The following is a 57671-nucleotide window of genomic DNA, read 5'->3' on the forward strand; positions in this document are numbered from 1 at the left end:
GGAGGGGCGCAAGGCCACGGCGGCTGCCGGTGCCGCTATCGCGGCGCCAAGAAGAAAACGACGATTCATGGCAGGGCCTCAGCTGATGCCGAAAAGCTGGCGCAGGTAGGGATTGAGCATACGCCCATCGGGATCAAGCGCTTCGCGTACAGCCAGGAAATCCTTCCAGCGCGGATAGCGTGCGGCCAGTTGCGCGCTGCTCAGGGTGTGCATCTTGCCCCAGTGCGGACGGCCCTCATAGGGCTGGTAAATCGGCTCCAGACTGGCGAAGTACGGCAGCGGATCTTCCTTGTGGTAGCGATGCACGGCAATCGAGCTGGACACCGCATGACCCTGGAAAGGCGACAGCATGGCGTCATCGCCGCGCACCACCCGGATCTCGACCGGGAAGAACTCTTCGTGATGCTGTGATTCGATGCGTTCGCGGACCTGTTTGAAGGCGGGCATCAGCGCTTCCGACGGCAGGTGATACTCCATCTCGTTGAAACGCACTTCGCGGCTCGAGGGGAAAATGCGGTACCACACATCCACCGCCTCTTCCGGCTCGAAATCACGCGTGGCCATATCGAGCAGCCGCTGGCGCATACCCGGCCACCACGACAGCCAGTCGCGCAGCTGCTTCATCTGCATGACTGCATCATTGTCCTGCTCCGGCCCGCGCGGCTGCATCGGCTCGTCGGTCGGGTTAATGGCAACCGCCATGGCCTGGCTGCAGAACGGGATGTAATACATCTCGAAACTGTGATTCTCGCTGACCAGCTGATCGAAGTTGTCGATCAGCTCATCGATCGGAGCCAGCCAGCTGCGCCGTTTGAGCCGGTGCGTGGGCACGTTTTGCAATGTCATCTGCGTGATCACGCCGAGACTGCCCAGCGACACCTTGGCCGCGCTGAACACCTCGGGGTTCTGTTCGGCGCTGCAATCGATAATCTCGCCGCGCGGCGTCACCAGACGCAGCGCTTTGACATAGCTGTGCAGGGCGCCCAGCCCAGCACCAGTGCCATGGGTGGCCGTGCCGATGGCGCCGGCCAGGGTCTGTGAATCGATGTCCGGCATATTGGCCAGCGCCTGCCCCACCTCATCCAGCATCGGCCCCACGTCACCCAACCGGGTGCCTGCACCCAGGCGCGCCGTCATGCTGTCCTGGTCATGGGACAGCAGGCCGCTGAAATTGCGCAATGACAGCAACGTGCCGTCGGTCGGCACCAGTGCGGTGAATGAATGGCCGGCGCCAACCGGGCGAATCGGCCCCGGCGCATGACGCATGATGTCGGACAGCTCGGCCTCATCTTTGGGAACCAAACGCTGAACCGGCACACCGAACTGATAACCCGACCAGTTCTGCCACGGAATCAGGCGTTTGCCATCCGGGCCTGTGGTCGGCGCCGGGGCCTGCGGCAGCTTGCTCGCACCATGATCATCGCAGCCGGCAAGCCCCACGCCAGTGGCGGCGGCCACTGATGAAATCAGCAAATCACGTCGATTCATAGCCATGTCATTGGCCCGCCATGTAGCGAATCAGCGCGACATAATCATCTTCGCTGCAATCCATGCAGGCCCCAAGCGGCGGCATGCCGTTGTAGCCGTTGATGGTGTGCTCAACCAGCACATCCATGCCCTGCGCCATGCGTGGCGCCCACGCCGCAGTGTCACCCGCCATCGGCGCGCCAGTGCGTGACGAGGCATGACAGGCGCGGCAGGTCTGATCGTACAAACGGGCCAGCGCTGCGTCCTGCGGCGGTGGCGGCGCGGTCACCTGCGCCTTGCCGGTTGGAGCGCTGTTGCCACAGGCGCTGACGATCACGACAAGCGCGGCAACCACGGCGCTATTCCCCAAGCTCTTCTTCATCGTTTGTATGTCCTCTTGCAAAGGCGCATGGCGCGGCGCTGAACGCAGGTGCTTTCGCAAATTACATACTCAGGGTATGTTTATGTCAACACAGCCCGAAACCCGATTGAACACATGGCCGCACACTCTGTCGCGAAGACCAGCCGCAAGCCGCGCCCTGCCAAGCGCCGCCCACAAGCGCGCGGCTTGGCCACGCGCGAGCGCCTGCTCAGCGCCGCAGAGACACTGTTCATCGCCGAGGGCTATGACCCGGTTGGGGTTGAACGCATCGTCGCCGCCGCCGATGTGACCAAGGGCGCCTTCTATCACCACTTTGGCGACAAGCTGGCGATCTTTCGCGAAGTTTTCGAAGCGATCGACCAGGAAATGGCCGACCGCGTGCGCGCCCGCGCCCTGACCGCAGAAACGCCGTTGGGCATGGTTCAGCGCGGCGTGCGCAGCTGCTTCGAACTGTGCACCCAGCCGCGCTACGGGCGCTTCGTTTACATCACTGCGCCGCCGGTCATCGGCTGGACCGGCTGGTACGAAACCGACAACGCGATCTCGCGTGAAATCGTCATGGAAGGCCTGCAGAACGCGGTCGAACTGGGCGAACTCGCACCGCTGTCAGTGGCCTCTCTGACCACCCTGCTGATGGGCCTGGTGCTGCAGGGTGCCATCGCCGTGGTGAACTCCGACACACCGCAGCGGACAGCCCAGGAGCTGGCCGACGAAGCGGATCACATTTTGCTTGCACTTGCGGCACAGGCCCGATCGAGCTGACGGCCCGGCCCCTCATGAAAACCAGAGAATTCCGATGCGTTTGATCACTTTGCTGTTGCTCCCGCTTGCACTGTGGGCCACAACGACCGTAGCCCAGGACGACGATCTGGATTTTCTGTTCGCAGACACCCCGAGTACAGCGACACCGCGCCCTACACCCACACCGGCACCTAGCAGCGCCCAGCCTAAAGACGATCCCGACTTGCAGACCATCCCGGTGGATGCCTTGCGTTCACCTGAGCCGACGCCTGTTCGTGCACCGCAAGCCCGCGTAATTGAGGAAATCGTGGTCACCGCGCAAAAGCGCGAGCAATCCCTGCAGGACGTCCCCATTTCGGTCACCGCGGTGGATGGATCGTTCATCGAAATGACCAACGCATCAGATTTGGCCGATGTCTCGCTGTACGTACCCAATGTGCGGGTGGATGCCGATGATCTGGGCTCACCGCAGCTGTTCATTCGCGGGTTCGGCACCAACGCCTTCAACCCCAGCTTCGAAAGCTCGGTGGGTTTCGTGCAGGACGAAGTCTACTTCGGGCGTCCGGCCTATTTCACCGAATCCATGTTCGATGTCGAACGCGTCGAAGTGCTACGCGGCCCCCAGGGCACCCTATTCGGCAAGAACACCATCGCCGGTGTTTTCAATGTGACCAGCCGTGGTCCCAGCGAATTGTTCGAAGGCGATGCCCGCTACACCTACGGCCAGAACAATGCGCACCGAGTGGAAGCCGGGGTCGGCGGGATGTTCGCCGACTGGGGTGGTATTCGCATCTCCGGTCTTTACCGCGACGAGGACGGCGCCCTGTACAACCAGTTCCAGCAGCGTGATGAACAAGCCCTGGAACAGATGGCCGGCCGCATCAAACTGCGCCTGCTGCCCAGCGATGTGTTGAGCATCGACATCAGCGCACAGGTTTCCGACACCGAGGCACCGTTCTGGCCCTTTCAGCTGGCCGTCCTGGATGAAGGCACGCGCAATTTCCTCAACAGCTATGACTCGGATATCGAAGACGATCCCTACAACTTCCGTACCTCATTCAACACACCGGGCTTTATTGAAAAGGGCTCAGAAACACTCTCGGCCATCACCACTTGGGACACAGGCGATCTGTGGGGCCTGCAGGACAGCGCGCTAACGCTGGTGCTGGCAGGCTCTAAGCTGCATATCGACCAACTCAACGAGCTCGATGTCTCGCCTGCCGACATCTCGCGGCTGGACAACTTCGAGGATCACAAGCAGTTGTCTGGTGAGCTGCGCTTTTCAGCGCGTGCTGACAGCCTGTTTGGTTGGGGAGGCGATATTGACCTGGTTGCCGGCGCGTTCTGGTACGACTCCGAATACACCTTGCTGGCACGCATACACGCCGGTTCCGACATCGGTTCGTTTGTGCTTACCGAAGATGCCCTACAGCTGATCAGTGGCTCCGGCGGTTTTGGTCTGCTGGCCGGACTGCCCGGCATCCCGCTGCTGGGCAACATTCTTGGCCCGATCATAGGCGAGGACTTCTACCAGCTGGATTACGACCAGGGTGTCTCCTCGCTGGCTTTCTTCGGCCAGATGACCTGGTATCTGACCGAGCGCATTGCGATCACACCCGGCATTCGCATCAACAGCGAAGAAAAAAATGTGGATTCCGCTGGGACCCAACAATGCACCCTGGATTCGCTGGGTTTGCCGGTGTGCATCATGGCGGCTCTTCTGGGCGCTGAAAACTATGAGCAGCGTGGTCTGCAGCGCAAGGAATCCGATGTTTCGCCCAAGCTGGTTGTGCAATATTTCAGCGATAACGACATCAATCTGTTTGCCTCCTATGCCCGCGGTTACAAGAGCGGCGGCTTCAATTCCCTGTCTTATAACGGCGAAGATCTGGAGTTCGAACCGGAGAATGCAGAAACGTTCGAGTTGGGCATTAAAGCCACCTTGTTCGACCGCACGTTGCGCCTCAACGCCACGCTCTACGAGACCCGCTTCGACAATCTTCAGGTGCTGGCTTTCAACGGCCTTTTCTTCGACGTAAGTAACGCTGCCTCGGCCCGCTCACGCGGGCTGGAAGCAGACTTCATGTGGTTCACACCGTTCGAACCACTGCAGATCATGGGATCGGTCGGCCTGCTCGATGCGACCTACGACGACTATCAAGGCGCACCGGCCCCGGTGCGCGACGACGAGGGCAATCTGCAACTCGACGAGACCCAGGACCTGAGCGGTAAACGCATCGCCTTTGCACCACGCACCACGGCAACCCTGACGCCGATGCTGACCTTCCCGTTATGGGGTCTGGTCGGAAATCTGGCGGTTGACGTGCTGCATCAAGGCGAGCAGTACACCGACACCGACCTGGATCCCAACACGCGGGTCGAGGCTTACACCATGTATGCCGCACGCCTGACCCTGGCCAACGAACGCGACAGCTGGAGTCTGACGCTGGGCGCCAGCAACCTGACCGACGAACGTGTTCTCAATCAGGTCACCGATGCCACCTTTTTCCCCGGCAGCTACTTCGCCCAGCAAGCCAACGGGCGTGAATGGTTTGCCACTTTCAGCATGCGTTTTGGCGACTAGGCGCATCCAACGCCACCAACAAAAAACACCATCACGCTGTCATCAAATGACCATATGAGGTCCTGAAATGACCGGCTGAGGCGACATAGAGCGCCTTATAATCGGGACACAAGCGGCCCGCAAAATCTGCTGATTTCGCCACCCACGCGTTCGCCCCTCGCCCAAAGACTCCGTGTCGGGCCGGGTCGACGACGGCGGCGCACAGCGGCACAAAATCCCGAGAACGGGACCGCCACACATCCCATAAAGTCGGGGAGACATCATGCGCGGTATTTTTAGCCTCATCCTGATCGCCTGCTTGAGCGCCTGCCAAAGTGGCGGACGCGAAAGCACACGCGCGACACCGCAAGCCGGCGAAACATTGAGCGCCGAACTGCGACGCAGCGACTACGGGATTGTGCACGTCAAAGCCAATGATTACGCCAGCCTGGGCTATGGCTATGCCTACGCCTTTGCCGAGGACAATCTGTGCCTGATGGCCGACAGCTATGTCACGGTCAATGGCGAACGCAGCAAGTACTTTGGCCCGGAAGCCAGCTGGACCTTCACCGGCAACGGCACGACCAACAACAACCTGAACTCGGATTTCTTCTTCAAACTGATAATCGCCCAGCAACGGATTGAGGAGCTGCTGGCCTTGCCACCACCCCAAGGTCCGCTGCCGGCGGTTCGTGAACTGGTCCGCGGTTACGTGGCCGGTTACAACCGCTACCTGCGCGACACCAGAATCGAAAACCTGCCCGACCCCAGCTGCCGTGGCGCGCAATGGGTCCGCGAAATCCGTGAGATTGATGTCTACCGGCGCTTCTACCAGCTGGCCATGCTGGCCTCATCAGGTGTTGCCATCAATGGCATTGGCAGCGCCCAGCCCCCGATCGCCGGACTGATCCCCAGCATCCTGCCCTCGGCGCAGGAGATCGCAACGCAGCTGCAAAGCCGCTGGGAAGGCATCCAGATCGGCAGCAACGCCATCGCGCTGGGTGGTGAAGCTACCGACAGCGGCCGCGGCATGGTGCTGGGCAACCCGCATTTCCCGTGGGACGGCGCAGAGCGTTTTCATCAGGCTCATCTGACCATTCCCGGCAAGCTGGATGTGACCGGCGTGAGCCTGTTTGGGGTACCGCTGATTCTGATTGGCTACAACAAGGACCTGGCCTGGAGCCATACGGTTTCCAGCGCCTGGCGCTTTACCCCTTATCAGCTGACCCTGGTACCGGGCGCGCCGACCACCTACCTGGTTGATGGCCGCCCGGAGCAGATGACGCCCTGGGATCTGGAGGTTGAAAGCCGGCAAGCCGACGGCCAGATCAGCACCGTTAGTCGCACCCTGTACACCACCCGATGGGGGCCGGTGTTCAACGAAATCCTCGGTTTACCGCTGTTCCCATGGCTGCCCGTGCAGGCATATGCACTGGCCGATGCCAATGCGGCCAATTTCCGCTACGTCAATCACTTCCTGGAAACCAATCAGGCCAGTTCAAGTCGCGAGTTGCTGGACATCCTCAAACGCAATCAAGGCGTGCCGTGGGTCAACACACTGGCCAGTGACCGACATGGCGAAGCACTGTACGCAGACATCTCGGTCACGCCCAACGTACCCGATGCCATGGCCTTGACCTGCGCCGGCGTACTCGGACTTGTCACCCAGCCATTGCTGGGTCTGCCGGTGCTGGACGGTTCTCGCAGCAACTGCGCATGGCGAAACGATGACGACGCGGTCCAAGCCGGCACCCTGGGGCCCGCCAACATGCCCTATCTGCTCCGTACCGACTACGTTACCAATTCCAATGACAGCCACTGGCTGTCCAATCCACAACAGCCCCTGGAGGGGTATGCACGCATCATCGGCGATGAACGCCGAGCTCGCCGTATGCGCACCCGCTCCGGCCTGGTCATGGTCGAATCGCATCTGTACGACCAGGGCCAGACCTTCAGCCGTCAGCAGATGCAGGATCTGCTGTTCAACAATCGTCAGCACGCGGCCCATCTGTGGCTGGATGATCTGATTCCATTCTGCCGCCTGACCCCCGTGCTGATTGGCCTGGGTGACCCGGTCTTGACCGGCGAAGCCTGCGATGTGCTGGAAGCCTGGGACCGCAGCGACAATCTGGACAGCCCCGGAGCGGTGCTGTTCCGGCGCTTTGCCGAGAATCTCTATATCGCGGCCGTACCCTCGGGCACCTCAGCCTCGCAGCTTGAGTTCCTGGATGTGTGGACCCGGCCTTTCAACGTCAATGACCCGGTGCATACACCCAGCGGGCTGAATGTGCTCAACCCGCATGTCGCTCTCGCTCTGGGCAGTGCCATCAGCGATCTCAACGCTGCCGGCTTCGCACTCAACGCTACGCTGCGTCAGGCGCAGACCGAAGCACGCGGCGAGGAGCGCATCCCCATTCACGGCGGCCCCGGCGCAATGGGTGTATTCAACGCCATCACCAACCCGTGGGTCGCAGGTGAGGGTTACAGCGATGTGGTGCACGGCTCCAGCTTTATCCAGGTGGTCAGCTTTGATGGCGACGATTGCCCCGATGCGCGCACCATCCTGACCTACTCGCAAAGTACCAATCCCGAATCCCCGCACTATGCCGACCAGACCCGGCTCTATGCCGAAAGCGGCTGGGTCGAGGCCCAGTTCTGCGAAAGCGAGATTCGCAGCCGGGTGACACGTACACAAACCATCAGCGAAACCGCGCCTTGAAGCAGCGTGCTGGATTCCTGCAGCCAATGCTGTACAAATAAGTCATAGGGGGTGTCAGGCCTCGCGCCTGGCAGCCCGCATAAAAATGACAACGTTGGAGACCCATCATGCAGATCCATGCACGCCATCGTGTGCTCGCCGTGTGCGCAGCAGCGGCTATTCTGAGCTCCGCCTGCCAAGGCGGTCGCAACGATCAAGGCCCCTCACAGCCTCCGGCTGACAGCCAAAGCATCTTTCTGAACATCGCGCCAGCCGGTTCCAACGGCAACTCCGCTGGCGGAGCGGGGGCACCGGTACCCGGCGTACCCACCCTGGCCTTCCCCGACAACTACCGTGACCAGCTTGACCTGTACGGCAATCTGGCCTACGCCGAGCAGGGCCTGAGCGCCCACAGCTGCGTTGCGCCCAACAGCATCGACGAGCATCAGGCGCGCTCATCCGAAGCCTGCAACTACTTCAAACCGGCTGGCCTGCGCCCGCTCGAAGGCACGGTGGTGTCCACGCTCGAACTCACCGCACCCAACGGCAAAACCGTAACCATCGAGCGCGACGGCTGGGGCGTACCCTACGTTCTGGGCGAGGATCGTGACTCAGCGCAGTACGGGTTGGGCTATGCCTCAGCCCAGGATCGGCTGTGGCTGTGGGATTTGTTACGTGACGTCGGCCGCGGCCAGGCTTCGAAGAAACTCGGCCCATCGCAAACCACCTTCGACCTGGATCTGGAATTCGGCGTCCCCGGGGGCTACAGCGAGGCTGAATTGCAACGCATCGTCGACACCACCGTGGCCAAGATCGGCGCGCTGGGGCCGATCTTCCTCAACGACACCGAGCAGTTTGTCGCCGGCATGAACGCCTATCTCGACTTTCTGCAAACCCCAGCCGGTCTGGCTGAGGTCCCGCCCGAGTACGCCACCCTGGGGCTGACGGTACCGCCGCTGTTCCCGCCGCGCCCATTTACCGTTACCGATATTGTGGCCAATGCCGTGCTGATCCAGGCCGCTCTGGGTCTGGGCGGCGGAGGCGAGGCCAGGAACCTGCAATTGCTGCAGAAACTGGATAACAGCATCGCACCCGGCACCACCACCCTGCCCAAGGCAGCCTGTGAGTTCTGGCGCGATGTCCGCCACGCGCAAGACCCGGAAACCACCTATTCGACCCCACGCGAATTCGACACCCAGTCACCGCCTAGCGTCAGCGAGGACTGCCCGCAGGCCCTGCCCGCAGGCGTTGCGATCTGGGATGGCGGCAGCCTCACGGCGCGCGAGTTCCTGCGCCGCGACAGCGGCCTGCCCCTGCCGCTGGTTGACCTCGGTGCTGTCCCACTGGTCAGCGACTTGCTCGCGCCTCTGCTCGCCCCTCTGCTCGAACCGTTGCCAGATCAGGAATCCATCGAAGTGCCACTGGACGGCGGCGGCGGCCTGACCCGCAAAGACAAGACAAACGATTGGCACGCTCCGCAAGGCCTGCCCCAACCCGCATCACTGCTAGCCAGCACCGATCCCAGCGCCGTTCGTGAGCGCCTTGCCCCACTGGGCCTGCCCCAGGCCACCTCCAACTGGATTCTGGCCGCCGGCAGCCAGACCCAGTCGGGCCGGCCGATCATGGTCGGCGGGCCGCAGACCGGCTACTTCCAACCGCAACTGCTCTGGGAAGCCGCCGTGGTTTCGACTGGCGGCACCGATCTGGACATTGCCGCACGCGGCATCTCGACCGTTAACCTGCCCTACATCACCATCGGCCGCGGCCGCGACTTCGCCTGGTCACCGACCTCGGCCAGCTCCGACTTCACCGACATCCGCGTCTCCAAACTGTGCAATCAGGATGGCAGCCCGGCCAGTCGTGAGGACGGCGACGGTGACGGCTTCCCCGACGCTGACGGCTATCTGTTCAAGGCGCAGTGCGTGCGCCTGTACCGCCGCACCGACCAATGGACCGCAACGCCCACCCCGGCCAGCATCGCACTGGGCGGCCCGACCTCCAGCGAAAACATCAGCCGCTTCATCCTGCGTACCCACTATGGCCCGGTCCTGGCCACCGCCACTGTGAACGGCGAGCCGGTGGTGATTTCCACCCAGCGCTCGACCTTCATGGCCGATGTTGATGCGGCGATTCCGTTCGCGCTGATGACCAGCAATGGCGAAAGCATGACCAGCGAACGTTTCTACGAGCTGTTCAACAGCATGACCAGCACCTTCAACTGGGCTTATGTGGATGCACGCGACATCGGCTTTATTCAGAGCGGCCTGTATCCGCAGCGCCACCCGGAACACCATCCGGAACTGCCCGTGTGGGGTGATGGCCGTTTCGAATGGGTCGCCGATCAGAACCTGGATAGCGATTTCTTCGCCCAGTACGGTGGTGACGATGCCGAGGGTGGCCTGAGTTACCCGACGCGCGCCTTTCCGCAGCAGCAAAACAGTGTCAGCGGCCGTCCGGGCTATTTTGAATGGCCCGGCTATCTCAGCCTTGAGGCCCATATCCACGACACCAATCCGGCCCATGGCTATCTGGCCAACTGGAACAACAACGGAGCGCCGGGCTGGTGGGCCGCCGACACCAAGAGCGACTATGGCCCCAGCCACCGCGTCAACCTGCTCAGCGCACGTCTGGATGCTTTCGCCGAATCGGGGCGCAAGCACGATATCGCCAGCATGATCGAGATCATGGGCGATGCTGCGTACACCGATTTGCGTGGCCAGGATCTACTGCCGCTGCTGATCCAGATGCTGCAAACCGACAGCCTCAGCGATGAAGAGCAAAGCATCGTCGATCTGCTCAGCGCTTGGCGCGATGACGGCTCGCAGCAGTGGATCAGCGGTGAGCCCGGCCTCGGCGCCATGCGTCGCGATCGCGACCAGGACGGTGCCTATGACCATCGCGCGGCGGTGGTCTTTATGGACGCCTGGTACCAGCGTCTGATCGACACCATGTTGCCGCAGCTGACGGCGGTGGAAGGACCGGTCATCCAGGGTCGCTATGATGCACCGGGGCCGGTCGGCTCGGCCTATCAGGGCGGCTGGTTCCAATTCATGGTGCGGGTGCTCAAGACTGCCCTGAATCTGCCCCGTCAGGATTACAAAGTGCTGCGCTGTGCCGCGTCCGAACAAGCCGCCGATTGCCGTCAGGCGGTGGCCACAGCGCTGCAGCAAGCGCTGGAGGATTTGGGCGGTCTGGCCAATCAGGCCAACTGGGATGGCACCCAGCTGTATGACGGCGTGACGGTCGAAGACAACGATGCGGTGGAAGCCACCTCATTCGCGCTGATCCCGACCCCACCCATTCACTGGACCAACCGACCGACCTTCCAGCAGGTGGTGGAAGTGCTGGACTGATGCATCAGCGGATGGTGCCGCCACGCCGCGGCACCATCCGACAAGACCGGCCTAACCGGTCCAGCGCAGATCCAGCTGGCGCGCCGCGCGCACATCATCCAGACGCCGCACCGGCTGGGTATACGGCGCACCCTTGACCTTGTCGATATCGGCCTTGGCCTCATCCCAGATCGCCACCATGGCCTCGACGAAGGCATCCAGCGTGGCCTGATCTTCCGACTCGGTCGGCTCGATCAGCAGGCACTCGGGCACCAGCAGCGGGAAGTAGATGGTCGGGGCGTGATAGCCGTAGTCGAGCAGGCGCTTGGCCATATCGGTGGCGGTGAACTCGAGCTCCTGCTTCTGCTTCTTCAGCGTCACAATGAACTCATGGGTCGCACGCCGCCCATCAAAAGCCAGATCGAAACCTTTGTCTTTCAGACGCGCCATCAGGTAGTTGGCATTCAAGGTGGCGAACTCGGCCACCCGGGTCATGCCATCCGGCCCCAGCATCAGGGCATAGACATAGGCGCGCAGCAGCACCCCGGCGTTGCCCATAAACGCAGACAGACGACCGATGCTTTGCGGCAGGTCGTTTTCATCCAGCCAGCGATACTGATCGCCATCCTTGCCCACCACCGGAATCGGCATGAACGGACGCAGGCGCTCGGACACACCCACCGCACCAGAGCCCGGACCACCGCCGCCGTGCGGCGTGGAGAAGGTCTTGTGCAGGTTCATGTGGATGACATCAAAACCCATGTCGCCCGGGCGCACCTTGCCAAGAATCGCGTTGAGGTTGGCGCCGTCGTAGTACAGCAGGCCGCCTGCCTCGTGAACCTTCTTGGCGATGATTTCGATCTTGCGCTCGAACACGCCCAGGGTCGACGGATTGGTCAGCATGATGCCGGCCGTCTTCGGACCCAGCGCCGCTTCCAGCGCTTCAAGATCCACGTCGCCGTTCTTGTCCGTGGGGATCTCGCGCACCGTGCAACCGCACTGGATCGCGGTGGCCGGGTTGGTGCCGTGGGCCGCATCGGGCACCAGAATCTCGGTGCGCTCGGTATCACCACGCGACAGGTGGTAGGCACGGATCATGGCGACGCCGGCAAACTCACCCTGGGCGCCGGCCATCGGGGTCAGCGAAACCCCTTTCATGCCGGTGACTGACTTCAGGATTTCCTGCAGATCGTACATGCAGGCCAGATAACCCTGGCTGTGATCCTGTGTTGCCAGCGGGTGGCGGGCCAGAAACTCCGGCAGCATGGCCAGCGTGTTGCAGGCCCGCGGGTTGTATTTCATCGTGCAGCTACCCAGCGGGTAGAAATGCGTGTCGATGGAGAAATTTTTCTGCGACAGGCGGGTGTAATGACGCACCACCTGCATCTCCGAAACTTCCGGCAGCCCGGGGGTGTCCTGACGCAGGAACTCGGCCGGAATGGCGGTCGGCGCGGCGGCCTCCACCGGAGCCTGTGCGGCGGCGCGACGGCCCGGCGAGGACAGTTCAAAAATCAGCGCTTCACTCATGATCAAGCTCCCAGTACAGCTTTGAGTTCGTCGACATAACGGGCGATGTCGGCGTCGCTCTTGGTTTCGGTTACGCACACCAGCAGGGCGTCGCCCAAGTCCGGGTAATGCGCGCGCAAATCCAGGCCGGCCAGGATGTCGCGCTTGGACAGGGCATCGATCACTTCAGCAGCCGGCTTGGGCAAGCGAATCACCGCCTCATGGAAACCGGCACCGCTGAACACGGCTTCAACGCCGTCGATGCTGGTCAGGGCATCCACCAGCTTGCGCGTGTTGTGCCAGCAGGCTGACGCGACACGACGCAAACCTTCCGCGCCGAGCAGAGACATGTGAATGGTTGACGCGGTCACCACCAGGCCTTGATTGGTGCAGATATTCGAGGTCGCCTTGGCACGCCGGATGTGCTGCTCGCGCGCCTGCAGGGTCAGGGTGTAGCCGACCTTGCCTTCCAGATCGACCGTGCGCCCGACAATGCGCCCCGGCATCTGCCGCACGTGTTGCTGTTTGCAACACATGAACCCGTAGTACGGCCCGCCCGAAGACAGCGGTGCACCCAGCGGCTGGCCGTCGCCACACACGATGTCCGCGCCCTGCGCACCCCACTGCCCGGGCGCCTTGAGCAGCGCCAGCGCCACCGGATTGACCACACCGATGACCAGCGCACCCTGGGCGTGCGCCCAGTCGGTCAGCTGATCCACCGCTTCCAGCTGGCCGAAGAAATTGGGCTGCGGAATCACCAGCGAGGAGATCGCCTGACCTTCGTAGGCTTTGAGACTCTCAAGCAAGGTCGTGCCGGTGCTGCTATCAAAGTCGATGCTGATGAACTCGAAACCCTGCGCATCACAGATCGCCTTGGCACAAGCGCGGTAGTACGGATGCACCGAAGCCGGCATCAGCACCCGATGTTCTTTGACCTTGCGATTGGCCCGCGCGGCCATCAGCACCGCTTCGGCCAGGCCGGAAGCCCCGTCGTACAGCGAAGCATTGGACACGTCCATGCCGGTCAGGCTGCACATCATGGTCTGATATTCGTAAATCAGCTGCAGCGTGCCCTGGCTGGCTTCCGCCTGATACGGGGTATAGGCCGAATAGAATTCACCACGGGTTGCGATCTGCCACACCGCAGCCGGAATATGGTGCTCATAGGCACCCGCACCGATGAAGCACAGCGGTTGACCGTCGGTCTCAGCACGCTCGTGCATCAGGCGCGAGACTTCCATCTCGGAGCGGCGCGCCGGAATGTTGTCAAAAGATTCGACCTTGAGATTCTCGGGAATCTCGTCAAACAGGTCCTCGATGCTGTTGGCACCGATCGCGGCCAGCATGCGGCTGACCTCGGCTTCCGTATGCGGAATGAAAGGCATATCTGCGTCTCGCTGAAACCGGCCCTGAGTCCTTAGGACGGGGCCGGTGAAATTACTGTTCGGACTTGAGGAAGTCGGCGTAACCGTCCGCGCCCATCAGGCCGTCCAGCTCGCCGGCATCGGCAGGCTTGAGCTTGAAAATCCAGCCTTCGCCATAGGGATCGTCATTCAGGGTTTCCGGCGCATCCGCCAGTGTCTCGTTGCCGCCGATCACATCGCCAGCAACCGGGGCATAGACGTCGGAGGCGGCCTTGACCGACTCAACCACCGCAGCGGCATCGCCCGAACCAAAGCTCTGGCCGGCTTCCGGGGTTTCCACGAACACCAGATCACCCAGCGCTTCCTGAGCGTGATCGGTGATGCCGATGGTCAGGCTGCCGTCGGCTTCGAGGCGAATCCATTCGTGAGATTTGGTGTACTTCAGTTCTGCGGGAATCTGGCTCATGACGAGGCCTCCGGTAGATCAATCAGGATTTTTCCATTGCGCACGAACGGGGCTTTGACCACCCGCGCCGGCACGTTCTTGTTGCGAATCTGAATCTCAACCCGGTCGAAATCGCCCCGGGGAATGCGCGCCAGCGCGATCGACACGCCGGCCGTGGGTGAGAAGCCGCCGCTGGTCACCTCGCCAGGGCCAGCCGGGGTGTCCACCACCTGATGCGCGCGCATGATGCCGCGCCCTTCCAGCACCAGCCCCACAAAACGCGGCAGCTGGCCCGCGGCCTTCTGTTGTTCAAGGGCCTTGCGCCCCACGAAATCGCGTGCCTCGGGTTCCCAGGCCACGGTCCAGCCCAGCCCGGCCTGCAGCGGCGTGATGGTTTCATCCATGTCCTGGCCGTACAGGTTCATACCCGCTTCCATGCGCAGCGTGTCACGCGCGCCGAGACCGCACGGCGCGACGCCCGCGGTCACCAGTGTATCCCACAGGGCCGGCAAATCGTCGACCGGCAGGATGCATTCAAAACCATCTTCTCCGGTGTAGCCGGTGCGTCCGATCAGGCCCTGGCCATCTCCCACGCACTCAAACACACCCAGTTCGGCCGCCGGGGCGCGATAAGCCTGGGGCAGCAGCGGCAGCGCTTTTTCACGTGCATCGGGGCCTTGTACCGCGATGATGCCCAGATCGCGCCGCACCTTGATGTCAACGGCGAACCCCTGGCTGCGCGCCTGCATCCAGGCCACGTCCTTGTCGGCCGTGCCGGCATTGACCACCACGCGGTAAAAGCCATTCAGGACATATACGATGAGGTCATCGACCACCCCGCCCTGCTCATTCAGCATGCACGAGTAGAGCGCCTTGCCGGCGGCCACACGCGCCACATCGTTGGCCAGGAGATACTGCAGAAAGGCTAGCGCCTGGTCGCCGGACACATCGACCGCGCACATGTGCGAAACATCGAACATCCCGGCATCACGCCGCACGGCATGGTGCTCTTCGACCTGCGAGCCATAATGCAGGGGCATATCCCAGCCGGCGAAGTCGACCAGCTTGGCGCCGGCCTGCTGGTGTTTCTGATAAAGAGGCGTTGTCTGAGCCACGGCGTATCTCACCTGAATCGGTTGAATGATCGCCGCCCCTCTGTCCTATAACCTGAGAGTTAAGCCCCTTCGGTGGGTGATCACAGATCACCGCTCTCCAGAGTCAGCCGAATTCGCGCACGCGGTCCATGGGCCTGAGCGATTCCGGGCGGATTTGCGCCTTCGGCGGCAACGCATCAGGCGCTGCACTCTCCCACGTTTGCGACAATTCGGCCGAAACCGAATCGAGCTGAGGGCGGATTATAGCCTTTGCGCTAATGCACTGTCATCGTGGCGTCGATGCCGGCCTGTGCTGCTTGCGATAGTCGCGCGGGGATTGTCCGAACCACTGACGAAACGCCGCGGTAAAGGAGCTTTGCTCGGCATACCCCAGTAGCAGCGCAACTTCTAAAATGGACAGCGTGGTGCGCTCCAGATAATGCTGGCTGAGCTGACGTCGCACCTGACTGACCAGTTCGGAGAACTGCGCGCCTTCCTGTTGCAGGCGACGCCGCAAGGTGCGCTCGCTGACATGCAGCTCGGCGGCCACGCTGCTCAGCGCCGGCGCCCGCACCGGCAGCAGGCGCTGGATATGGGCGATCACCTGCGCCGTTACATCACGTCCTTCGCGAATACGCCCCAATGCAATCTGGGCGTGATTTTCCATCAGCGCATGCATTTCCTCATCACGCTGAAGCAATGGCATTTGCAGAGCCTGAAGCGGACCAGACAGACTGTTGGTTGGCGCGGCGAAACGCACCGGACAATCGAAAAACCGGATGTACTCATCCAGCTGCGGCGGCGCCTGGTGGCGAAAACTGATAGCCAACCCATCGTGGCCGTGTCGTCCGGCAATCCAGCGCCCGAAGCTCAACCAGCCACCGACGATAACCTCGTTGAACGCGCGCAGATCATGCTGTTCCGGCAAACCCGATGCCCAACTCACGCAAACGCGCCCGTCGCGGCACTCGACCTTTGTCCGTCCACCGTCGTAAACCAGCGCTTCGTAACGCGGAATCATGCACAGCGCGTCGCCCAGGGTTGAACAACTCATGGCCGCATAACCCAGGGCATTGAAGGTCCCCGGCCGGACGTTCTCGGCCATGTGGATGCCTATCATGCTGTCACCCGTGAGCCGTTCGGCCAGCACAAAAAGTTTGAGCAACACGCCAACCGGCAGACGCGCGCTGCCCGGATCCAGCTGCTCTGCAGTGAGGCCACTCTCTCGCAGCAATTGATCCCTGTCCGCGCCCTGCTGCTCCGCCGTATCGAGCAAACAGGCAATGTAAGAGGCCGCCACGCTGTACGAGGTGAGCGCCTGGGGTGAGGTCTGTGTTGCGGGCTTATCCATATATGTATTGGTGATGCCATGTGCAGTGGACAATCGTCTCCCGAGAGTGCCCACAGCACAGATCATAGCGCCACAAGCATCGACATCATGGCAAGCACGCATCTGGCCACTGCGGCAAAATTCCTGACCGCATCGCACAAGACCCACTGCCTTGGCGCGCCCTAAGCTGGTCTGCTTGTCCACTTCAAGCTCTACGTATGGCAGACCAATGGGCCGCTTCGGCACAAGCCGCGCACAGCATTTTGCGCGACAGCGCCACATTTCAGTGGTACGTGATCCCACTGTTCGTGATGGTGATCTACATGTATTCACAGCAATGGCACGCCGGGCGCTGGTCGATCATTCTCGGCGGTCTGGCGTTCTGGCTGATGGACTGGTTCAACGAGCTCTGGAACGGCCTGATCTTTCATTTCAGCAACTTCGCGCCGGCCTGGGGCGCCCCCGCCGACACCGCCTATCTGCTGCTTATCGGCCTGAACATCGAGATCAGCCTGATGTTTGCGGTGCTGGGCCTGGCCGCCATGCTGACCCTGCCCAAAGACCCCAAAGCCAGAATTCTGGGCCTGAACAACCGCCTGGTCTGGGCGGCCGGCAATTCGGCGCTGTCGGTGCTGACCGAGATCTGGCTCAACCACATTGGTGCACTGGTCTGGGAATGGCGCTACTGGAGCGCATCCTTCCCATGGCTGATTTTTCTGTTTGGTTATATGCCGTTCTATCTCGTCGGCGCTTGGGTGCATGACATGCGCTCGCGCACCCATCAAATCATCACGGTCAGCAGCCTTGCCGGTGTGGTCGGCAGCGGCCTGCTGGTGTTTGGCGTGATACTCGGCTGGCTGTAAGGAGACCTCATGGCAAAGCAAATTTTTCTGGCCGTGTTGGCCTGCAGTCTGGCCGCGTGCCAGGGCGGCCGCACCGCAACTCCGGAACATAGCAGCACCTACCAACCGCTACCGCTCGGTCCGGATGCTCCGTTCGTTGAACGGGTTGATCATGATGCCGAACTGGACAATTGCGTCCTGTACATAGGAACCATGGGCATTCCTGACCCGCTACAGGTTGATTTTTTGCCCGATATCGGTGGCCCGCTGCTTGATCTGGTGTCGCCACCACCGGCCGACTTTCCGGAACAGATATACCTGCGTACTGACACCGAAACATTCAATCGCAAGTACCAGTTTGTCCTGCATGAAGGCAACGTCTGGTACAAGCACAACACGGCGGTTACAGGTGTCGAAGACGATTGGACCCAGGTCTATATGCCCAATTGCCTGGCCGGCACCCTGATCGGTATCTCCGCCGATGATGATGAACTCATCGCAATTCGCAAGAACGGCGATATCTACGGCCTAGACAACGTCCTCAAGGACCCGTTGCTGTTCAACTGGACCTCGCGCTGGGGCACGCCGGTGTGGCTGGGTACTGGCTACCACATCCAGGAAGACTATCTGTCCTGGAGCTGGACCGTCATCTCCAACAGCGAAGACAAAAACTGGACCGACACCGCTGGAAACCTGCATCGGGTGGGCGACGGTAAGGTGTCGCATATCTGGATGCTGCGTAACGGCGGCCAACGTTACGGCTACATCGACCCCTGGCTGGCCAAGGACGAAAGTTACGAAGCCTGCGGACCACTACGTGGCCGTTTCAAAGGCATCAATCTGAATTCCAGTGGCTCCACCCTGATCACCATCAATCGCTATGGCGACATCTTCACCCGCCACTACGATTTTGACCTTGCCGGCGTCAATGAAGTTTTTTTCCAATACGCTTTCGAAGATCAAAGCGAAGTCCGCAACCCCAAGATTCAGTTGCCGTCCTTCGAGTGGGTCCAGCAACCCAAAGTGCCGGGCCAAATCACCCACATCATCAGCATCCACAAGGTCGGGGAAAACATGCAGCACCGGGTGATGCGCATCGAAGGCCTCAACCAGGCCGGTGAGACCGGTTACTGGGAGAAAGAAGTCGAGGAGATGACAACTGCGGCCTGGCAATTCGTTGCCACCGGCAACCCTCTGCGCGGCACTCTGCTCGACAACCGCCCGGGCGACACCAGCATGCTCGACATCGGCGACAACGAAGACCAGCATTTTGCCCGCAACCTGACGGCGCTCCCCGCGCTGAATCCGGCCGACAGCCTGGAGACGGATGCTGACTGGGCCGCCGAAATGACCGACTTCAATTTCTACTGTTCACCCACCACGTTGCGCATTCACACCAGCGTGGATGAACACATGGATCTGACCCTGCACGTGGTCGATGTCATTCGCCAAACCCCGCGCGAACGCGGTCTTGACGACAATCCGCGCAAGTTCCGCGGCAACATCGAAATTCCCGACGCGCTGCTGGCCATGCGCGATGAACTGTCGCCGCGCCAGCGTGCTTTCATCGACCTGTACCTTGATGGCGACAAGTTCACCGATGTGCGCATGAGCGGCGTGTCGGATAGCATCACGCTCACCCCTTCAGGCCGCATGAACGGCTTTTCCTGGACCTTTGAGCGCACCCCAAACGGCGAGGCCGAAATGGCCCCCTGAACCCGCCCCAGCAGACGCGATGGCCAAGGCCGTCGCGTCGTTCTGCGCGCGGCATTTTTCCTGGCGCGGAGCCTGGTCACTCAATCGACAGGCGCTGGGCCTGGATCTGCTGCGGGCGCCGCTCAATGTGTTCTACGCACCGCTGTGGGTGCTGTTGCAGATCAGCGCGCAACTGCTGGCCTGGCTGGGCCTGCAGCGCACCGCCCGCATCGTGCGCGAGTTACCCTCTGGCCTGGCCACCCGGGTACAGCAGCGGGTTCGTCAGGCGATCACCGATGAGCTGATCAGGCCTCGATGGGGCAACACGCTGGATACCAGCCAACAACGCATCGTGGCGCTCAATCTGATGCGCTACCAGGCAGCACGCAACGCGATGGCTGACATCAGCGCCAACCTGGCCGTGCTGGTCAGCGGCATGTTGCTGTTTCGTCAATTCACGCCCGGCGGCCTGAGCCTGGGTCAGCACACTGGTGATGCCCTGACCCAGCATTGGGCAATCAGCCATTTCTGGGCCGGCGAAAGCCTCGGCCGTCTCTGGTATGGCTGGTTTCCGGTGGATACCCCGCTGTGGCTTAGCTTCACGGCGATTGCCCTGGTCATGGTCATGATCGCGCTGACCGCGGCACTGTCCGGTCTGCTGATGGACCCTGTGCAGCATGCGCTGGGCTGGCACCGACGCCGGCTCAACCGCCTGCTCAATGCCATCGACAAAGATTTGCAGACCCAACAGGCGCACCACTACCAGCCGCGCGAACCGTTCTGGGCGCGCGCTTTCGACGCCCTGGACTGGTTACGTCTCTAGCGCTGCACGCTTGCGCCGGGCGCGTGTTGCTGACCACCCAGGGCGTAGGCCATGAATTCGGCCTTCATCCGCTGCTGCCGATCCACCAGACCCAGACCGGCGGCACGCAAACGCATTAACTCTGCGCTGCGCGCCCCGAACAGTGCATCCAGGCCATCAATCAGCCCCAGCGCCGGCAACACCTGACGACGCCGCTGACGCGCATACCGCTGCAGCGCGGCATCGATCGCACGCGGCGCACGCAGCCGGCGTGGTGTATCCAGCGCCGTGATCAGCGCGGCGGCATCTTCAAACCCCAGATTCATACCCAGACCAGCCAGCGGGTGCACCACATGCGCGGCGTCGCCAACCAGCGCCACCTGATCCTGGGCATAGGCGGTGGCATGCTGAAGCCGCAACGGAAAACTGACTCGCCGACTGCGCAAGGCAAAGCGCTGATCGCCGACCGCATGCGCCAGCTCCTGGCAGAATGCCTCATCACTAAGGCCGCAAAGACGCTGTGCTTCGGCCTGCTCAACCGACCAGACAATCGACACCTGTTCATGCGGCAACGGCAACAGGCCCAGCGGCCCGCGCGGGGTAAACACCTGACGCGCGCAGTCGGAAAAAGCAGGCTGGGCATCGAGCACCGCAACCACCCCACTTTGCGCGTAATCGCGGGTTTCGATACCAATGCCACTGGCCGCTCGCACGCGCGAATCGCGACCATCGGCGCCGACCACCACGCTGGCCTCCAGCACCTGACCATTGGCGCAGTGCAGGCGACTGCCCTGTGTATCGGGTATCAGCTGCTGCAGCTTGCTGTCGGCATATCGCGTAATCCCCGCATGATGCGCAACAGCCTGATCCAGTCCCCACTGCAACACACGCACCTCGATGATCTGACCGAGGCTCTCACGGCCCAGAGAAGCCGCATCAAAATCGATTTCGCCCTTGCCGTCTGCATCCCACACATGCATACGCTGGTACGGCTGGATACGCGCAGCTAACGCTTCCGGCCAGGCGTGGGCCTGCTCGAACAGCGCGCGCGAACCCGGCGAAAGCGCAACCACACGCAAATCGTACTCGCCGTCGGGCGGCGCATTGCCAAGCTCGGGCGTGGCATCCAGCAAGGCCACTGAAAAACCACGCTCAGCGGCCAGCAGTGCCGTCAGCGCACCCACCGGCCCGGCGCCGACCACGGCAAGATCATGGCGTTGGCTGCTCATGCGGACAGCGCCGTCGCAAGGTCTGCGCGCACGCTCAGCGCAGGCTGAGCAAGCAGACCATAGCGCTGCATCTTGTCGTGCAAACGCGCACTTACATTGACCAGAATCAGACGCTGTTCACGCCCGCCCAGGTCACGCGCAATCGATTCCAAATTCATCATCGCAGTGGTGTCGAGCATGGAGACATCGGCCAGATCCAGAATCACCGTGTGAACCTCGCGGTCGACGGTGGAAATCACTTTGAGCGCCTTGTGTGCGGCACCAAAGAAGAGTGGCCCGTTGATGTCGTATATGACCACACCGCGCGGCTGATCCTGGTCATGCACATGCACGCTGCTGCCGATCTGCCGAGCGCCAGTCAACTCGATCATGCGACGCATGAACAGCAAGGAGGCCAGCACCACCCCGGCCGCCACGGCCACCTGCATGTCGATCAGCACGGTCAGACTGAAACAGGTGAAAAACACGGCCGCATCGGCGCGCGGCGCACGCCGCACAATGCGCAAGGCGTGGTGCGCCTCGCTCATGTTCCAGGCCACCATCAAGAGCACCGCAGCCATCGCGGCCATCGGGATCAGGGACAGCCACGGCGCCAGCAGCAGCATAGCCAGCAACACCGACACGGCATGGGTGATGGCCGCCACCGGTGTGGTGGCGCCGGAGCGCACATTGGTTGCGGTGCGTGCGATCGCCGCCGTGGCCGGAATGCCACCGAAGAACGCCACCGCAATATTGCCGGCACCCTGGCCGATCAGCTCGCTGTCCGGATTGTGCTGTGAACCGGTCATGCCATCCGCCACCAGCGCGCACAGCAAGGACTCCAGCGCACCCAGCAAAGCAATGGCAAAGGCCGGGCCAAGCAACTCGCGGATCAGGCTCAGATTCACGTTCAGCGGTTGACCGTCTGCGCCAGGCAAATGCCAGGGCAGCAGCACATGCGGGGCGATGGCGGGAATACCAGCGATGACCTGACCGTCGCGCTCGAAACTGAAGCGGGTGGCGATGGTTTCGACATCCGGCAGGCTCTCCGCCGCATTGAAACCCGCCGCCAGCGAGGTGCCGATCAGCAGCGCCACCAGATACGACGGCACCCGGGTTTTGACCCGCCGCCACAGCACCAGCACCGCAAACGTCAGCGCGCCGATCAGAAGCTCCTGCCAGCGCAAAGTCGGCAAGGCGATCAGCATCTGCCACAGCTTGTCGACAAAATGCAGCGCCTCGCCGGATGGGCTCAGCCCAAGAAAATCCTTCAATTGCAGGGTGGCGATGACCACCCCGATGCCGGAGGTGAAGCCGACCACCACGGGGTAAGGAATCAGCTGGATCAAACCGCCCAGCCGCAGCAGACCGAACGCCATCATGATCACACCCGCCATGGCACCGGCCAGCAACAACCCGGCCAGCCCGTAGTGCTGCACCACCGGCAACAGGACCACCACAAAGGCCGCCGTGGGACCGGAAATGTTGACCCTTGAACCACCCAGCAACGCGATCAGCAGACCTCCCACGATGGCGGTGTAAAGACCGTGCTGTGGCGCCACGCCACTGGCAATGGCCAGCCCCATGGACAGCGGCAAGGCCACGATACCCACGGTGATGCCGGCCACGATATTGGCCGGCAGTGTGCTGATCAGGCTGCCCTCGCGCCAGGCCTCACGTAAGGCAGCGGCGATCATGCCTGGGCCATGAGCGCTTCGATATCGTCCACGGATTTGGGCACGTCGCGGGTCAGCACATCGGCCTCGGCCTCGGTCACCAGCACATCGTCCTCGATGCGAATGCCGATGTTGGCGAATTCCTCGCTCACGCCGGGGCTACCGGCCGACAGATACAGGCCAGGCTCAATGGTCAGAACCATGCCCGGCTCCAACGCACGCCAGCGCCGGTTGACCCGATAGTTGCCCACATCATGAACATCCATGCCCAGCCAGTGACCGGTCTTGTGCATGAAGAACTCGGTGTACTTCTGGGTTTCGATCAAATCCTGAACATTGCCCTTGAGCAGGCCGAGATCAACCAGCCCCTGGGTCAGTATGGGCACCACCACCTCGTGCGGCGCCATCCAGCTGGCGTCTTTGCGCACCGCCTCGATTGCGGCGATCTGCGACTCCAGCACGATGTCGTAAACCGCCCGCTGAGCCGCACTGAAATGCCCGTTGACCGGAAAGGTACGGGTGATGTCGGCGCAGTAACCTTCGAACTCGGCACCGGCATCAATCAGGCACAGATCACCATCAGCCAGCGGCTGGGCATTCTCGACATAGTGCAGCACACAGGCATTGGCGCCCCCGCCAACAATGCTGCCGTAGGCGCATTCCATGCCATGACGCTCGAAGTCGTGATGCAATTCGGCACCAAGCTGATACTCGTACATACCAGGGCTGACACGCTGCATGGCCCGCACATGCGCAGCGGCCGAAACCTGGGCGGCATAGCGCATCATGGCCACCTCAGCCGGCGACTTGCGCAGGCGCTGCTCGTGCAGGATCGCGCCGATCTGATGAACCTGAGTCGGTGCCTGAACGCCGGTGCGCACCATCGCCCGCACCGCGCCAAGCCAGCGCTGCAGGCTGACATCATTGGCCTGCTTCCAGCCACTGGTGAAGTGCACCACTTCACGGTCCTTGAGCAGATCCGGCATCTTGCTGTCGAGATCGGCGATGACTTCAGCCCGGTCTGCGCCATAGCGCGCCACGCAACCTTCCGGCCCGGCCCGATAGCCGTCCCACTGCTCGCGCGCCTTGTCACGTGGACGACAGAACATGACGAACTCGCCGTCGGCATGCCCCGGCGCCAGAACCGCCCAGGCGTCCGGCTCCGGAAAGCCCGTGAGGTAGCGGAAATCCGAATCCTGACGAAAACGGTAGTGCACATCGCTGTTGCGCGTCTGCTCGGTCGCGGCAGGAATGATGGCCACGCCATCAGGCCCGATGGCATCCATCAGGGCGCGCCGGCGCCGAGCAAATTCGTCAGCGCTGATGTGGGCCTCAGCCGGCCTGGGGATGTAGTTCGACATAGAGCGTCTGTGCTGCCACTTTGAGATATTCCACGATTTCGGTGTAGGCCTCTTCGGCTTCGCCGTCTTCGTCCTCTTCCACGCTGATCTTGCAGATCTCCATCAGGTCGCGCAGAAGTTCCTTGACCTCATCCGAGGCCTTTTCCTTGTCCAGTTCGCCGGCACTGCCCACACCAAACATCAGTCCGGCGCTCCAGTCCGCCAGTGCGGCCACCCGCTCAGTCAGCGGGGCGTTGTCCGGCGGCAACACCGGCTGAAAACTGCAGGCCGGGTCTTCCAGATCGCCGCGCACCTGAGCGGCATAATCGAGCAAAGCCGCCCAGGCGGGCGTGTTGCGGTTGACCTCATCCAGCGCCAGATCGTCCGGCAGCTGGGTATGACGGCACCACATACCGGCAATCTGACCATGGAATCCAGCCGGGCTGGTGGTCGATTCGACTTCGGTCAGCCAATCGGCGAGTGCGTTGTAAGTCTGTTCATGCATATCTGCATTATCCCATGCCACCGCAGCAGGCACCATCAAGACGACCCTGCTGTCGGTGTTAAGCGACAGCCGCAAAGCCCCAACACCACGCCTTCGTGCGGGGCTCCTTAGTTCGATTGTTGCCGTTCAGCAACAGATTGCCGACAGGCAGCGGGGCAAACCCAGCCCCGCGCCGATCAAAGATCAATAACCCATTGTTTTATATGTGGTTTTAAAAACTGGCACAGGGATTGTTGTAGTGCAACTGCGAGCGGGACACTCCCCCAACGCCCCTCGCAAACCATTTGCTATCTAAGGAGAGAAGCATGAACAAGGTACGTCACACTGCACTGGCTCTGACCTCCGCTGCCCTGCTGGGCCTGGCCGGCACGGCCATCGCCGAGTCCCAGACCCCTTACACCGATCTCGACCGCAACGGCGACGGCAAGATTTCCAAGACCGAAGCCGGCGCTGACAACGAGCTGTCCAAGCAGTTCGAACAGATCGACACCGACGGCAACGGCGTTCTGGAATGGGGCGAGTTCGCCCGTTTCGAATCGGAAGGTGAAATGTCCGATCAGCCGGCGACCGACATGAACACCCAGCCGCTGGGTGAAACCACGCCGCAATAAAACGCAGCGCACGCCGCACCGCGCCCGGCTTCGGCCGGGCGCTTTTTTATGCGCCGGGAGCGCTCAGGGCATGGCCAGCGCTTGCGTATCACCGGCTGTCATCAGCTGACAGCGGCTCAAGCTCAGCTCGGCGGGTGCTATAGAAAATTGGAACGGTGCCAGTCGCTCAAGCGCACGCATCCCCAGTATGGGCCGGGTGCCGCTGGGGAATACCGCGCTTTCGACGTCATGTAACCAGCACGACTCACCCAGGCGCAACGCCTTGATCCGGTAGATCGGCACTTTGCGCACCGACTCGTCGGCCATGCGCGCGCCGATGTTGCGATCGAATTGGGCCTCGTCACGCGCCAGCAACTCATCCAGCATATCCTGCGGGATCACCATGAAGCTGGAACCGGTGTCGACCAGCAGCGAGAACGACTCGCTGCCCGCAAACGCCGCGTTGAGGTAAAACGTCCCGGTGGATTGACGCTGCATCGCCACGCTGTGCATGGGCGAGTGCGCCGTCGTTTGTGGCTGCGCCTGCGCCGCAGTGCTCAGCATCAGCAGCGCGAATGTGACAAATCGCAAGTACAAATCAGACCCTCCAGTCCATTCAGCCGGCTGCATCACCGGCACCTGTGTGCAGTCTAGGCAGGGCTGAGAGAACTTTGCGTGAAGCGGGTCACAATCGCAATGCGGATCACCGCCAAAGCAGCAGAATTTGCCCGATAATAGGGCGATGATCACCAGCCCGACACTCGTCCAGACCCTCAGCCAGCTGATCGGCACACCGTCCGTCAGCAGCACGCTGCGCGCGCTCGACACCAGCAACCATGCCGTCTGTGCCCTGCTCGCCAACTGGCTGGAGCCGCTGGGCTTTGCCTGCGAGTTGCTGCCCATTGACGGCAGTCCGGGCAAATACAACCTGATCGCGACGCGCGGACACGGCGACGGCGGACTGGTGCTGTCCGGCCACACCGACACCGTGCCGTACGACGACAGCGGCTGGGACAGCGACCCGTTCAAGTTACGCGACGCGCACGACCGCTGGCACGGCCTTGGCACCTGCGACATGAAAGGCTTTTTCGCTCTGTGTGTGCAGCTGGCGGCCGAACTCAAGGATGTTGACCTCAAGCAACCGCTGGTCATCCTCGCCACCGCCGATGAAGAATCCGGCATGGACGGGGCCAAGGCCCTGCTCAAGGCCGGTCGCCCGCTCGGTCGGCATGCCCTGGTCGGCGAACCCACGGGCCTGGTCCCGGTGCGCATGCACAAAGGCATCTTCATGGATGTGCTGCGCGTGCGCGGCCACGCCGGACATTCGTCCAACCCGGCTGCGGGTATCAATGCCGTCGAGGGGGTACACCAGGCGCTGGGCGCACTGCTCGGTCTGCGCGATGAACTCAAGACGCGTTTGCTGCGCGAGGAATTTCCCGTGCCGCACTCCACGCTCAACCCCGGTTGCGTTCACGGTGGCGACAGCCCCAATCGCATTCCGGCCGCCTGCGAATTGCAGTTTGACCTGCGCCCGGTGCCCGGCCTTAATCTCGAAGACCTGCGCCAGGAAGCGCGTGCGCGCATGGACGCAGCATTGGGCGAAGGCCCTTGGCAATGGGAGCACGACACCGTATTCGAAGGTGCCGAGCCGTTTGAGACGGCGGCAGATGCGGCCATCGTCAAGGCCGCAGAGCGCCTGACCGACTGCCCGGCACAGGCGGTCAATTTCTGCACCGAAGGTGGTTATCTCAACCAGATGGGCCTGCAGACCCTGGTGCTGGGCCCGGGCGATATCGCTCAGGCTCATCAGCCCAACGAGTACCTGAGCATGGATCAGGTCGCGCCGATGATGGACATCCTGCGCGGCCTGGTGAAGGATTTCTGTCATGAGCAGTGACAACCCGATGGCATTTCCGCAGGCGCTGCGCAGTGCCGCACCGTATATCAACGCCCATAGCGGGCGTATCTGCGTGGTCCACATCCCCGGCGATGTGGCCGCAACGGATGCGTTCAAGCCGCTGATCTATGATCTGGCCCTGGCTCACAGCCTGGGCCTCAAACTGATCCTGGTGCTTGGCGCACGCCCGCAGATCGAAATGCGGCTGGCCCGCGAGCAACACCACATGCCGATGGTGGCCGGCCATCGCGTGACCGACGCACTGACCCTGGACTGCGTACGCGAAGCGGTCGGCCAGCTGCGCAGCGAGTTCGAGGCCGCGCTGTCGACCGGGCTGGCCAGCACCCCGATGGGCGGTGCGCGGATTCACGTGGCCAGCGGCAATCTCGTCACCGCGCGGCCAGTCGGCATTCTGGAGGGTGTGGACCTGCAGTTCACCGGCGTACTGCGGCGCCTCGACACCGACACCATTGCCGATCATCTGGGCAACGGACGCATCGTGCTGCTCGGCCCGCTGGGCTATTCGCCCACAGGCGAAACCTTCAACCTGCGCAGCGACGATCTGGCGCTGGCCACGGCCAAGGCCATGCGTGCGGACAAGCTGGTGCTGTTCACCGACGCCGACATCGCGCGCGGCGAACTGAGCCTGAACAACGCGGCCAGCAATGAGGACCCGATCCAGACCCTGGCCCTGAACGCCGTGCGTGCCGACATTCCGCGCGTGCACATTCTCAACGCAGCCCAGGACGGCGCCCTGCTGCGCGAGCTTTACACCCGTGATGGCTGCGGCCTGATGGTCAGCGCCCAGGCCTTCGACAGCTTGCACCAGGCCACCATCGATGACATCGGCGGACTGATGCAGCTGATCGAGCCCCTGGAACGGGCCGGCGTCATTGTGCCGCGCTCACGCGAGCAGCTGGAGCTGGAGATCGAGCGCTTCACGGTGATGGCGCGCGACGACACCATCATCGGCTGTCGGGCCCTGTACCCCTATCCGCAAGAGGCTTGCGCGGAACTCGCCTGCATCATCGTGGCCCCGGATTACCAGCATGGTGGCCGCGCCAACGCCCTGCTCAATCACACCGAGCAGGCCGCCCGCGGCATGGGCCTGAAGCGCCTGTTCGTGCTCACCACCCAGACCGAGCACTGGTTTATCGAACACGGCTTCCGGCGCGGATCGCTGGACGAGCTGCCGCAGCAAAGACAGGCGTTTTACAACTACCAGCGCAATTCCAAGGTGCTGATCAAGGACCTGTAACGCGCATGGCTCATACACCGCGCCTGCACTGGCCCGAGGCCCTGACTACGGGCGAAGTGGTGCAACTCGACGATGAACGCGCGCATCATCTGTTGCGCGTACTCAAACGCCGCGAGGGCGATGCGGTGGTGCTGTTCCAGGCCCCCGACCGCGAGTTCGCCGCGCACATCCAGTCGGCCGACAAGCACCGTCTCAGCTTGCGCATCGACAGCGCAGACCAGCGTCTGAGCGAATCGAACCTGCACAGCGTGCTGGTGCAGGGCGTTTCACGCGGCGATCGCATGGACTATGCGATCCAGAAATCGGTTGAACTTGGCGTCCACAGCATCGTGCCGGTCATGACCGAACGCAGCGGCGTTCAGCTCGACGCCAAACGCCTGCACAAAAAACAGGCGCACTGGCAGGCGGTGGCCTTGTCGGCGGCGGAGCAATGCGGGCGCACCGTGGTACCAACGATCCAGCCCTGCATAAAACTGGTCGAGTTCCTGGCCGCTGGCGCACATCAAGGCGTGGTCCTTGATCCGGCTGGCGCAGCGCTCGACGGCCTGAACCCGCCGAACCTGGATCAGGCCTTCAAGTTGCTAATCGGGCCGGAGGGCGGACTGAGCGAGGATGAGGTGGCGCTGGCCGCGCGTGCCGGCCTGCAGCGCCTGCGCCTGGGACCGCGAATTCTGCGCACCGAAACCGCGGCGGTGGCGGCGCTGGCCGCGCTGCAACTGCAGTTTGGTGATCTGGGCCAATAAGCTCCTGCGCGCCAGCGCTGGCCGCAGCTGTCTTATTCGGCGCTGAGCAGGCGTTGGTCCAGAGCCAGCAGATCCTGATCCTGGAGGCTGCCAACAACCTCCTGCAAAGCCAGCACATTGAGCAGGAAGGCGTAGCGAGCGGCCGCCGCATTGCGCTGGGCCTGGAACACGTTCTTGCGCGCATCGACCAGCTCGGCCGAGGTCCGGATACCACTTTCCCAGCCACCGGCAATAGCCTCAAGGGCAGCCTGGCTTGAAGCCACGCTCTGCTCGGATGCGCGCAGACGCTGAATGCCGGTCACCACCCCATCGTAGGCATCACGTGTGGCTCGCACCACACTGCGACGCTGGGCCTGCAGGCGTGACTGCGCGGCATCCAGCCCGAGGCTGCTGGCGCGCACCTTGGCCGACGTACCACCACCGGAAAACAGCGGCACATGCAGACGCAGCAAGGCGCTGGAGGTCTCCGCCTCACGACCCAGCTGCAACTCGGCGGTGTCCTGCCAGCGGTGTTCAACTTCCAGTGCCAGGCTGGGCATGTGTTCGCCGCGCTGCGCCTGGTAGTCCTCACGCGCACGCTCAAGATCGAGCTCGGCCAGACGCAAACCCAGGTTGTTGGCCAGGGCCCGCTCTACCCACTGCTCGGGCTGGGCCGGCTGGGGTGGCAAAGTTTGCAGATCCTGTGCCAGCGGCTGCGGAAAACGTGGTGCCACACCACTCACTTCGAGCACCGCTTCCCGCGCCGAGCGCAGGCGTGCTGCGGCCGTCAATTCATCCGCCACGGCGCTGTCATAGGCAGCGATCAGCTGCTGCAAATCGGCTTCGGTGGCGTAGCCGGTCTCCACCCGCACCGCAGTTTCCTTGCGCTGCTCGGCGATGGCCTGCTTCTGCTCGGTGGCCAGGCGCAGATCATCCAGCGCGCCCAGCCAGCCAAAATAACGCCGGCTGAGGGTCAGCATGAGCTGCTGGCGCGCCTCGCGCAGGGTGAGCTCGGCCACCGCAGCCGTGGCATCAATCTGCCGCAGCCGGGCAAACACCGCCCAATCAAAAACCGGTTGGGTCAGACGCAGGCCCAGCTGCCAGATATCCGCATCCAGTTCCTGCGGTTCATAGCCGGGGAATCGCGTGCGCTGCGTGTCGTCGATGATGTGCGAGTAGTAACCGTCAAGGCTGAGTTGCGGCAGGATCGAAGCGCGCAGAAGGGGCACGCCCTGCAAAGCCGCATCGCGATCGCTCAGGGCCGCCTGGTAGCCTGGTTCGGTGCGCAACGCCTCGGCGTACAGATCGGCCAGCAAGCCCGCATCGGCCAGCCCGGGCAACAGCAGTGCCACAACCGCGGCGACACGTTTTGCACTCATTCGACTCTTTATTCAGCGCGCCTGATCGGCAAAAAACTTGAAAATCTCGGCTGTGGCGTCAAAGGCGCGGGTATTGGGGCCGAGTTCGTCGACCCAGTAGGACTTGCCACCAGGCCACTGGTGCCCGACCTTGTCCACCCCGCAATACGTGATCGGATGACCGTCACAACCGGTGCGTTGGCGACACTCTACCCCAGTTGCGGATTTGCTGACGGCCTTTTCCTGTTCGGCACAACCGTTGCGGCGAGCCAGGGCGCTGACCACCTCACGCATGGACGGACGATAAGTGTCGTCAAAGGTACCGCCATTCCAGAAGATGCGCGGGTCATCGCGCCCCTGGATCAACAAGGCTGAAACCGCCGAGCCATTTTTGCATTCGCTCATGATGCCGCCCGAGACCGGTGCAATGGCCTTGAGCAGGCCGGGCTTCTCGCAGGCCACGCGGTGACTGAGCATCGCGCCATTGGAGAAGCCGGTGGCGAACACCTTGCTCTTGTCCACACAATATTGGGCGCTGACCGCCTCGACCAGGGCCTCGATGAAATCCACGTCACGCACACCGAACTTGGCCGCGGCGCCGCAACAGGTTCCGGCATTCCACGACTTCAGGCGCCCATCCGGCAGCACCAGCAGCATGTTGTACTTGTCGGCCTGCTCCGCAGCTCGGGTCTGTTCGTTGAAAATCTGCCCGGTGCCAAAGCCACCATGCAAACCCAGCACCAGCGGCCGCCGGGTTTTCTCGTCCCAGTTCTTGGGCACATAAACCTTGTAGCTGCGATCCAGCATGCCGAAATCCATCTCGGCCTCATGCATACCCGGTTTGGCCTGACCATCACAGGCCTGGGCCTTGGCCGGCGGCGCATTCATGGCGCACGCCGCAAGCACTGCGGCCAGCGTCAGACTTGCAAGCTTGAACCTCACGATACGTTCCTCAGCAGCTCGGAGGGTGCGAAAGCGCGCCCCGTACGCTCCAGCCCCAGAAAGCCACCCAGCTCACGCATCACCACATTGGGGTGGCTGGCCGGGAAGAAGTGTCCGGCCTGCGGCACGATGCAAAAGCGCGCATCGTCGTGCAGACCGAGCATGGCCCGACCGCTGGGCAGACAGCGCGAAAACTCGCCGTACATCAGCAACAGCGGCACACGCAGCGCAGCCAGCTCCTCACTGCACGCCCCCTGCAGACAGAACTCGCGTCCGGCCCGGGTCTCATCCAGCAGGGTCACATACTGCTTGGCCGTGCGCAGGCCACCACGCCCGGCCCCGAAAGGCGTGTACTGATCACGCGTGCTGGACTCGTAACCGTCCAGACGCAGGCGGGCCATCACCTCAAGGTATTTCAGACCAACGTGCTTTTCGTGACTCCAATCGCGACCATCGGTGACCAGCACGTCCTGCTCGACAGCCGACAGGTAGTCAGAATCCGCCAGCCGCTGTTCCGGCTGCAGGCGATTGATCTTGGTGTCCAGCAAGGCCAGCGAGCGGACCCGCTGCGGCGCCAGCACGGCCAATTCCAGCCCGACACCACCGCCGTAGCTGTGCCCCACCACATCGGCCTGTTCGATCGACAACTGATCGAGCAACTCAAGCAGGTCGATGGCCATATCCTGGGCCCCGTAACCGCCCTCGGTGCGCTCGCTGTAGCCATGGCCGCGCAGGTCGTACAGGGTCACCCGATAGTGCGCCTTGAGTCGCTGCGCCAGATCGGCGAACCAGAACGCGCGGTTGGTGGCCAGCCCGTGGATCATGATCAGGTCCGGACCTTCACCGAACTGCTGATAAGCAATCCGGCATCCGTTGCATTGCGCGTATGACATCCTGTCTACCTCACTGTTATGGCGAAGAACGTGCTCAGAACCGCCGGCTCAGAGCACGCCTCCGGTACTGCGGATCGCCGCATCGGATGATGCCTGCGACATACTGAACACACTGGCCAGCGCCAGCGCACCGCCGGTATCGGCTTTGAGCCACTGCACGCTGTAATCGTTGCCCTGGTAATGGACCTGCGCCAGGGCCGGCCGACCATCACGCGGACTGAACACGGCCTGGGTCACCATGAAGGCCTGTGGCCGCCCCTTGAGCCCGTGCCCCAGAGCCTTGGCCACCGCTTCTTTGGCCGCCCACAGGGCCACCACACGTTGCCCACGTTCAGCGCCACTGGTGTTTTCCAGCAGGCGGCGTTCGCCGTCGGTCAGACCGCCACGTTCAACATCGGCGCTGTTGACTGCATCGGCGTGCTGCAGATCCACACCCAGTCCGAGCTGCGCATCGCCCGCAACCGCCACGGCGGTTGCACCGCTGTGGCTGATCGAGATCGACGGCGCCACACGCCCTTCCAGGGCGGCACACTGCACCCGCGGACGGCCATGAGCATCGTTATCGATGCGGATATCGGCATTGGCCAGGTCGATCTGGTACTCACGCTGTATCCACAGCCGTGCCGCTTCCTTGGCCGCAACCCGTCCCATCAACCATTCCTCACGCCGCGGCCCTTTGTCCGGCAGCTGATAGAAGGTGTTGCGCTCGACCTCATCAAGCAGCATGTGCGCCAGCACACGCATCCACACGCCCCAGGCTTCACCCATCAGGTTGTCGGCAAAGTAGTCCATCTTGCGCAGCACAAACCCGGCCGGCAGGTCGTCGGCGGGCAGCGCGGCGCTCAGATAATTGCTGAGGGGATCAAGACGGTAACGGTAGTAGCGCTGCGGCAGCTCGAACTTGCGATCGGTCCAGCCGCTGGCGCGGGCGATGACACCGCCCTGCGCATCGATCAGATCCCACTGCGCGGCGAAGGTCGGGGCGTCGTGTTCGACGATGTCGCCACGACACAGCACCCGCGCACCCTGTGCCGGCATGGCTGCGAACTGCTCGTAACGCTCGATCTGGAAGGGAAAACAGTTGAAACCGCCATCGTACTTCTCGGTCAGCCAGTAGCCGGCCAGCTGCCCGGCCGCGTCCAGCAGCGCCGGGTCGATGCGAAAACGCGGCTGGGCGTCATCGGCGAAATAGTCGGCGGTCGGCAGCACCTCAAGCTCGGCCTCGACCGAACGACTGCCCCAGCGTTTCAGCGCTTTCACGCCTTGCAGACGCGGGCCATGGAACATGCCGTGCTGGTACAGCTCCGCCGGTGGATTGCGGCGCGGCGCATGCGCGGCCTCGGACTGCCACTCCAGCGCTTGAGGCGCACTGGCAAACCCGGCCGCGTATTCCACTTCGGCTTCAAACACCGGCAAATCAGGCTTGCCCTGCTGCGCCATCAGCAGACGCACGGCATAGCGCTTGAGGCGGGCGTCGTCGTGCTGGCAAGTCGCCGTCAGTTTGAGCGAAAGACTGCCGTGATCCAGCGCCAGCCAGCGATGCCCGCGGACGTTGTTCAGGGCCTTGCACACCCAGCCTGCGGGCGCGAGCAACCCGGCGGCCTCAGCGGCCATTTCCATGCTGAAGGTAAACGGCACCACCGACAGCGGGCGCAAGGCCTGCAAGCGCGACGGCGCAGCGCCGATGCAATGGTCCTGCAGATACAGATCACGTGCCCCGGAAATATCCACCTGGGCCTGCAAGCTGGCGCTGTCCTGGTTCAGCACCCGGGTGATCAAAGGCGCAGCGGGCGCGCTGACTGCGGGTGCCGATGGCGCCAACGCAGCACCCTGCGGCGCACCGGCCAGCACGCGTTGCTGGCTGGCGAGAAACTCCTGCATCAGCGCGAAGTGCGACTGCAAAGCCTGCTGGCGCGGGTCACTCGGCGGCGCCGCCTGAGGTGCCGATACCGGCGCCGCTGTCGATGCTTGCGGCGGCGCATCCGCAGCCACCTTGGGAGCTGGCAGCGGCGGCACATCCTTGAACGAAATCAGCGGCATGGCCAGGCTCAGCGGGCGAGCACCCGGCTTGACCGGCTGCGGCGCCCGCGCATCCGCGCGATCGGCATAGAGGGCCGAAAGCTTGAGCGGCACGCCGGCTGCGAACAGCGCAGCCAGGGTCGCGTGCAGCGCCTTCATCGCACCCTGCCGACGCGAATTGCTGGCCAGCGCCAGAACATCGCGCTTGCCCTTGAGTATGTCGCCGACAAAAGCGGTGAGATTGGCGCTGGGCCCCACCTCAAGAAACACCCGGAAGCCATCGTCGTAGAGGCTTTGCACCGTTTCGCGGAAACGCACCGGGCGGGCCCACTGACTGCAGGCCAGATCACGGATAGCATCCGGCTCGTCGGGAAAGGCCTGCATCGAGGCGCAGCTGACCACCGGAATCTGTGGCGCGGCAATCGGCAGGTCCTGGTAGAACGTACGAAAGGCTTTCGACACCGGCTCAAAACCGGCCGTGTGATAGGCCCGTCCGAACGGCAGTTCGGCGCAAATCGCACCCGCTGCACTGAGCTTGCTGTGGGCCTTGGCAACCACCTCCGGCGCCCCGAACACCACTGCCTGATTGGGGCAGTTGTCCATCGCCACGACCAGCGCATCACCGAACTCGGCCAGCACCGCATCACGTGACTCTGCCGCCAGCCCGCCCACGGTGAGCAGACTGCCGGTCTTGATCGCCGATTCGGATTCCAGTTGGCGGTAGATCGCATTCAGGCCCTGGGCAATCCCGGCCAGAGTCTGCGGTGTCGAAGCGGCAATGGCGCCTGCGGCAACCAGTGCGGTGTTCTCGCCGGTGGAATGCCCGACCAAAACGTCAGGCTTGAGTTCGCAGGCGCGCATCAGCGCCCACAAGCCCTGACTGGAGGCAAACACCGATTCGGAGGCCAGATCCATGTCGAACAACTTGTGTTCGAGTTCGCGACGCGCGTCCTCGCTCAGGCTGTTGGGCGCGGGAAACACCGCCTCCGATGGCTGATATTCACGTGCGCTGACCGTGGTGTCGAGAAAATCGAACCACTCACGCACCTGCGGGAAGGCCACGGCCAGTTCCGACAACATGCCCGGATACTGGGCGCCTTCGCCCGGAAACAGCACGGCAACCTTGCCGGCCGGCTGGCCGTGGCCATAGTGGACACCGGAGCGGGTCTTGAAGGGCTTGTCCGAGGCCGCCAGTTTTTCCACTGCGGTGTCGAGTTTCTTGACCAGATCAGCCTTGTCGCTGCACACCAAAGCCAGCCGATGTTCGCCCTGCGCGGCGCTATGCTGCGCCGCCAGTTGCGCTGGCGTCAGGGTGTCCAAACTGGCTTTGGCGCGCGTCACCTGATCAAGCAACTCGGCGTGGCTGGGCGCTGCGAAACACAGCAGCTCGGTGCCACCGGCCAGTGCCGGCTGCGCCACATTGGCCGGGGCCTGGGCCTTCGGCATCGGCGCGGCAAAGCGCACCGCATCAGCCGGACGGTACTCCTCCAGCACCAGGTGCGCATTGACCCCGCCAAAACCGAATGAGTTGATACCAGCGCGGCGCGGCGCGGCACTGGTGTGAATCCACGGACGGGTCTCGGTATTGACGTAAAACGGGGTCTTCTCGATTTCCAGCGCCGGATTGACCTCATCACACAGCGTCGGTGGCAGCACCTTGTGATGCAGGGCCAGCGCTGTCTTGATGATCGAGGCACTGCCCGCAGCCGGTATGCAGTGTGAAATCATCGATTTGACCGAGCCGATTGCAATCGAAGGCGACAGGCGCGAGCGCCGGCCAAAAATCTCGGTCAGCGACTCGATTTCGGTCTTGTCACCCAGCGCAATGCCGGTGCCGTGTGCTTCGACCAGCCCCAGCGTGCTCGGATCGATCTGCGCATCGGCATAGGCGCGCTTGATCGCCAGCACCTCGCCTTCCTTGCGCGGCGCCAGCAGACCTTTGGCGCGGCCATCGCTGGACGCCCCGTAACCGCGGATCACGGCGTAAATTTTGTCGCCGTCGCGCTCGGCGTCGGCCAGTCGCTTGAGCACCACCAGCCCGGCGCCCTCGCCCAGCAAGGTCCCTCCGGCATTGGCGTCGAACGGACGCAGTGCGCCGCGTGACAGCGCACCCAGCTGACAGAAGATCATGTAGATCTGGGGCGGCGTGTGCGCCTGAATTCCGCCCGTCACCATCATGTCGGCGCGCCCTTCGGCGAGATCGCGCATGGCCACATCCGTGGCAATCAGGGTCGAGGCGCAGGCCGCATCGATGATGTAGTTCGGCCCCATCAGGTTGAGGCGATTGCAGATCAGTCCGCTGACCACGTTGGGCACCAGCCCCGGTGCCATCTCGGTGGTGAACGGCGGCGCGCTGTCTTTCAACTGGCTGCGCAACTGGGCCAGCTCCTGCGGCCCCAGATCGGGACGCAGCTGACGCAGCAGATCAAGGGTCTGGTCGATGACCAGGCCATGCTGCATCAAGGTGGTGTAACCCCGGTTCACATAGGTGCCACGGCCCAGCACCACGCCGGCTTTCTCGCGATCGAAATCACGCTCCATGTAACCGGCGTCGGCCAGCGCATCGCGGGCCAGACGCAGCGCCAGATACTGATCCGGCTCGCCGCCATCAATGGCGTTGGGCATGATGCCGAATTCGGCCGGATTGAAGGTGGCTAAATCCTTGAGAAAGCCGCCACGGTTGGTGTAGATGCGATCGTTGGCCTTGCTCGCCGGATCAAGATACGGCCCGGTCCACTCTTCATCGGCCTCGCTGATGGCATCGACTTTGTTGACGATGTTGTTCCAGAAGCTAGGCACATCGCGGGCGCCGGCGTAGACGCCGGACATCCCGATAATTGCAATATCCGCACTCATGAACTGATCCTAGGCGTCGGCCGAGGCCAGGCGATTGAGCGCGGCCGAGGCCGTACCCTCAATCTCGCGCATTTCCAGGCGCACACGGCCCTCGTCATCTGCCAGCAGCACGTCATAGTTCAAGCTGCTTTCGCTGGCCTCACCGCGAATCCGCAGGTACAGGCCAAGACGCTCAGGCAGCGGATCACGGCCGTAGCGGCAAACCGAGCCGAATGCCGATGGCAGAGCGGTCTTGTCGAGGAAGCGGCGTGACCACACGATGGCCAGCTGTGGACCACAGTCAAGCAGGCCCGGATCGAACACCCAGTGTGCATCTGTCGCCACACCGTCCTGACGCAGCCAGGCCGCCGGGCGGCTGCGCCGGGCCTGCGCATCGACCCCGTCACGCCCGACCACCTGAATCTGATCGATCAGCTGGAAATCGCCGCCATGGAACAGATAGTCGCGATAGGCCTGGCTTGCATCCAGGGCGTCACCACTGACCGAGGATGCGTCCAGCTGCGGCGCATCAGGCAAACGTTCGACCAGACGCACCTTGGCTTTGTACAGCGCCTGGTTGCGCTCGGGGTCGACGATGTCAATCGCCAGCATCTGCTCACCCGGCTGTGAATGGGTCGAGGCACGGGCCTTGAATGCGACCTTGCGGCCGCGTGCCGGATCCAGCACCACACCGGCCAGAACCTTGAGATCACGCACTTCAGCAACCTGCCAGCCGGGCCAACCGGCCGCCGCCACCTGGGCCATCCATTCCGCTGCGCCAGCGGCGGGGAGCACCGGCTTGCCGTCCATGCTGTGATCAAGGAGATAGGGATCACTCTCGACACTGAAATGATGATCCAGCACCAGGGTGCCGCCGGCACCGATGTGCAGACCGGCCCGGATCAGCGGCAAATCGCTGCCGGCCTCTTCAGCATCCTGCTCGCCGTCATACACCGCCCACGGGCCTTCACCCACGACCAGTTCGACCTCGGACTTGGGCCCGAAGGCCAGTTCATCGAGGAAGTAACGTGCACCGGCGTCCACCGGTATGGGCAGGATGCCCTGCTCACGGAACTTGGCCTTGACCGCATCGCTGGCCATACCCGCGTCCCATGGGCCCCAGTTGATGGCCATCACGCGGGTGTCCTTCCAGCGCCGTGACAACTGCCAGGCATAGCGGTTGAGCGCCTCATTGGCCGCAGCATAATCAGCCTGCCCGCGGTTGCCGTAACGGCCCGCCACCGAGGTGAAAAAGGCCACCCACTTGAGCGTTTCCGGCTTGAGCGTGTTGGCCAGAATCCAGGCCGAATCGGTCTTGGTGCCAAACACCCGGTCGAACGACACCGCGGTCTTGTCGGCGATCAGTTTGTCCTCGATCACGCCAGCGCCATGAATCACCCCGTCAATGCGACCGCAGCGGGTGTAGACATCTTCAATCGCCGCGCCGAACGAGGCCACGTCGCGCACATCACAGGGCACATAATCGACCTCGACACCGGCATCGCGCATGCGTTGCAGGTTATCCAGCACCTCGCGACCGGCCATGATCTGCGCCACCCGCTGATCAAGCTCGGCTGGCTTGGGCATGTTGCCGTTGACCCGCGCATCAGCGATCAGCGCGCCCTTGAGATGCAGGGCGGTGGCATGTTCCAGATGCAGATCATTGGGATCCGGCAAGGCCGTGCGCCCGATCAGCACATAACGCAAACCCGGCTTGGCCATGCGCAGCAAGATCTCCGCGGTGATGCCACGGGCCCCGCCGGTGGCGAGCACGACCCAGCCGTCCTGCGGCTCCAGATGTGCCGCGAAAGCGTGATCATGCAGGGCATGCTCCTGCGTCGATACGGTGTAGCGGGTATCGCCCAGATAGCCGATTTCGCGATGCGGGTCGGTGCTGCATAGCTCGTCGAACAGGTGTTCGGCGATGACCTCATCGGTCTGGCCGTCAAAATCCACCAGCCGCGCAATCGCTTCAGGGTATTCCTGGCGGTAGCAATTGATCATCCCGGCGGCACCACCGGCCAGCGCCGAACCGACACCCTCGGCTTCGCGCCCCAGCGTGCCACCCAGCCGGGTCGCCGCGATCAGATGCAGGTGATCACGCTCATCACCCAGGGCCTTGAGCAAGGTGAACAATTTGCCCACGGTGTTGGCGCCGGTCTTGCGCCACTGCGCAAAGCTGTCCTCGGGGTGCTGGGACAAGCCGCCCAGATGCATCACCGCACGCACCGGTCCATGTGTCTTGATGGCCAGTTCCAGCTCGTTCTTGAGCGCGCGCGGCTCATCGATCAGCAGTTCCACCGGGGTGGCCCCGGTTGCTGCGATGCGCTCCACCAGAGGCTCACGGATGCTGTCGGGGCCGTCGACCACGATCACCAGACCGCTGGGCTGAGTCCGCTCGCTGGGCAGCGCCGCCTGGCGCGGACGGATCACGTAACGCGGCACATGGATCGCGCTTTCCGTCGGCTCCGCAACTGGCGCTGCCTGAGCTGTTTGCGCGGCAGGTACAGCAGGCACCGAAGATGCTTCGGATTGCGCCGTCAGCGCCTCCACCGCCGCGATCAGAACCTGCAGGGACTTGGCCCGGGTGTAGGTTTCCAGATCCGCCTGCATGGCGTTGGCCACCGCCTCGGGCAGGGCTTTCTGCAAAGCCCCGACAATCTCCACCCGCTTGATCGAATCAATGCCCAGGTCCGCTTCCAGATCGGCCTGCGCATCCAGCATGTCTTCGGGATAACCGGTACGCTCGGCGACGATGCTCAGCAACGTTGCCGCCACATCCACGCTGGGCGCGGGCGCAGCTGCTGGCGCCGCCACCGGCGCACTTGCCACCGGCTGCTCACCAACCAGGGCGTTGACCGCCGCGATCAGGCTGTCCAGCGTCTTGGCCCGGGTGTAGGTCTCCAGATCCGCTTGCATGGCACTGGCCACGGCCTCGGGCAGGGCTTTTTGCAGAGCCCCGACTATCTCCACCCGCTTGATCGAATCAATGCCCAGATCCGCTTCCAGATCGGCCTGCGCATCCAGCATGTCTTCGGGATAACCGGTGCGCTCGGCGACGATGCTCAGCAACGTCGCCGCCACATCCACGCTGGGCGCGGGCGCGACTGCTGGCGCCGCCACCGGCGCACTGGCCACCGGCTGCTCGCCGACCAGGGCGTTGACCGCCGCGATCAGACTGTCCAGCGTCTTGGCCCGGGTGTAGGTTTCCAGATCCGCCTGCATGGCGCTGGCCACCGCCTCCGGCAGGGCTTTTTGCAAAGCCCCGACAATCTCCACCCGCTTGATCGAATCAATGCCCAGGTCCGCTTCCAGATCGGCCTGCGCATCCAGCATGTCTTCGGGATAACCGGTGCGCTCGGCCACGATGCTCAGCAACGTCGCCGCCACATCCACGCTGGGCGCGGGCGCGACTGCTGGCGCCGCCACCGGCGCACTGGCCACCGGCTGCTCGCCGACCAGGGCGTTGACCGCCGCGATCAGGCTGTCCAGCGTCTTGGCCCGGGTGTAGGTTTCCAGATCCGCCTGCATGGCGCTGGCCACGGCCTCGGGCAGGGCTTTTTGCACCGCGCCGACAACTTCCACCCGCTTGATCGAATCGATCCCCAGGTCGGCTTCCATGTCGGCGGCGGGATCAAGCATGTCCTGCGGATAGCCGGTGCGCTCGGCCACGATCTCCAGCACCACCGCGGCCACGTCCACGCGCGCAACCGGTGCGGGCTCAGCAGGCAACGGCGCGGCCGCCGCGGGTTCCGCGACCACCTGATGCGGCGCGACCGGTGCGACCGCTGCGGGCACCGCAGCCGGCATGGGCAGGCTGACAGTCTGTTCCGGCACGTCCGTCGTCGGCGCCACCCCAAGTGCCTGCGCCATGACCGCTTCCTGCAGCTTGAGGAACTGCCGCATGGTGTCCTGATAAGCCACCAGCGCATCACCGTTCAGAGCACCGGACGGGGCGACGGACGGCATGGCCGGAGCCATTGCCGCCGCAGGCGCTGGCGCTGCTGGTTCCGCAGCGCGCGGCTGACTGCGACGCTGGGCGATCGCCGCGTCCTTGTCGGCCTGACTCAGCGCTTCAAGCACGCCATTGCTGCGCACCTCGCTGGCCAGCGGTCGAGCATAACCACCCGCGACCATCCAGGCGGTACGCGGCAAAGCCGGACGCGCCAGCTGGGTTTTGAGCTGACGCAGCTCGAGATGATGCGCGCTGCGCCCGGCGAACAGCGCCGGCAAATCCAGATCGAAACCACGCACGCTGAGTTGCGCCAGGGTGTCGAGCAACGGTGCCAGCTCGCCGTCCTCGCGATCCACCGACAGGCACTCCACCTGCGGCACGATCTCGCGCAGCATGCCGGCCAGGATGGTCTTGGGACCAAGCTCAAGGAACAGCTCAATGCCTTCGGCCTGCATGGTCTCGATCTGCCGTACGAATTCCACCGAACTGAGCAGATGCTGCTTGAGGTGGCCGGCCATGTCGTCGGGATAGCGCGCTCCACTCATGTTGGAATACACGGCGCACTGGGCCGGATGGAACTGGGCGGCATCGATTGCCTGCGACAAGCCGTCCTGCGCGCTGCGCATCAGCGGCGAATGGAAGGCTCCGCCCACCGGCAACTTGCGCGCCGAGACCTCTGCGGCGGCGCAGGCGGCCAGAGCGGCCTCAATTCCCTCCACGCTGCCCGTGATGACGGTCTGGCGCGGGGCGTTGTGGTTGGCCACCGCGACATCCGCGATGTCGTTGATCAGGGCTTCAACCTGGCTGCGCTCACTCAGCACAGCGGCCATGGTGCCCGCGGGCGCGGTCCGCGCCGCTTCGGCCATGACCCGCCCTCGGGCCGCCGACAGGCGCAGAAAATCTTCGTCAGACAGCACGCCGGCGGCCATCAGTGCGCTGTATTCGCCGTAGGAATGCCCGCCAACGGCATCGGCACTCAAGCCCAGATTCTGCATCCAGCGCCACAGCCCCAGCTCGGCAGCACCCAGCGCCGGCTGGGCATGCCGGGTGTCAGTCAGGCGCTCGCGCTGGGCCGCTGCGGTGGCTGGATCAAACGCGGCTGCCGGCCAGGCAATGGCCGACACCGGCTGACCCAGTTCAGGGGCCAGCACCGTATCCGCCTGTTCCCAGGCCTCACGTAACTGCGGCAGGTACAGCGCGGCGCCACGCAGCATGCCGACATACTGCGCCCCCTGTCCGGGGAACAGCACACCCAGCTTGGGTGCCTGCTGTGGCCGTTGCAATGTCAGATGGCTGCCTGCACTCAGCGCCTGCCCATCACGCAGATGGCTCAAGGCATTGCTCAGGCGTGCGCGCAGTTGGGTCAGGTCCGCTGCGGTGAAACACAGCTGCGCCGCACCACGCTCACGCGCCGCAGCCTGGGCCAGCGCGGCGGCAATCGGTGTGAGACCGATATCCGTGCGCAAAGCTTGATCCAGCGCTTCGCTGACCACGTTCAGCTGGGCCTCAAGGGCAGTGCGATCCGCAGCGCGGAACACACACAATTCAACCGGCCAGTGCTGGGCGCCGACCGGTGCATCCTGGCCCCAGCCGGTGCGGTACTCCTCGAGCACCGCATGGAAATTGGTGCCGCCGAAACCGAAGGCCGACACCGCAGCCCGGCGCGGACGATTGGGCTCACGCAGCCATGGCCGCGGCTGCTTGAGCAGATAGGTCGGCGCAGCCTCGTCGGCGATCACATCGATCGGATTTTCGACCCCGGCATGGCCCGGCAGAACCCGGTGATGCAGCGACAGTGCGGTCTTGACCAGCCCGGTCACACCGGCCGCGCACTTGGTGTGGCCTACCAGGGTCTTGACCGAACCCAGGGCCACGCTGCGCACATCCGCGCCCGCTTCAATCAGCGTGCTGGTCACGGTTTCGGCCTCGGCCTTGTCACCCACCGCCGTGCCGGTGCCATGCGCTTCCACCAGCCCCAGCGAGGCGGGCGAGAAACCCGCCTTGCGGTAGGCCCGGTTGAGCGCGCGTTGCTGCCCCTTGGGCAAAGGCGCGGTCATACCCAGGGCACGACCATCCGATGAACCCGAAGCGGCTTTGATCACCGCATAAATGCGGTCGCCGTCGCGCTCGGCATCGGCCAGGCGCTTCATCACGGTGACGCACACACCTTCGGAGATGACGATGCCGTCGGCATCGCGGTCAAAAGCACGCGCCTTGCCCTGCGGTGACAAGGCCTGGGTCTTGGAGAAACACAGATAGCCGAACGGCCCTTGCACCGTATCCACGCCGCCGGCAATGGCCACATTGGAGCGTCCGGATTCCAGTTCCTGAGTGGCCAGGGTGATCGCAGCCAGCGACGACCCGCAGGCCGCATCCACGGTGAAGTTGACCCCCCCGAAATCAAGCCGGTTGGCAATGCGCCCGGCGGTGACATTGAGCAGTACGCCGGCGAAAGATTCATTGGTCCACTCCGGCAGGCGATCCCACACCGCATCTTCCGGATCTTCGACAAAGCGCGGCAGCTCCGAACGCAGTCCCAGCTGCATGCCCAGATCGCCGATGCCGCCGCCCGCCCCTAGAATGATCGAGGTGTGCTCACGGTCAAAGTCGCCCTGCCCCGGCCCCATGCCGGCATCACGCAGCGCCCGCGCCGTGCATTCCAGCGACAGCAGCTGCATCGGATCGATGGATTTCATCGAGCTGGGGGCGATGCCGAAGCTGGTCGGGTCGAACACGACTTCGTCGAGGAAGCCGCCCCAGCGCGAGTACACCTTGTCGCGCGCGTTCTTGTCCGGATCGAAATACAGGGCTTCATCCCAGCGATCCTTGGGCACTTCGGTAATCGTGCTTTCCAGACGCAGTACCTTGCCCCAGAAATCGTCCGCGCTGTCGATCTGCGGCAGGATCATGCCGATGCCGACAATCGCGATATCACTTGGGCTGGCACCGCCCTGCTCGGCGGTGTCACGGGTGGCCAACTGGGTCAGCAGATCGCCCGCCCCCTGACTGACATCGAGATGCAACTCCTCCACCCCAAGCACCTTGTCGTGCAGGGTTGCAACCTGTCCGATCATGTACATGCCGCGCAATTTCTGCGCCGCTTCATCAAGCTCCACGATCTGGCCGCTGGCGTCGCGATCACGCCCTTTGGAGGCGACGCGCAAGCGCCCCATATTCAGGTCTTCCAGCTCGTCGCGGATATCGTCAGCCGATTTGTCGGACTGCAGCAGCGCACGCCGCTGACGGAAAAACTCGCGGGAGAACTCGGTGTTGGCACAGCGGGTGGAATGGCCCGGGCCGGTTTCCAGGCTGCAAGTGGCCGTGCAGGCCAGCGCTTCGTGCTGAAAGCCCGGCACGATGGCGCCGGTTTCCACGATCTCGCGGGTGAACAGATAGGCCGTGCCCATCAGCACGCCGACCTTCATGCCGCGCTCAACCAGCGGTGCGGTCAGTGCCGCGATCATGGCGGAGGAGCGCGCATCGTTGATGCCCCCGGCGAAGAACAGATGGACATCTGCAGCCTGCGTCTCACTGACCTCGGCCAGCAGCACTTCAATCATTTGCTCCCACAACGGGAAGCTGGCAATCGGACCGATGTGCCCACCGCATTCGCGCCCTTCGAACACGAATCGCCGTGCGCCCTGTTCCAGATACAGCTTGAGCAGCGCCGGCGCGGGCGCGTGCAGGTAGGCCGGAATTCCGCGTGATTCGAACTCCGCCGCCTGGTCCGGGCGGCCACCCGCGATCAGGGCGTAGTCGGGTTTGTGCCGGAACACGGCGGCGCACTGCTCTTCACGCAAAGCCTGCGGCACAAAGCCGAGGATGCCCACGCCCCAGGGTTTATCACCCAGCACCTGAGCGGTTTCGGCCAGCAGGGTATCGACCTGCTCACCGCGCATCAGGGCCAGGGCCAGAAATGGCAGGGCACCACCAGAAGCCACCGCATCGGCGAAGGCCGGTGAATCAGAGACACGCGTCATCGGCCCCTGAGCGATCGGGAACCGAGTCCCATGCGAGGCGGCCAGCGGACTGTTCTCGGCCAGCGGATTGTGCTGCGCCAGCAGATTGCGACTGGCCTCAAGCTGAGCGCGCAGGGCCTGGACCAGTCGCCCGACGCTGCGGTACTGATCACGGTACATCGCGGCCACACCGACACCCTGACCGATCGGCAGCAACTGATCGGCGCCCCAGCCCATGGCCTTGTTCAGCGCCTCACGCCAGTCGGCCTGGCTCAGCTGACCAGCCTCGACCTGGCGACTGGCCTGCTTGATGCGCTCAAGTTCGGCCGAGCCACGCGCACCGAAAATGCGGCAGGGCATCTCGATCTGTTCGCCGAACAGCTGTGTCTCGGCCCCGTTGAGACGCGCCACATTGCGCTGGTGCGCATCACTCAAGGGACTCTCGGCCAGCAACAACACCTGATCATCGAGCACCACACCGGCCGCGCCCATCAGGGCCGTCGCCGCCGCACTGTGACGACCAACCCCACCGCGCAGCAACAGCGGCAAGCTGGTTTTCCCGATCAGCTTCTGGGCCAGGATGTAGCTGGTGTCCTCACCAACCCAGCCGCCCGACTCGTGACCTTTGGCGACCAGAGCGTCGACCACATCAACAAGACCCTCGGCCATGGCCGGATGGGTGATCTCTGCCAGCAGCCGGTGCTGCGGCGCATCCTGGCGCAGGGTTCGGGCGAGTGAAGCCATGCGCGTGACATCGCCGTGCAGCATCAGCGTCAGCGGTCGTTCGGCAACGGTCGCGATCAACTCGCGCACGCAGCCCAGATCCGCGGCGGACAGGCGCAAACCGATTCCCGGTGTACTCGCCTGCCGTAACGTGGCCGCATGCAGCTGGGCAAAGTTGCGCCGCAAAGCGGCCGCATCGCGTGCGAACTCCAAATCGAGCAGCCCCACGCCTCCCGCGCGTGCGGCCGCTACGGCCAGCCCTGGATGCGCGGCATCGGCCGGGGAAAGGATCAGAGTTTCAAATGTGCTTGAGTCTTGCATGGCTACCCTCGGTGACACCGCCCCGCAGTGTCGAGCGATTCGCAACGACGAATCTTATTGGTGACGGCCCGGCAGAAACGCCCCATCCATGACTTTCGAACGAACCATGTGATAGACACCACCGCGGTATCTTCCGGCGTTTATGCGCTGCCAACCCTCACCGGAAAATCGGACCCGCTATCGAGATACCATGATCAGGCCAGGCCGACCAAAGCACTACAGGGTGAAGCCGTGAATTTTTGTAGGCGCTGTCCTACAAGCCGTAGTTGGCGATGGATAAAACTCCGCCACTCGATATTTTTCCTTTTATAAACATATATATACATAAAAAGATCAGAAATCGCTGACAAACAGCAATGTCTGCACCCGCATTCGGGCCTCTACGTGCTGCGAACGTGTCGCTATACTCGCCAAACAAGGCCTCAAAGAAGGCCGCGTCGCAGCCACATCGGTCTGACGACTTGACCATGCTTTACGGAAAACCCCCATGACCGAACAGGCGTTCGAATCGCCCTACTTGCGTTTTGCTGGCACGCAATCCCGTCGTGGTGAAGATTTTCGCGGTGCCTACATCACCGTGATTTCACAACGCAATGGATTGCCCTGTCGTCTGGATCCTGATGAATACGAACTGGCCCTGCTGTTCGATGGCCAGCGCACCGCTGCCGAGCGCCTGAGCGAGGCGCGAGCCCGCTTTAACAACGCGCTGACCCCTCTGGACCTGGAGCGCTTTACCCACACCCTGACTGACGCCGGGCTGCTCTGGGCGGGTTCGGATGAAGCTTTGCCGGTGCCGCCGCAAACCGATGCCGAGTCGCGCCGTCTGGGTGATCTGGGCGAGGACGCCGCTCACGCGCATGGCTTGCCACCATCCACCTCGCCCGGTTCGCTGGCCGGCCCGGGCATGAGCGGGCCGGTGGCGGGCAGCCCGATGCGTGCCCGCGATGCGGCCGAGCGGGTTGACTGGGAACTCAACCCGCGCCCGTGGCTGTGGCTTGGCCGGCTGTTTGCGGCACCGGTGTACTCCACGGTGCTGATGGGCCTGCTATGGCTGGCCACGGCGTCGATACTGGGCGGCCTGTGGGCCGACCAGCTGGAAGCCTCGACCGATTTTCAGCGCTTGCTGATCTGGCAAAACCTGGCTTACGTCGGCATTCCCGCCGCCCTGCTCAGCAACTTCATTGCGCACATTTGCCGCGCCGCGGTGATTCACCGTGAATCCGGCGAAATCCCGCGCTTCGGTCTGAATTTCATTTTTGGCGTGATTCCGCGCTTCATGACCGACACCGAAGGCCCGGCCGAGCGTTTGCCCAAACGCAGCCGCGGCCGGGTGCTGGCGGCCTCGCTGACCGGCAACCTACTGCTTTTCACCCTGTTCCTGCTGGGCTGGTTCCTGTCCCGACAGAGCACCACCATGCTGCCCGCCGTGCTCATCACCGCGGGCATATTCGGCCTCGGCAATGCGCTGCTGCGGATCAACCCCCTGGCCAGAACCGATGGCTACTACCTGCTCGCCTTCAAGCTCGGGGTGGCCGATCTTCGTGAGCAGGCCGTGCTCACCCTGCTCGGGCGCAGCGAGCGCTGGGGCAATCGCAAACCACCTCCACTGGGTCCGGTGCTGCTTTACGGCGTACTTTCGGTGGCCTTCCTGATTGCAGTGATCAGCCTGGTCCTGATCTTTCCCGCCCGCTGGTTGGAAGCGCACTACGGTGGTGTGGCGGTCGCCCTGATGCTGGCTGCGCTGGCGCTCTACGCCTTCACCATGCGCCGCCAATTCGGCGATCGTCGTGGTGACATCGGCAACCTGCCGATGCGCAGCCGCCTCAGCCGCCAAAGCCAGGCCCTAGGTCAGCACTGGAAAATCTTCGTCGTGCTAATGATTGCCGCGCTGTGGCCTTACACCTATGAACCCGGAGGGCGCTTCAAAGTCCTGCCGCTGGAGCGCGCCGATGTGTCCAGCGAAACCGCTGGCACGGTCACGGCCATCCGCGCAGCCGAGGGCGACTGGGTTGAAGCCGGCCATGTCATTGCCGAACTGGATGATCTGCAATGGCGCAGCCAGGTACGCCAGGCCGAAGCCAATGTGGCCCGCATCGAGGCCGATCTGAGCAAGGCTCGCAACGGTGCTACCGGTGAAGAACTGGAACTGGCACGGCAACAGGTGCGGACCGCCAAAACCCGTCTTGAAGCGGCCCAGATTGAAGCCGAACGTGCAGGCAACGCGCACCGTCGCAAAGCCATCACCAGCCAGGAACGCGACCGCGCCAGCGCCAACGCCGATGTGCGCGTCGAAGAGCTGGCCGAAGCCCAGCGGCAGCTGGAGCTGATCGAAAGCGACACCCGCGAGGAAGACATACAGGCCCTGCAGGCTCAGCTTGAAGCCGAGCAGTCGGCCCTGGAATACGCCCGCGAGCAGCTCGCCCGCACCCGCATCCACGCACCCATCAGCGGCCAGGTGGTTGCCCCGGACCTGCGCTTTTCAATCGGTCGCTATCTGGAGCCGGGCGAACGCCTGGCCACCATCGAAAACAACCGCAAACTCGACGCCGAGCTGCACATACCGGAGTTTGCCGCCAGCCACGCCCGTCTAGGCGCCACGGCCACGCTCAAGTCCTGGATGCGTCCGGATCAGCCATATGCGGGCACGGTCAAAGCCATTGCCCCGTCGGCCGAGGCCGGTGAGAACGGGCGCATCGTGCGGGTCCTGATCGAGGTCAGCAACGCCGACAGCGACCTGCGCGTGGACATGAGCGGCCAGGCCAAGATCGAGGCCGAAACCGGCCCGGCCATCATCGCCTTCTCGCGCGCCCTGATGCGCTTTGTGCGGGTGGAGTTGTGGTCGTGGCTGCCGTAGCCAAAGGCAAGCCCGATCAGGATCATCTCGGGCTGCGCGGTGAAGATTTTCGCCTGATTTGCGAAAGCGGTTTCGGCGACGGACACAACGGCTACGCACACAGCATCGCCTGGTTTGAAGGGCGCCTGTATATCGGCACCACGCGGGCAACCTTCACCATGCTCAAACTCAACAAGCCACGCCCGGACTGGCGACCGTGGCCGGTGGAGAGTCCGGACGAGCGCGAGGCCATCGACCGACGCGCCGAAATCTGGTGCTACGACCCGGCCACCCAAGCCTGGACCCTGATGTTCAAAGCACCCTGGGTTGAGGGCAAGCAAGGTGGCCGGGTACCGCGTTATGTCGGGCTGCGCGGCATGGTGGTGTTTCAGGGCGCATCCGACAGCAAACCCTGCCTCTACGTCTCGACCTGGTCACCGATCAGCACCGACCCGCCCGACATCCTGCGCTGCGAGAACGGACGCGATTTCATCGCCGTGCCGCGCCCGCCCTGGGATGAATCCGTGCGTTCATTTCGCACCCTGCAACCCTTTCGCGGCCGCGTCCACACCACCCCAACGGGCTCCAACACCGGTGACGGACAGGCTCAGGAATGCATCGGCAGCGAATCGACCATCTACGCCTCCGCCGACGTGCAGAATGCGATCTGGGAGCCGGCCAGCGCCGATGGTTTCGGCGACCCGTCGAACACCACGGTGTTCGAGATGGCCACCTTCAACGGCCAGCTCTACGCCGGCACCGTCAATCCGGATCGTGGCATGGAGGTGTGGCGCACGCAGGGCGACTCCGACACCCTGCCGTATCGCTGGAAACGCGTGCTCAGCCATGGCGCGTGGCGTGGTAAACACAATGAGCTGTGCCTGTCGATGTGCGCCTTCAAAGGGGCGCTTTACATCGGCACAGCCATCGTCAACGGCGGCTACCACCGGCGCTATCAGATCGGGCCGGCCGCAGCCGAGCTGTTGCGCATCTGGCCGGATGACAGCTGGGATCTGCTGGTCGGTCATTCGCGCCTGACACCGGATGGTCTGCGCTACCCCCTGTCGGGCTACGCGCCGGGCTTCGACAATCTGTTCGGCGGATACATCTGGCGCATGGTCGAACACGCTGGTCACCTGTACATCGGCACCTATTGCTGGATCAACATGCTGCCCTACTTTCCGCGCCATGCCTGGCCCGGCGATGTGCTGACCCTGCTGCGTCGACTCGGCGTGGAAGAGCTCAATCGCCTGTACGGCGGCTGCGACCTGTGGCGAACCGCCGACGGCGTGCATTTCGAACCGGTCACGCGCTCGGGTTTCGGCAACAAGTACAACTGGGGCATACGCAACTTCGCCAGCTCACCTCATGGTCTGTTTGTGGCCACGTCCAATGTGTTCGGTCCGCGCCTGGCGGTGGAGCGCAACGCCGAATGGCGCTACGAGGACAACCCGCGCGGCGGGCTGGAAGTGTATCTGGGCCATCGCCCATGAGCGCGTCGCCGATTTTAGTTGTGGCAGGGCTGCGCAACAGCAGCGTGGGCCGCGTTGCCGCCCTGCTGGCCCAGCACGAGGATGCATTGCTGCTGCCGGAACTCAATCTGTGCATGGCCGACAGCGTGGGCGCCTGGCTGCTCATGGCCGAGCGCAGCCAGGACGATATTGGCCATGGTCTGCTTCGCGCCGTGGCGGTGCTGCAGCGGGGGCGCGAAAGCACCACCGACATTGCCCACGCCAGGGACTGGCTGTGGCGTCGCTCCGACCGATCAAGCCTGAGCGTGCTGGAAGAACTGCGCCAGCTTGTCAGCCCCAAGCGGCTGGTCATTCCCGATCTGAATCTGGGCTGGCGCCCCAACTACATGCATGCGCTGAGCCAGTTCCAGGCGTTTCAGCTGCTCCACCTGGTGCGTCATCCGCTGACACACTGCCGCGACATCACGCACAGTCTGAGTCAGGACTACTTCGTGGCCCCGGAATGGCGCGATTTCTGCGACAACCCCAGCGGCGTGATCGACCCTCAGATTGCCTGGTACCGCATCCATCGCAATCTGATCGATCAGTTCGGTGCCGACCACGCGCGCTACCAACGCCTGCGCCTGGAAGATCTGCTGACGGCCTTGGCCACACAGCGTGACCGACTGTGGTCCGATCTGGGTTGGCCTGCACAGTCACCCTCGCCGTCCCCCGCCGCGGTCGCTTCGGGGTTTCTGAGCCCCGGCTGCGAGGCCGCCGTGGGCGGCATGGAAGCGGATGTCATGCACACGCCGCAACTGACCCAGGAGCTGCGCCGTGATCCCCCGCTTGACGGCCTTGCCGACTGGCGGCCAGATGGCCGACGCCTCAGCTCAGAGGTGCGTCAGCTCGCTCTGAAGCTGGGCTACAACACTCAGGCGCAGGTGTAGCCACCGTCGATTGGCAGCAAATGGCCGGTGGTATAGCTGGACTGCTCGGACAGCAACCAGCTCACCGCTTCAGCCACTTCCTGGGCCTGCCCGGCCCGTGCCATCGGATGACGTGCGACATAGCGCTCGACCTTGTCCTGCGGCCGCGCCATCACCTTCAGGCCCATGCCCGCTTCGATCAGCCCCGGGCACACTGCGTTGACCCGGACATGGCGATCGGCGTAGACCAGCGCGGCTGATTTGGTCAGTCCGCAGACCCCGTGCTTGGCGGCGGTGTAGGCCGGGTTCGCACCGGCACGCAGGCCCAGGATCGAGCTGTTGTTGACGATCGAGCCACCACCACTTTCCAGCATCAGCTCAATTTCCTGCTGCACGCACAGGAACGTGCCGGTCAGGTTGATGTTGATCACACGCTGCCACTCGGCCAGATCCATCTCCACCAGCGGAATCTCGCCACTGCCACGGCCTGCGTTATTGAAGGCGCCGTCCAGCCGGCCGTAACGTGCGCGCAGGTCCGCAAACATGGCGGCCACGCTTTGCGGATCGCACATGTCGGCGGCGCTGCCTGCCACTGCGCCGTGGAGCACCTTGCACAGCTCATCAACCGCCTGAGCATCAAAGTCGGTGACATACAACTGCGCGCCCTGGCTGAGCAAATGCTCGCAAGTGACACGCCCAATGCCTCCGGTGCTGCCGGTGACCAGGATCACCTTGCCCGATAGTGTTTTGTTCATTCCAGCTCTTGTCTGACAAGAAAAGACCCGCGGCTTTTCAGGCGCGGGTCTCTTATTATTTTTATGTAACCGACCCCAGCGGGGATCGGGTGCAGCTACCCGGCTTTAGAAATCCCCGGATATGCTACCGCCGACACCGTTGATGCAAGCGTCGTGGACATTGACGTCAATCAACAGGTTCAACACCGTGCCGGTCAGGCTCAAACGAATCGCGTCATAAGGCTGGGTAGCCTGGACAGGAAGATACACTTCTGCGTTGTTGATCTCCTGCAGAACCGAACCCAACGCAAAGCCATCGCCAAAGCCGAAGCCGAAGGCCGCGTTCTCAACGACTTCATCACCTTTCAGGGTTTCGATCAGCAGCTCCGGCAAAATGCCCGCAGCGATGATGGACGGGTCCGGGAAGGAAACAACGAATCCTGGGGTATTCGGTGCCGGGCCAAGCGGCACGGAAGGCGTCACGACATTGCCTTCATCATCCAGCTCTTCCTCAGTCATGGGAATGACGTTGGGGTCTTGCTCAAGCGCCAGATTGACCCGCAGGGATACATCACTCTGCCCACCAACCGGAAGCAAAGAGAGGAACGCAGACATGGTTGCCGCGTCATCCTGATTCAGGGTTGTCACCGCGCCTGGTTCACTCACACTACAGTTGAGGCAACCCATACCCGTGGCAACTGCCGTGGTCGCAGTGGGGCTCACCGGCACCAGACACGCACCCTTCTCACCATAGTCGGTAGGCGTGGGGGTCGGCGTGGGCGTCGCACTCGGATCAGGGGACGGCGAAGGTGAAGGCGAGGTGCCCGGTGTTGCCGTAGGAGTCGGGCTCGGCGAAGCCGCCGAGGAGGACGAATCACTGTCGTCACATGCGCTAATTGCCAACGCCAGGACAGCCAAACCAATAACTTTCTTCATGATCATCAATCCATTGCCAATCTGGAGGAATAATGTAATAGGTGTCAGACGTGTGGCCCGAATCTTGCCTACTCGCTCGGGAGTATCTCAGATTGTTGTTTCTGTGCAAATGACAATCATCCCGCACTTGCGCCCGCACACTATTGCGTGACCTGCATCTGTGCAGATCATTGTGTGATCACGAAGCGATCACACAGATTGTTCCATCATGCTTCAACAAAGCGCGAAGACAGTGCAACCAGTGCATCCAAATCGGGCACCAAGGCCCGTCGGTTAGCCACTTGCACGGCTGTGAGCATGAGCTTGTTCATGGCCTCGTTGTCAGCCTCCAGCGGCGCAGGCTGCAGGGCAATCTCGTTCAGCGTCACGATCAAAGGGTAAGACCGTGCCAGCAACGCCACACTGGCATTGTGTGACGGCGCCTTGAGCACGACCACGCGCGTTTTGCGCTCGATAGCCGGTATCGGCTGACCAAGCATACCTTCCAGACTGATCACAGGCACGTCGTCGATCTGCAGGCGCATCTGCCCCAGCAACCACGATGGCCCGTCGCTGCGATGCGAAATCACATCATGACCAAACACATCCAGCACGGCTGAGTTGGGCAAGATCAAAGTCTCGCCTTCGATGTCGATAATCACGCCGTAAACGTGACTGGGCAGTTTGTCAGACATGCTTATGCCTCCGTCATCACGTCGCGCAACTCACTGATGAGCTGCTGTTCCTGGTACGGCTTGATCAGATAGCGGTTGACGCCAATGGCCTCGGCCCGCTCGCGGTGCTTATCCCCACTGCGCGAGGTGATCATGATGATCGGCAGATCAGCCAAGCGCTCGTTGTTGCGAATAAAGGTCGCCACTTCAAAACCGTCGACCTTGGGCATCTCGATATCCAGCAACACCGCATCCGGGCTTTCGGCCTGCAGCTGGGCGATCCCGTCCATACCGTCTTTCGCGGTGGCCACACGGTAACCATTACGCGTGAGCAGGCGTTCAGCAACACGTCGCATGGTGATGGAATCATCAATCACCATGACCAGCGGCACACGCTGCGCCGCGCCCTGTGCACCTTCGGCATCACCGCCGGCTTGCAAGGTCTTGAACAGGCGATCCTGAACCAGTGCCACCACATCCAGAATCAGCACCACTCGGCCGTCTGCCTGAATCGTGGCGCCAGTCACACCAACCACCGTACTGACCTGCGGGCCAGCCGTCTTGGTGACCAACTCACGACTGCCGAGCAATTGATCGACCACAATAGCGACACGACGCTCGGAGATACCCATGCCCTCGCCACTGTGGACCAGTATCACCGGAACGTGATCGCGTTCATCGGCCGGCGCAGCATCCAAGCCCAGCAACTGACCCAGGTACCGCACGCGGTACTCCTGATCACCGTAGGCAAAGCGCTGGTCGTCGTCCATGTACGCCGCCAGATCATCACGCGGAATACGCGCGATACCTTCGATGGTCGACAGCGGTGCGGCGTAAACCTCATCGGCCACCTGAACCAGCAGGGCCTGCGAGATCGCCAGTGACAACGGCAGACGAATCACAAAACGGGCACCGTGACCGGTCTTGGAGTCCAGCTCCAAGGTACCGCCCAGCTGCTTCACCTCTGAAGAGACCACGTCCATACCCACACCGCGACCGGCATCCTGGGTCAGGGTCTGCGCGGTCGAAAAGCCCGGCTGGAAAATGAACTGGGCAAGCTCCGCTTCACTCAGCTCGGCATCCCCGCCCATCAACCCACGCTCAATGGCCTTTTCACGAATGCGGGAAAAATCCAGACCCGCACCATCATCGCGGATTTCGATAGCCAGCTTTGAGCCATCGCGCGTCAGGCTGATCGACATACGACCGACCGGCGCCTTGCCGGCAGCGCTGCGCACATCAGGTGTCTCGATCCCATGAATGACGCAGTTGCGCACCACGTGCTCAATCACTGGCGTCATGCGCTCAAGCACATTGCGGTCCATCTCCGCCTCGATGCCCTGAAGCTGCAACTCCACCTGTTTGCCGTGCTCACCAGCGGTTTGGCGGGCCACACGCTGCAAGCGCTGGACCTGGCGTGAGAATGGCACCATCAGCGTACCCATCAGGCCTTGCTGAACCGAGGTATTCACCCGCCCCTGCTGCAGCAGCAAGGTGTCGGTTTCGCTGACCACGTCGGTCATGGTGGCATGCAGACTGAACAAGTCAGTCACCGACTCGGACAAGGCGCGGGTCAACTCCTGCATGCGCGAGTAACGGTCCATCTCCAGCGGATCGAACTCTTCGCCGTAGCGGTCACTCTCGCCCTCTTCCGACTGCAAACCCTGGGTCCGCGATTGAATCTGCGCGTCCGTTTCCGATTCCAGCATGCGCAGCTGATCACGAATACGTGCAATGGTCTGCTCGACCTCACGCAGCTGACCGGAGAAGGCTGACACCTGGCGCTCCAGACGCGAGCGGTAAATACTGATCTCGCCGGCTTCGTTGAGCATGCTGTCGAGCTGCTCCACGCTGACGCGTGCAGTCTCCCGGCGGATCGCAGCCAGGCGCTCATCCTGCGGGGCTTCCCACTGCAGTTCACGCGACCACGCTCGCGGCTGAATATCATCCAGCGCATCACTGCGGTAATCGTAGTCTCCCGGCAATTCCAGCACCGGATGCGGTGACGGCGCATCGCCACTTTCGGCAGGACTTGCATGGCCTGCAGCAGCCTGCGCCATATGCTGATGGAAAGTGTCGGAGGAGCCTTGCAGCCGCTCTAGCAGTGCCGGGGTGGCACTTTGACCCTCACGACTGACCGCCTCCAGCTCTGACTCAAGATCATGAACATCGTCGCCCAGACGCGCCAGGCCAGCCATGCGCGCACCACCCTTCAAGGTGTGCAAAACGCGCAGTATTTCCGCCAAAGCATCCCCATCCTGGGGTTGCTCGGCCCAACGACCGCGGGCAGCATCGAAGGCTTCCATCAATTCCTGCGCTTCAGGCAGGAAGATTTCGACCATCTCCTGATCCGCACCTGCCGGCGCCTCGGCACCGAAATCCACGGTCGAGAAGGTCACGCTATCGCTTGCACTGTCCGCGCGCGGCGGCATGACAAACGGACTTTCGGCCCCGCTTTCGGTCTCAGTTGGAGCCTGCGATGCGGCTTGCACATCAACCGACTCGAACTCCGCCTGGCTGGACGATGCCTCGCTGAGCAGGTCATCCAGCAACTCACGTGCACCCAGCGGTTGGCGGCCTTGTTTAACCTCGTCAATCAGCTGATGCAGACCGTCAATAGCCTGATGCAGGCGACCAAAGGTTTGCGAATCCGCCTGCTCGCCCTGCTCGATGCGGGCAAACATGCTTTCCATCTGATGCGCAACCGCCCCCATGCTGTTGAGCCCGGCCATACGTGCGCCACCTTTAAAGGTGTGCAACTGCCGCTGCAACTCGCGAAGCGGTTCGCGCGCCTGTGTGTCGGCCTCCCAATCGGAGAAGTGCCGATCCATCGACTCAAGCAGTTCCTGGGCTTCCGCCTGAAACATATCGAGTATCTCTGCATCGGCCGGCCACACGTCCTCGACCACAGAGTAGTCATCCTCGTCCGCGGCGCTATCAACCGGGCTTGATGAGCCGGAGTCCGGTGGCACGCTGTGCGCCGGGGCCTCGTCAAGCAGCAAATCCGGAGTGCCGGAATCAAGCTCGAGATCCATTGCAGCCGGCGGTTCCTGCGCGCTCAACGTGAGCGCGGCATCAGCCTCGTCATCGGCCAGCACAAGCTCAAACTCAGGCTCAGGCCCAGCCCCGGACAAAGCCGCCAGGGCCACCGACGGATCGGCATCGCGCCCTTCGCGGAATTCATCCAGCAAGTCGTAGGTTGCGAGCACGCAACGACCAATCCGATCGAACAGAGCCTGATCAAGCTGCGTGAGCTGACCGTCGATGACGCTCTTCATCAAGGCATCCAGCGCCTCACCGACTTGGCCCAGACCCATACCACCCGCGGTGCGGGCACTGCCTTTGATGGTGTGGAAAATGCGTTGCAGATTGTGCTGCGTCGTAGCGGAGTCCGGCTGCGTCGTCCAGTTTTTCAACTCAGCTTCGGCCTGACCAAGCAGCTCGGCCGCCTCTTCGGCGAAGATCGAAGCCAATTCAAGATCAACGCCACCACGGTCGGCCTGCAAGCCAGCCAAACGTTCAGTCAGTTCAGCTTCCAGCGCTTCATCACGCTCAATCACAGCGCCTGACGTCGCCGCGTCCAGCTGCGTGCTCATGCGCCCACAAACGCGCTCCAGCAGGTCTGCAGGCATGGGCTGATTGCACGCTCTGAGGCCCTGAACCAACCGTTCGG

Annotated in this window: 36 protein-coding genes and 2 riboswitches (2 of these 38 cut by a window edge); of the genes, 14 read left to right on the forward strand and 22 right to left on the reverse strand. The window is 63.0% G+C overall.

Going from position 1 to position 57671, the window contains the following annotated elements; genetic code table 11:
• The 3 genes in view from ATO7_RS10575 to ATO7_RS10585 are tightly spaced (at most 9 nt apart) and all read right to left on the reverse strand, a layout consistent with a single transcriptional unit that may run on beyond the window.
• Window positions 1-69, reverse strand: partial view of a DSD1 family PLP-dependent enzyme gene (locus tag ATO7_RS10575; protein ID WP_083561690.1) — the start only. 1215 nt of this gene lie to the left of the window's left edge; only the first 69 of its 1284 coding nucleotides appear in the window; it begins with the start codon at window positions 67-69; the stop codon falls past the left edge of the window.
• 9 nt (window positions 70-78) lie between these two features.
• A complete protein-coding gene (locus ATO7_RS10580; protein ID WP_083561836.1) occupies window positions 79-1488 on the reverse strand; it encodes a D-arabinono-1,4-lactone oxidase in 1410 nt (469 codons plus the stop codon).
• A gap of 7 nt (window positions 1489-1495) precedes the next feature.
• Window positions 1496-1849, reverse strand: coding sequence for a c-type cytochrome (locus ATO7_RS10585; protein ID WP_083561691.1), 354 nt, complete (start codon window positions 1847-1849; stop codon window positions 1496-1498).
• A gap of 114 nt (window positions 1850-1963) precedes the next feature.
• On the opposite strand from ATO7_RS10585, the gene ATO7_RS10590 reads away from it, so the two are divergent.
• The 4 genes from ATO7_RS10590 (at window position 1964) to ATO7_RS10605 (ending at window position 11204) form a co-directional block, all read left to right on the forward strand.
• The gene (locus ATO7_RS10590) at window positions 1964-2611 is read left to right on the forward strand and encodes a TetR/AcrR family transcriptional regulator (RefSeq protein ID WP_083561692.1); all 648 of its coding nucleotides are present in this window, start codon (window positions 1964-1966) and stop codon (window positions 2609-2611) included.
• A 34-nt stretch (window positions 2612-2645) separates the two neighbouring features.
• A complete protein-coding gene (locus ATO7_RS10595; protein ID WP_083561693.1) occupies window positions 2646-5174 on the forward strand; it encodes a TonB-dependent receptor in 2529 nt (842 codons plus the stop codon).
• Window positions 5175-5436: 262 nt separating this feature from the next.
• Window positions 5437-7872 carry a penicillin acylase family protein gene (locus ATO7_RS10600; RefSeq protein WP_083561694.1) on the forward strand — a complete coding sequence of 812 codons (2436 nt, stop codon included), beginning with the start codon at window positions 5437-5439 and terminating at the stop codon, window positions 7870-7872.
• A 107-nt stretch (window positions 7873-7979) separates the two neighbouring features.
• Window positions 7980-11204: a penicillin acylase family protein gene (locus ATO7_RS10605; protein WP_083561695.1), complete on the forward strand. Its 3225-nt coding sequence runs from the start codon at window positions 7980-7982 to the stop codon at window positions 11202-11204.
• 51 nt (window positions 11205-11255) lie between these two features.
• Here ATO7_RS10605 and gcvPB read toward each other — a convergent pair whose 3' ends face one another.
• From gcvPB to ATO7_RS10630, 5 genes are all read right to left on the reverse strand, one after another.
• Window positions 11256-12710, reverse strand: a complete 1455-nt coding sequence (gcvPB, locus tag ATO7_RS10610; RefSeq protein WP_083561696.1) for an aminomethyl-transferring glycine dehydrogenase subunit GcvPB — start codon at window positions 12708-12710, stop codon at window positions 11256-11258.
• Window positions 12711-12712: 2 nt separating this feature from the next.
• Entirely contained in the window at window positions 12713-14074 is a 1362-nt protein-coding gene (gene gcvPA / locus ATO7_RS10615) for an aminomethyl-transferring glycine dehydrogenase subunit GcvPA (RefSeq protein WP_083561697.1), read from the reverse strand.
• 52 nt (window positions 14075-14126) lie between these two features.
• Window positions 14127-14519 carry a glycine cleavage system protein GcvH gene (gene gcvH, locus ATO7_RS10620; protein ID WP_083561698.1) on the reverse strand — a complete coding sequence of 131 codons (393 nt, stop codon included), beginning with the start codon at window positions 14517-14519 and terminating at the stop codon, window positions 14127-14129.
• Window positions 14516-15613: a glycine cleavage system aminomethyltransferase GcvT gene (gene gcvT, locus ATO7_RS10625; protein WP_083561699.1), complete on the reverse strand. Its 1098-nt coding sequence runs from the start codon at window positions 15611-15613 to the stop codon at window positions 14516-14518. Before gcvT ends, gcvH begins: the two co-directional genes overlap by 4 nt.
• A 30-nt stretch (window positions 15614-15643) precedes the next feature.
• A riboswitch (glycine riboswitch) is annotated at window positions 15644-15724 on the reverse strand.
• Between the two features lies 1 nt (window position 15725).
• Window positions 15726-15819: riboswitch (glycine riboswitch) on the reverse strand.
• Window positions 15820-15878: 59 nt separating this feature from the next.
• Window positions 15879-16943 carry an AraC family transcriptional regulator gene (locus ATO7_RS10630; protein WP_158523161.1) on the reverse strand — a complete coding sequence of 355 codons (1065 nt, stop codon included), beginning with the start codon at window positions 16941-16943 and terminating at the stop codon, window positions 15879-15881.
• A gap of 197 nt (window positions 16944-17140) precedes the next feature.
• Between ATO7_RS10630 and ATO7_RS10635 the strand changes: the two genes are divergently transcribed.
• Genes ATO7_RS10635 through ATO7_RS10645 form a run of 3 tightly spaced genes read left to right on the forward strand, consistent with a single transcriptional unit; the run spans window position 17141 to window position 20282 of the window.
• Window positions 17141-17785: a hypothetical protein gene (locus ATO7_RS10635; RefSeq protein WP_083561701.1), complete on the forward strand. Its 645-nt coding sequence runs from the start codon at window positions 17141-17143 to the stop codon at window positions 17783-17785.
• A 9-nt stretch (window positions 17786-17794) separates the two neighbouring features.
• A complete protein-coding gene (locus ATO7_RS10640) occupies window positions 17795-19480 on the forward strand; it encodes a hypothetical protein (RefSeq protein ID WP_083561702.1) in 1686 nt (561 codons plus the stop codon).
• Window positions 19481-19499: 19 nt separating this feature from the next.
• A complete protein-coding gene (locus ATO7_RS10645; protein WP_083561703.1) occupies window positions 19500-20282 on the forward strand; it encodes a DUF6635 family protein in 783 nt (260 codons plus the stop codon).
• Here the strand turns inward: ATO7_RS10645 and ATO7_RS10650 are convergent.
• The 4 genes from ATO7_RS10650 to ATO7_RS10665 are packed head-to-tail and all read right to left on the reverse strand — an operon-like array spanning window position 20279 to window position 24990.
• Window positions 20279-21490, reverse strand: coding sequence for an FAD-dependent monooxygenase (locus ATO7_RS10650; RefSeq protein WP_083561704.1), 1212 nt, complete (start codon window positions 21488-21490; stop codon window positions 20279-20281). The two genes, ATO7_RS10645 and ATO7_RS10650, sit on opposite strands and share 4 nt — an antisense overlap.
• Window positions 21487-23166: a C4-dicarboxylic acid transporter DauA gene (gene dauA / locus ATO7_RS10655; protein WP_083561705.1), complete on the reverse strand. Its 1680-nt coding sequence runs from the start codon at window positions 23164-23166 to the stop codon at window positions 21487-21489. The genes ATO7_RS10650 and dauA overlap by 4 nt, the downstream gene beginning before the upstream one ends.
• Window positions 23163-24506: a Xaa-Pro aminopeptidase gene (gene pepP, locus ATO7_RS10660; protein WP_083561706.1), complete on the reverse strand. Its 1344-nt coding sequence runs from the start codon at window positions 24504-24506 to the stop codon at window positions 23163-23165. Before pepP ends, dauA begins: the two co-directional genes overlap by 4 nt.
• On the reverse strand, window positions 24478-24990 hold the full coding sequence (locus ATO7_RS10665; RefSeq protein WP_158523162.1) for a UPF0149 family protein: 513 nt from the start codon (window positions 24988-24990) through the stop codon (window positions 24478-24480). Before ATO7_RS10665 ends, pepP begins: the two co-directional genes overlap by 29 nt.
• 305 nt (window positions 24991-25295) lie before the next feature.
• On the opposite strand from ATO7_RS10665, the gene ATO7_RS10670 reads away from it, so the two are divergent.
• The gene (locus ATO7_RS10670; protein WP_083561708.1) at window positions 25296-25601 is read left to right on the forward strand and encodes an EF-hand domain-containing protein; all 306 of its coding nucleotides are present in this window, start codon (window positions 25296-25298) and stop codon (window positions 25599-25601) included.
• A gap of 63 nt (window positions 25602-25664) precedes the next feature.
• On the opposite strand, the gene ATO7_RS10675 is transcribed toward ATO7_RS10670, so the two are convergent.
• Window positions 25665-26177, reverse strand: coding sequence for a retropepsin-like aspartic protease family protein (locus ATO7_RS10675; RefSeq protein WP_158523163.1), 513 nt, complete (start codon window positions 26175-26177; stop codon window positions 25665-25667).
• Between the two features lie 145 nt (window positions 26178-26322).
• On the opposite strand from ATO7_RS10675, the gene argE reads away from it, so the two are divergent.
• From argE to ATO7_RS10690, 3 genes are read left to right on the forward strand one after another with little or no spacing between them, the layout of a single operon-like run.
• Window positions 26323-27477: an acetylornithine deacetylase gene (argE, locus tag ATO7_RS10680; protein WP_083561710.1), complete on the forward strand. Its 1155-nt coding sequence runs from the start codon at window positions 26323-26325 to the stop codon at window positions 27475-27477.
• A complete protein-coding gene (gene argA, locus ATO7_RS10685) occupies window positions 27467-28735 on the forward strand; it encodes an amino-acid N-acetyltransferase (protein ID WP_083561711.1) in 1269 nt (422 codons plus the stop codon). The genes argE and argA overlap by 11 nt, the downstream gene beginning before the upstream one ends.
• Window positions 28736-28740: 5 nt before the next feature.
• Complete coding sequence (locus tag ATO7_RS10690; protein WP_083561712.1) at window positions 28741-29478, forward strand: 16S rRNA (uracil(1498)-N(3))-methyltransferase; 738 nt, start codon at window positions 28741-28743, stop codon at window positions 29476-29478.
• Between the two features lie 32 nt (window positions 29479-29510).
• Here ATO7_RS10690 and ATO7_RS10695 read toward each other — a convergent pair whose 3' ends face one another.
• The 5 genes from ATO7_RS10695 to ATO7_RS10715 are packed head-to-tail and all read right to left on the reverse strand — an operon-like array spanning window position 29511 to window position 46462.
• Window positions 29511-30836: a TolC family outer membrane protein gene (locus tag ATO7_RS10695; protein WP_083561713.1), complete on the reverse strand. Its 1326-nt coding sequence runs from the start codon at window positions 30834-30836 to the stop codon at window positions 29511-29513.
• 12 nt (window positions 30837-30848) lie between these two features.
• Window positions 30849-31757, reverse strand: coding sequence for an extracellular catalytic domain type 1 short-chain-length polyhydroxyalkanoate depolymerase (locus ATO7_RS10700; RefSeq protein ID WP_083561714.1), 909 nt, complete (start codon window positions 31755-31757; stop codon window positions 30849-30851).
• On the reverse strand, window positions 31754-32650 hold the full coding sequence (locus ATO7_RS10705; protein WP_083561715.1) for an alpha/beta fold hydrolase: 897 nt from the start codon (window positions 32648-32650) through the stop codon (window positions 31754-31756). Before ATO7_RS10705 ends, ATO7_RS10700 begins: the two co-directional genes overlap by 4 nt.
• 48 nt (window positions 32651-32698) lie before the next feature.
• A complete protein-coding gene (locus tag ATO7_RS10710; RefSeq protein ID WP_083561716.1) occupies window positions 32699-37525 on the reverse strand; it encodes a type I polyketide synthase in 4827 nt (1608 codons plus the stop codon).
• Between the two features lie 9 nt (window positions 37526-37534).
• The gene (locus ATO7_RS10715; RefSeq protein ID WP_083561717.1) at window positions 37535-46462 is read right to left on the reverse strand and encodes a type I polyketide synthase; all 8928 of its coding nucleotides are present in this window, start codon (window positions 46460-46462) and stop codon (window positions 37535-37537) included.
• 487 nt (window positions 46463-46949) lie between these two features.
• Between ATO7_RS10715 and ATO7_RS10720 the strand changes: the two genes are divergently transcribed.
• Genes ATO7_RS10720 through ATO7_RS10730 form a run of 3 tightly spaced genes read left to right on the forward strand, consistent with a single transcriptional unit; the run spans window position 46950 to window position 51696 of the window.
• Complete coding sequence (locus ATO7_RS10720) at window positions 46950-49316, forward strand: HlyD family secretion protein (RefSeq protein WP_083561718.1); 2367 nt, start codon at window positions 46950-46952, stop codon at window positions 49314-49316.
• Complete coding sequence (locus ATO7_RS10725; RefSeq protein ID WP_146680281.1) at window positions 49304-50788, forward strand: hypothetical protein; 1485 nt, start codon at window positions 49304-49306, stop codon at window positions 50786-50788. The genes ATO7_RS10720 and ATO7_RS10725 overlap by 13 nt, the downstream gene beginning before the upstream one ends.
• Window positions 50785-51696: a hypothetical protein gene (locus ATO7_RS10730; RefSeq protein ID WP_083561720.1), complete on the forward strand. Its 912-nt coding sequence runs from the start codon at window positions 50785-50787 to the stop codon at window positions 51694-51696. The genes ATO7_RS10725 and ATO7_RS10730 overlap by 4 nt, the downstream gene beginning before the upstream one ends.
• On the opposite strand, the gene ATO7_RS10735 is transcribed toward ATO7_RS10730, so the two are convergent.
• The 4 genes from ATO7_RS10735 to ATO7_RS10750 form a co-directional block, all read right to left on the reverse strand.
• Window positions 51681-52430: an SDR family NAD(P)-dependent oxidoreductase gene (locus ATO7_RS10735; protein ID WP_083561721.1), complete on the reverse strand. Its 750-nt coding sequence runs from the start codon at window positions 52428-52430 to the stop codon at window positions 51681-51683. The genes ATO7_RS10730 and ATO7_RS10735 overlap by 16 nt on opposite strands.
• Window positions 52431-52535: 105 nt before the next feature.
• A complete protein-coding gene (locus ATO7_RS10740) occupies window positions 52536-53345 on the reverse strand; it encodes a hypothetical protein (protein WP_146680282.1) in 810 nt (269 codons plus the stop codon).
• A gap of 206 nt (window positions 53346-53551) precedes the next feature.
• The gene (locus ATO7_RS10745; RefSeq protein ID WP_083561723.1) at window positions 53552-54019 is read right to left on the reverse strand and encodes a chemotaxis protein CheW; all 468 of its coding nucleotides are present in this window, start codon (window positions 54017-54019) and stop codon (window positions 53552-53554) included.
• 2 nt (window positions 54020-54021) lie between these two features.
• On the reverse strand, window positions 54022-57671 hold the 3' portion of the coding sequence (locus tag ATO7_RS10750) for a hybrid sensor histidine kinase/response regulator (protein WP_083561724.1). 2302 nt of this gene lie beyond the right edge of the window; the window shows 3650 of its 5952 coding nt (coding positions 2303-5952); the start codon falls outside the window, past its right edge; its stop codon occupies window positions 54022-54024.

This window comes from Oceanococcus atlanticus, from assembly GCF_002088235.1.
GTDB lineage: Bacteria > Pseudomonadota > Gammaproteobacteria > Nevskiales > Oceanococcaceae > Oceanococcus > Oceanococcus atlanticus.

Coding starts and splice junctions, on each gene's coding strand:
- ATO7_RS10580 (WP_083561836.1), bottom strand. CDS start 1,488: ATGAATCGACGTGATTTGCTGATTTCATCAGTGGCCGCCGCCACTGGC.
- ATO7_RS10585 (WP_083561691.1), bottom strand. CDS start 1,849: ATGAAGAAGAGCTTGGGGAATAGCGCCGTGGTTGCCGCGCTTGTCGTG.
- ATO7_RS10590 (WP_083561692.1), top strand. CDS start 1,964: ATGGCCGCACACTCTGTCGCGAAGACCAGCCGCAAGCCGCGCCCTGCC.
- ATO7_RS10595 (WP_083561693.1), top strand. CDS start 2,646: ATGCGTTTGATCACTTTGCTGTTGCTCCCGCTTGCACTGTGGGCCACA.
- ATO7_RS10600 (WP_083561694.1), top strand. CDS start 5,437: ATGCGCGGTATTTTTAGCCTCATCCTGATCGCCTGCTTGAGCGCCTGC.
- ATO7_RS10605 (WP_083561695.1), top strand. CDS start 7,980: ATGCAGATCCATGCACGCCATCGTGTGCTCGCCGTGTGCGCAGCAGCG.
- gcvPB (WP_083561696.1), bottom strand. CDS start 12,710: ATGAGTGAAGCGCTGATTTTTGAACTGTCCTCGCCGGGCCGTCGCGCC.
- gcvPA (WP_083561697.1), bottom strand. CDS start 14,074: ATGCCTTTCATTCCGCATACGGAAGCCGAGGTCAGCCGCATGCTGGCC.
- gcvH (WP_083561698.1), bottom strand. CDS start 14,519: ATGAGCCAGATTCCCGCAGAACTGAAGTACACCAAATCTCACGAATGG.
- ATO7_RS10630 (WP_158523161.1), bottom strand. CDS start 16,943: ATGGATAAGCCCGCAACACAGACCTCACCCCAGGCGCTCACCTCGTAC.
- ATO7_RS10635 (WP_083561701.1), top strand. CDS start 17,141: ATGGCAGACCAATGGGCCGCTTCGGCACAAGCCGCGCACAGCATTTTG.
- ATO7_RS10640 (WP_083561702.1), top strand. CDS start 17,795: ATGGCAAAGCAAATTTTTCTGGCCGTGTTGGCCTGCAGTCTGGCCGCG.
- ATO7_RS10645 (WP_083561703.1), top strand. CDS start 19,500: ATGGCCAAGGCCGTCGCGTCGTTCTGCGCGCGGCATTTTTCCTGGCGC.
- ATO7_RS10650 (WP_083561704.1), bottom strand. CDS start 21,490: ATGAGCAGCCAACGCCATGATCTTGCCGTGGTCGGCGCCGGGCCGGTG.
- dauA (WP_083561705.1), bottom strand. CDS start 23,166: ATGATCGCCGCTGCCTTACGTGAGGCCTGGCGCGAGGGCAGCCTGATC.
- pepP (WP_083561706.1), bottom strand. CDS start 24,506: ATGTCGAACTACATCCCCAGGCCGGCTGAGGCCCACATCAGCGCTGAC.
- ATO7_RS10665 (WP_158523162.1), bottom strand. CDS start 24,990: ATGCATGAACAGACTTACAACGCACTCGCCGATTGGCTGACCGAAGTC.
- ATO7_RS10670 (WP_083561708.1), top strand. CDS start 25,296: ATGAACAAGGTACGTCACACTGCACTGGCTCTGACCTCCGCTGCCCTG.
- argE (WP_083561710.1), top strand. CDS start 26,323: ATGATCACCAGCCCGACACTCGTCCAGACCCTCAGCCAGCTGATCGGC.
- argA (WP_083561711.1), top strand. CDS start 27,467: ATGAGCAGTGACAACCCGATGGCATTTCCGCAGGCGCTGCGCAGTGCC.
- ATO7_RS10690 (WP_083561712.1), top strand. CDS start 28,741: ATGGCTCATACACCGCGCCTGCACTGGCCCGAGGCCCTGACTACGGGC.
- ATO7_RS10695 (WP_083561713.1), bottom strand. CDS start 30,836: ATGAGTGCAAAACGTGTCGCCGCGGTTGTGGCACTGCTGTTGCCCGGG.
- ATO7_RS10705 (WP_083561715.1), bottom strand. CDS start 32,650: ATGTCATACGCGCAATGCAACGGATGCCGGATTGCTTATCAGCAGTTC.
- ATO7_RS10710 (WP_083561716.1), bottom strand. CDS start 37,525: ATGAGTGCGGATATTGCAATTATCGGGATGTCCGGCGTCTACGCCGGC.
- ATO7_RS10715 (WP_083561717.1), bottom strand. CDS start 46,462: ATGCAAGACTCAAGCACATTTGAAACTCTGATCCTTTCCCCGGCCGAT.
- ATO7_RS10720 (WP_083561718.1), top strand. CDS start 46,950: ATGACCGAACAGGCGTTCGAATCGCCCTACTTGCGTTTTGCTGGCACG.
- ATO7_RS10730 (WP_083561720.1), top strand. CDS start 50,785: ATGAGCGCGTCGCCGATTTTAGTTGTGGCAGGGCTGCGCAACAGCAGC.
- ATO7_RS10735 (WP_083561721.1), bottom strand. CDS start 52,430: ATGAACAAAACACTATCGGGCAAGGTGATCCTGGTCACCGGCAGCACC.
- ATO7_RS10740 (WP_146680282.1), bottom strand. CDS start 53,345: ATGAAGAAAGTTATTGGTTTGGCTGTCCTGGCGTTGGCAATTAGCGCA.
- ATO7_RS10745 (WP_083561723.1), bottom strand. CDS start 54,019: ATGTCTGACAAACTGCCCAGTCACGTTTACGGCGTGATTATCGACATC.